A 57,671-nucleotide genomic window follows, 5' to 3' on the forward strand; every position below is an offset into this window, starting at 1 on the left:
AAGTTGTTCTTCATAATCTCTTAATGATCTTCTTGTTGGTTCGTCACCAGCAAGCTAGGTCGGCTATATTACTCTTTATTTCTAAAGAGTCAACTGGTAATTCAAATTATTTTTAAACTTATCAAATAAAACCCAACTTAATCAATTCAACCAAGTCATTGTTTTATCAGAAGTTTTAATCTTCATCACCGCCAATGGATGTGCATTCTACAGCATTTCACATCCGTTGCAACACCTTTTTTATGATTTATTTTACGCATGTCGTTTTTTTAAACACATAAACATTCTTTTGTATTATTATTGGGCTATATACGCCCTATTTCATATAATAAAACGTATATACACCCAATTTTCATTCCATTTAATTTAAGACATTTTTGATTTCGTATGGTTGTTTTTAAAAAAACTGCCTATTTAATAATGGCGTGCTCCATTTCACCCTTATTATATGCAGCTCCCACAGCAAATATTTTCACAACCACTTTCTCTATTTTGAGTTATGCCAAGTGGGAAACCACTTCACCCAAATTTTGTGTGATTAATAATTCAAGTTTAGTCAATGATTTTAAAAAACTTGCGCCAACCCACAGCACTTATAAAATTACAGCCATCAATGTAAATGACATCAAGTCTAGTCATTGCCAAGTTTTATTTTTTTCTAATCTATCAGCAAAAGAAGAACAAAGTATTTTAAACAACCATGTTAATTTCCCCGCCCTTTCTCTAAGCAGCAACAATAGTGAATGTGAGTCTGGCAGTGCATTTTGTTTGTATAAAAAAAATCAGAGTTATTCGTTTAAAATTAATATGGAAAGTTTAACGCAGTCACAAATACATATTGATCCACGCGTTTTATTACTGGCGAAGTCATCGGAGTCAGCTGAATGAAACAACTCTATAACCCAATTACATTACACCAATTATTTACACGTTCGCAGCTCACCATCTTTGCTTTAACTTTTACGATTTGTTCTGCGATTTTTTTGGTGATTTCCACCTATACCATGCATACCTATGCAAAAAACAGTTTAACGATTTTATCAAATGCGATAAACGAACGTGTTCAACCGGCTGTGGTGTTTAATGACCAAACAACGATGAGTCAAATTTTAAATGAATACACCCAACTATATCCTATCCGTTCAATAGAAATTACAAACCATCAAAATGCGTCGCTGGCTCATGCTGAGCAACAAGCAATTTCTACATTTTCTAGCCAAGCGATTTTAGATTATTTCTTCTTTAGCCAACCGATTCGTTTAGATATCCATCATGATCAGAAAAGTTACGGCGAACTGGTCGTATATGGAAACTCTTCAGATTTAGTCAGTTTCTTCCATAAAATTTTATTGGGTCTATTTTTAGGTTTTATACTTTTATTGGCTACCGTGTTTTGGTCGGTGAATTCTGTTTATCAATACTTAATGCAATCCGTTCGCTCTATTGTTGAATCAGCCCAAACCATTAGCATTAAGAAAGATTATAAAATGCGGGTTTCAAACTCTGATATTCAAGAATTACACGCACTCAGTACCGCCTTTAATGGTTTACTTAGTGAAATTGAACAGTCAAATAAAAACTTGATTTCAGAAAATGACAAGCTAATTCATCTAGCACGTCATGATGCATTAACCCAATTGCCAAATCGTAATTATTTTTATGAAAAGCTGTTTGAGCTATTTGACTTAAAAGCGAACGCTGCTGTGTTCTTTGTCGATATTGAAAACTTTAAACATGTGAATGACCAATATGGACACTTAGCTGGAGATGCAGTACTGCGTGCCTCATCACATTGTTTAAAACAAGCACTTCCAGATGATGCTTTCGTTGCGCGACTCGGTGGTGATGAATTTGCAATTATTATCAATCGCTTAAACTTCCTGACAGAACTCGAAGTCTTTTGTCACAAAATACATGACTGCTATGGTTCCACATTTGTTTATGAGCAACATAATATTGCATTACAAGCTAATATTGGTGTGGCACTGATCCAAAATGCAAAATCGCCAGAAGATTTGATCGCAGATGCGGATCGCGCCATGTATGATGCTAAACTTTCTAATAATCATTGGTGCATTGCACTTCAACGCCCCAACTCATAGGATTTGCTATGTTAAAGAACGCATTTAAAGTTTTATTTATACTTGCATTCACGACCACTATGACAGCCTGCATGAGTTTAGGTAACTTAAGCTACAAACAAGCACGCATGCTTAAAAAAGAAGGGTTTGTCTTGACCAATGATGGTTGGACACTTGCCCTACCAGAACGACTTTTATTTGGTTTTGATGATTATCAAATTCAACCCCACCAACAAGTCAAGTTAAATACACTTGCCACTCAACTGATTAAATATGATCTAAACAAAATTAAGTTTATTGGTCATACTGATAATGTTGGACAAGCCAATTACAACCAACAACTGTCAGAAAAACGTGCGCAAAGCGTCGCAAACGTCTTTTTAAAGCAAGGTTATAAGAGTTCAAATATTCAAATTATTGGCCGTGGTGCTGAACAACCGATGGTCTCTAATGACACTGAAACCAATCGTGCCATCAACCGTCGTGTAAATGTCACCATCATTCCCTAAATAGCAGAATATAAAAAAGCCACCTTATGGTGGCTTTTTTATTTTTTATAAATTTCAGGCATAAAAAAACCGCTAAATGCGGCATCTTTTTCATAGTATTACTTTTGAGATAAATGGTCGGAGCAGTAGGATTCGAACCTACGACCCCCTGGTCCCAAACCAGGTGCACTACCAGGCTGTGCTATGCTCCGCTTTCAACTTTAAAAGTTGGGGTGAATGATGGGATTCGAACCCACGACAACCGGAATCACAATCCGGGGCTCTACCAACTGAGCTACATCCACCATCATGTTCTTGCTTGTGAATAACCAATATAACGCATTTTAAATTACAGGCATAAAAAAACCGCTGTATGCGGTATCTTTTATCGACCGTTTTCTTTAAGAAAATGGTCGGAGCAGTAGGATTCGAACCTACGACCCCCTGGTCCCAAACCAGGTGCACTACCAGGCTGTGCTATGCTCCGAATTGGGGTGAATGATGGGATTCGAACCCACGACAACCGGAATCACAATCCGGGGCTCTACCAACTGAGCTACATCCACCATCACAACAAGTTTCAGATTCTAGTATCAGAACACCATTAAAATGGCGCGCCTGACAGGATTCGAACCTGTGACCATCCGCTTAGAAGGCGGATGCTCTATCCAACTGAGCTACAGGCGCATTACCGATGACATAGACTATCACGCGATTTTTGCCTTGAGAAATTGGTCGGAGCAGTAGGATTCGAACCTACGACCCCCTGGTCCCAAACCAGGTGCACTACCAGGCTGTGCTATGCTCCGTTTCATCTCAGCTTTCGCTGTATCGCATATCGTGCGGTACGGTGTGCATTCTAGGCGTGACGTTGATTAACGTCAACACCTATCTTCAAAAAAACATAAAAAATCATTTCAAGCGATTATTTATCAAGCACTTTAATCATTTTTCAAGCAAAAATTAACGTTTTAAACTGGCGCTGAAATTCAACATCCGATCTAAAGGCAATTTAGCACGCTCAGCGAGCACTGGATCTACGAAAATTTCCTGATCGCCTTTTTGTAAAACTTCGAGAATGCCATCTAATTCATTCATCGCCATCCAAGGGCAATGCGCACATGAACGACAAGTCGCTCCCTCACCCGCCGTCGGTGCTTCGATGAGAATTTTATTCGGCACAGCTTGCTGCATTTTATAAAAAATACCGCGATCTGTTGCCACGATTAAACGTTCGTGTGGCAAGGTTTGTGCAGCCTTGATCAATTGCGAGGTGCTACCGACGGCATCTGCAATATCCACGACAGATTCTGGTGACTCGGGATGCACCAAAACTGCTGCATCAGGATACAACGCCTTCATATTGGCAATACCACGTGCACGGAATTCTTCATGAACTATACATGCCCCATCCCACAGCAACATGTCTGCACCGGTTTTCTTTTGAATATAGCGACCGAGATGCTGATCGGGTGCCCAAATAATTTTTTCACCTAAACTATCTAAATGCTCAACAATTTCAACAGCACAGCTCGAGGTTACCACCCAATCTGCACGCGCTTTCACTGCCGCCGAGGTATTGGCATATACCACAACCGTATGATCCGGATGTGCATCGCAAAATTTGGTAAATTCATCGACAGGACAACCCAAATCAAGTGAGCATGTTGCCTCTAGAGTAGGCATCAGTACGGTTTTCTCAGGAGATAAAATCTTCGAGGTCTCCCCCATGAATTTCACTCCTGCAACCACCAACGTCGTTGCTTCATGATCCCGACCAAAACGTGCCATTTCAAGTGAATCCGAAACGCATCCACCGGTCTGTTCTGCTAGTTCCTGCACTTCAGGATCACAATAATAGTGTGCAACAAGGACAGCGTTACGTTTTTTGAGTTCCGCTTTAATTAATTCAAACTTTTCAAGCTTTGCATCTTCCGTTAATTGATGCTCTTTAACATCACCCAAACGATCCAAATGCGCTTGTACAATTGATTTTGCTTCATTTGCAATTAAGTTGTTTGCATTATTCATTACAACGTCTTCTCTATCCTTAATGCCTGCTACTACACAGGTGCTTCACAACTGACCCATAAATATGGCACTTGGCTATTTTTTACCGGTCATTAAAAAGTTCCACTTATAAAAAAGCCTCACAACGGAGGCTTTTCAAAAACATCAAATATCTTATGAACGGTAATCTGCGTTAATCTTAACATAGTCATACGACAGGTCACAGGTATACACAGTATCTCGCGCACTGCCACGTCCTAAATCTACACGGATCGTGATCTCAGATTTCTCCATCTCTGCAGCCCCTGCTGCTTCGGTATAATCTGCTGCGGCACCACCGTCTTTACAGATTTGAACATCACCTAACCAGACCTGAATTTTTTCAACATCTAAATTTGGCACACCTGCATAACCAATAGCTGCCAAAATACGGCCCCAGTTTGGATCTGATGCGAAGATTGCAGTTTTAACCAACGGTGAATGTGCAATGCTATAAGCAATATCACAACATTCTTGAGTATCTGCGCCGCCTTCTACCGCCACAGTAATAAACTTCGTCGCACCTTCACCATCACGGACAATGAGCTGTGCAAGACGTTTCATTACACGTGTTAACACGTCTAAAACAGCAGCATAACGGGAATCTGATTCTGAAGTAATTTCTACGCCACCAGCTTGGCCCGTTGCAATCAAAATACATGAGTCATTCGTTGAGGTATCACCATCCACCGTAATACGGTTAAACGACAGGTTAACTGTGGTTTTCAAAAGCTGTTGCACCAGCTCACGGCTAATGGGTGCATCAGTTGCCACATAACTCAACATGGTCGCCATATTTGGACGAATCATGCCTGCGCCTTTAGAAATACCTGTCATGGTATACAGGACGCCATCTAACTCAAATTGTTCAGATGCACCTTTAGGTGTGGTATCTGTGGTCATAATGCCCGTTGCCGCTTCCAACCAAGCGTCTTCTTGCAAACTGTCTAATGCCGGTTGCAAGCCTTGAACCAAACGATCAATAGGTAATTGCTCGCCAATTACACCCGTTGAAAAAGGAAGGACTTCTGTATTTTGAACACCAGCCAGTTCTGCCAGTTTCGCACATGTCGCTTCAGCATTTGCCATGCCAATTTTGCCAGTACCTGCATTGGCATTTCCGGTGTTAATCACTAAATAACGTGGATTACCTGCTAATAAGTGCGCTTTAGAAATATGCACCGGTGCTGCACAAAATGCATTTTGAGTAAAAACGCCTGCGACATTAGAACCTTCAGCAAATTCAAAAATGACAAGGTCACGTCGGTTCTGATAGCGCACATATGCTTCAGCCGAACCGATTTTTACACCTTTCACCACATGCATCTGTGGCATAGATACGTCACCAACTGCCATTTTTCAACGTCCAACTATATGAGTTATAAAAAATACAGCTTAGTGCAAAATCTATAAAAAATCGAGCAGAAGCACGGTTTTGCTGTAATTTTATTGTGGATTTCTTTTGCACATAAAAAAACCAGTCTTTCGACTGGTCTTTATCGATGTTCGTCGTAAATTAGTTACGCGCAAGCTGAGTTGCTTCATCAAGAAGCACTTGTTTCGCTTTTTGTTGACTCGCAGCAGAAAGGGCTGGGTTTTCAGCCACAATACGGTCAGCATTCGCCGCATTGGCTGCTGCAATTTTTGCAGTTTGCAATACGATTGGGCGATTTGGATTGGCAAAGGTATAACGAATACCCGTACGCGGGCTTGCTACAGTCACTTGACCGTCAGTACCAACCTGTACTTGAGTTGTTGTTGGACCAACTGCTTGTTGAACTTTCTCTAAAGAAGTCGTCTGAGGAGCGTTTGCAAAGGCAAAAGTTGGCAAAGCCAAAGCAGCAATCATGAACGGTTTTAGTACTTTTTTCATTGTCTTTTCCGTCTTACGGTTATTGATAGAAACTAAATAACATTTAATCTACTGAACTGCAAATACTATTCAGGTCAGATTAGTAGTGTAAATAAAAAATCAGAGCGCGAAGGCTCTGATTTATTTGAAATTAAACAATGCTGTTTAGATTTTACCGTGACATTGTTTATATTTTAGACCTGAACCACATGGGCAAGGCGAGTTACGACTTTCTGGCGGAACAATCACTTGCTCTGCAGGTGTGTATTGCGCATCGATAACATCATTACCATTGGCTTCAGCCAACAAACTATCAAAGTCATTGTGTGACAATTGAAGATTCATTGATTCAGCTTGAGCCTGTTTTTGAGCTTCCATTTCTGCAAGCTCTTCGGCTGTAGGCACATGAATACGAGATAAATCTGTCACGACATCTGACTTAATCACAGCAAGCATGTTTACAAATAAGTTAAAGGCTTCTTTTTTGTATTCTTGCTCAGGATTTTTCTGCGCATAACCACGTAAATGAATCCCTTGACGTAAGTAATCCATTGCTGCCAAATGCTCTTTCCAATGGCGGTCCAATGAATTTAACATAAAGTGACGTTCGAGCATTGCAGCCGTTTCGTCACCCATTTGCGTACGACGTGAACGGTAGTGCTGAAGAACTTCATCAGTAATACGTTCAACCAAAGCTTCTTCATCCAAACGACGATCTTGCTCTAACCACTGCGAAATTGGCAATTCAATCGATAGATCTTCACGTAGCGCCTTTTCAAGACCTTCTATATCCCACTGATCGTGAATAGACTCAGGTGGAATATATATTTCGATCATGCCTTTAGTCACATCCTGAATCATCGTTTCGATGTAATCTTGTAAAGACGGTTCAACAAGAATTTCATCACGCTGAGAGTAAATAATCTTACGTTGTTCGTTGTTTACGTCATCGTATTTCAATAGATTTTTACGAATATCGAAGTTACGTGCTTCAACTTTACGTTGTGCATTTTCAATCGAGCGTGAAACCATTTTATGCTCAATGGCTTCATCTTCTTTCAGCCCCATGGCACGCATCATTGCAACCACGCGATCACCTGCGAAGATACGCATCAAGTCATCTTCAAGCGACAAGTAGAAACGTGATACACCTGGGTCACCTTGACGGCCCGCACGACCACGTAACTGGTTATCGATACGACGAGATTCATGACGTTCTGAACCAATGATGTGTAAACCACCAGAGTTCAGCACCATTTCATGATTTTGTTCCCATTCTGCTTTCAAACGTGCTTCATCTGCTTCAGTCGGCTCTTCAATCTTCGCCAGCAACGCTTTCCAGTTACCACCTAACAGAATATCAGTACCACGACCAGCCATGTTAGTCGCAATGGTTACTGCACGAGGTGAACCCGCTTGCGCAATAATATCCGCTTCGCGCTCATGTTGTTTCGCATTAAGTACTTCATGTTGAATACCAGCTTCTTTCAGCTTATCTGATAAAATTTCAGAGGCTTCAATGGTTGCTGTACCAATCAGAATCGGCGCAACACCCGCTTCATGAATACGTTGAATTTCTTGAATGATGGCGTTGTATTTACCTTCACGGTTTAAATAGATTAAATCGTTTTGGTCATTACGAATCATTGGGCGATGGGTTGGAATAAGTACAACATCCAAGCCATAAATTTCTTTCATCTCTGCAGCTTCAGTATCTGCAGTACCCGTCATACCCGATAATTTTTTGTATAGACGGAAATAGTTCTGGAATGTTGTAGTTGCTAAAGTTTGGTTTTCAGGCTGAATTTCCAAACCTTCTTTTGCTTCTACTGCTTGATGCAAACCTTCTGACCAACGGCGACCCGGCATTGTACGACCAGTGTTTTCATCGACAATGATCACTTCACCTTCGTGGATGATGTAATGCACGTTGCGTTGGTATAGGTAATGCGCACGAATGGCCGCAGAAACATGGTGTACCAAGTTTAAATTAGCAGATGAATATAAACTTTCACCTTCAGCAAGCAAGCCCATTTGAATCAATTCAGCTTCAACAGTTTCATAACCGACTTCGGTCATTTCTACAGAGCGCTGTTTTTCGTCAATCCAGAAGTGACCGCCATCTGGTACCTTTTCTTCTTTTTGTGCATGAAGTTTTGGTGGAATGCTGTTAATTGCAGCATACAACTGAGAAGAGTCTTCTGATTGACCAGAAATGATCAACGGTGTACGTGCTTCATCAATCAGGATCGAATCGACCTCATCGATGATGGCATAGGTTAAGCTGCGCTGTTTTTTCTCAGCAGCAGAAAACACCATGTTGTCACGCAAGTAATCGAAACCGAATTCGTTGTTGGTACCGTAAGTAATGTCAGCACGATACGCTTGAGCTTTTTCAGTTGAGTCTTGCATTGAGTAAATAATCCCAATGCTTAAACCTAAAAATTCGAATAATGGACGGTTTAACTCAGCATCACGCTGTGCGAGATAGTCGTTCACCGTAATCACGTGAACACCTTCACCACTGATCGCATTGAGGTAACAAGCAAGCGTTCCCATGAGGGTTTTACCTTCACCGGTACGCATCTCTGCGATCTTACCTTCATGTAAAGTAATACCACCAATCAGCTGTACATCATAATGACGCATGCCCATGACACGCTTTGCAGCTTCACGACAAACAGCAAACGCTTCAGGTAATAATTTATCAAGGCTGTCGCCTTTTTTATAACGTTCTTTGAATTCTTCAGTTTTTGCAGATAAGTCTGCATCGCTTAGAACAGATATCGTCGGCTCGAGCGCATTAATCTTCTCTACGATTTTACGCATGCGTTTGAGTTCGCGCTCATTTTTGGTACCGAAGATTCCTCCGATCAGACTTGCCAACATGAATAGACTCTCTAAATCTTGCTTGTCAAATGAATATATTTTCTTAGTCGTTATTATGGTGCTAGAAATTCGAAGTACAAGGGTTTTGCACAAAAATCCCCTTAAATATTCTGCGCTCGGGTTCTAGCCCCGGAGACTTAAGGCAAGCTAATGTAACAAATTTTCTGCAGACAACATAGTGACTCTGTCGTGAGATATTTCGCATTTATCCCCCAATAAAACTGTTTTATATGAAATATATTCATAAAGAAATGAAAAAACACTATTTTTAATCATAAAAAAAATCCTTCATATTTATTTTCAAGTTAAACAAATTCAATAAATACGGGGATATTCCATGACGATTCGTTTAGGTGATACTGCACCAGACTTTACTCAAGACTCAAGCGAAGGCAGCATTCATTTTTATGACTTTTTAGGTGACAGTTGGGGCATTTTATTTTCGCATCCTGCCGATTACACCCCAGTCTGCACCACAGAACTTGGATTTACCGCAAAACTAAAAGATGAATTTAGCAAACGTGGTGTCAAGGCCATTGCCCTGTCTGTTGATGATGTTGAGTCGCATCATGGTTGGATTAACGACATTAATAATACTCAAAATACCACGGTGAACTTCCCGATCATTGCAGACAAAGACCGTAAAGTGTCCACCCTTTATGATTTCATTCACCCCAATGCCAGCGAAACATTAACTGTTCGCTCTTTGGTGATCATCGATCCAAATAAAAAAGTCCGTTTAATCATTACTTATCCTGCATCTACAGGGCGTAACTTCCATGAAATTTTACGTGTCATTGACTCTTTGCAACTGACAGACAACCATAAAGTTGCAACACCGGCCAACTGGCAACAAGGTGAAGATGTGGTGATTGTGCCGTCATTAAAAGATGAAGAGGAAATCAAACAACGCTTTCCTCAAGGATATAATGCAGTTACGCCTTACCTTCGTTTAACGCCTCAACCTAAGTGAGGATAAAACGGAGCATTACGCTGTCCGAGCGCAAGATAAGAAGCTCTGCTGTGAGTGACCAATCGAAGGGTGAATTTTTACTATTGTTAATCGCAGCACCTGAACCAACTAAGGGTCATAACCATAGTTACTTATAATTTTCCCCCTTCAGAACGAATGACGAGCCCGTTCTGGCATTCTCCAACCTGCTCATCTTCGGATGAGCTTTTTTTGATTACAAATTCCTCTCTGGGATTAGATTGGTTAAACATCACAATTCCGTTATAACTAAGAAAAACTTGAAAACAACAAACCGTGATTCATCAAATTCATCATTTACATTGTGGTAGTTTTTGTCCAACGTGTGCCCCTTTATTTGGACAGAAAGGCTTTCGCGCACATTTGGTCTGTCATTGCCTGCTCATTGAAACCGATAAAGGGCTCGTCTTAGTCGATACAGGACTGGGCTTACAAGATTATTTGCATCCACAAAATCGTTTAGGTCGGTTTATTTCACGCACAGCGCAGATCAAATTTAATCCGCAACTGAGTGCGATTCATCAAATTCAAAAATTAGGCTTTAAGGCTCAAGATGTTCAACACATATTGTTGTCACACTTAGATTTTGATCATGCTGGCGGGATCTCTGATTTTCCGCAGGCGACTGTGCATGTCTTAGCCAGTGAATATAACGCCACTCAAAACATTCATAGCTTAAAATCACGACTGCGCTATCGACCACAGCAATTCCAACTGCATCGTTATTGGAATTTTATCGAAAGCATCGGGACGCAAACATGGTTTAACTTAGAACACACTGCCGGTCTGTCTATTTTTCAAGATGACATTTTAATGCTTCCACTTTTGGGACATACCGCGGGTCATGCCGGTATTGCGATTAAAAATAACCAGCGCTGGTTGTTATATTGTGGCGATGCTTATTACTCACAGCATCAATTAAATCCAAATTTTCATTCGCGGGCCTTAAATCAGCTTGAGCGTTTATTTGCCACCGACAATACACAGCGACTGCACTCCCTTCATAAGATTCAGCAGTTAGCGCAGCATCCGGACATCGATCTCATCTGTGCACATGACCCATTCGAATTCGCTCGCTATCAGAATATAAGCTATGACCGCTAAAATCCTACCAATGATCCTACTCAGTGTTAGCTTCAGCTTCACGGGTTGCATGACATCAAATCCATTACCGTTAAATGAACGTCCTCAGCATTGGGGGAAAGTCGTTCATCAACAGCATAATTTTTATCAAATCAGCCCAACAGTATTTCGCAGTGAGCAACCTGATGCAGATCTCGCCCCTGTTCTACAAGAACAGCAAATCGATGTGATCATAAATTTACGTTCACGGCACCATGACCCAAAACGCTTAAAAAATGCTATTGATATGCAAAAGATTAAATTTGTACATATTCCGATACACACGTGGCAAATCAATCGTGAAGATTTACTGGCGGTGATGAAAACCATAAAAGAAGCTGAACAACAGCAGCAAAAAGTGTTAATCCATTGCTACCACGGCTCAGACCGTACAGGCGCGAGTGTGGCCATGTACCGTATTATTTTTCAGCATTGGTCCATTGAGGAAGCAAAACGTGAAATGAAACAAGGTGGCTATGGCTTCCACCCTATTTGGAAAAATATTGACCGATTATTCAGCCCTGAAAATGTAAAATGGATTCAGCAGCAACTACTGAATCCATCTTATTAAAGGTCATTCCTCAAATAAACTTAGCGTTTATCTAGTGGTACCCAATCAATCACCCACGCAGATTTCATATTCAAACTTGCATCTGAATTGATCTTTTTACGTGTTGCGTCCGCAGCATCACGGTCCTTCGAAGGACCGACCATAATACGAATGCCTTTAGATGTAGGACTCTTCGTCACTTTATAGCCTTTTGCACGTAATTTTGCAGCGACGGCATCTGCATTGGCTTCATTGGCAGCCAGTGCAACTTGCACCATCCATTGCTTATCGCCATTTTCCAACAGATCACGTGCTTTTTCAGCTTCAGCTTTTTTCTTGGCTTCGGCTTTACGCTTTTCTTCTGCCTTGTGTTTTTCTTCGGCTTTACGCTTTTCTTCAGCTTGTTGCTTCGCTTCGGCTGCTTTCTTATCTGCTGCTTTTTTCTCAGCTTCAGCATGTGCTTTACGTTCAGCTTCTTTTTGAGCATCCGCTTTACGTTTTGCTTCGGCTTTTTGTTTATCTGCTGCGATACGTGCCTGATCAGCCTTTTGCTGCGCCGACTGAGTCTCTAACTTTTTTTGAGCCGCCAACTTATCCTCAGCTAAACGCTTTTGCTTTGCTTTTTCATCTTCAACCAATTCGGGAGGAATATTATCCGAACTTTGTTGAGCTGAACGATGTGCGTTTAAAGCCGCATATTCTTCTGCTGCTTTACGTGCTGCATCAGCCTCCGCTTGTTGTTGCATCGCTAAAAATTCTGCTGCACGTGCTTCTTGCTCCGCAACCGATTTTTCACGGGTACGTCGTTGTTCTTCGAGCAAACGCTTTTCAGTTTCAACATCAACAGTCAATGATGACATTTTACCCGCACCCTGACCTTGTTGCTCAACTTGAACCATTTCAGAGGTTTGGCTTTGATTTTGATGTATTTCTTCTTTGCCTTTAAGTAAAAGTGCGGCCAGCAGTACACCACCACCTAATAAAACAACACCACCCATCCAGCGTTGTTTGTTATTCATTGACATTCTTCCAGATACTCCCATACCGCTTCTAAGGTATGAAATGAACCACATACCAGAATCAGCTGATTATTCTTTGTTTCTTCCAGCGCGGACTTAAAAGCTAATTGCACATTGTCATAATGTTCTACGACTTGATGCTGTAGTGCGCTATCCAATTGTGTGATAGATGCCGCACGTGGCACATTTAATTGTGCAATTTTCCACATTCTTACCGTATCTTTCAATAAGTTAACGACAGAATTTATGTCTTTATCAGTCAGCATGGAGAAAACGCTGATCACTTCTGTGTATTGTTTATTGTACTGGAGGAAATTTCGCAATTGCTTTAACAAAAATTCAACACCATGCGGGTTATGTCCTGCATCGAAAATCACCGTTTTTCCTGCAATTTCTCTAACTTCAAAACGGCCTTGTAACTTGGCATTGATAATCCCCTGAGCGATCGACTGCTGAGAGACCACCAAACCACTGGCCAATATTGCTGCTACAGCCGTAGAGATATTTTCGAGTGCCAAAGAACCCACGGGGAGTTTTAAGGTTGAACCTGATGAGGCAAACATCCAAGATTGTCCGTCATCACTGTACTGATAAAAATAATCACGATTGAGTACATGTAAAGCAGCTTGGCAATCTTCTGCTTTTTGACGAATGGCTTCAGGCAGTACTTGCTGTCCACCAAAAATCACGGGAATATTCGGACGAATAATTCCTGCTTTCTCAAAAGCAATTTTTTCAATGGTGTCGCCTAACCAATCGGTATGGTCTAAACCAATATTGGTAATCACTGCAACATCTGGATCGACAACATTGACTACATCAAGTCGACCACCTAGGCCTACTTCAAGTACCCATACATCACAATGTTGTTGTTTAAAAATAACAAAAGCGGCCAAAGTGGTCGCTTCAAAAAAAGATAAACTTAATTCACATTCACGACGCGCCTGATCAACAGCTACAAAAGCATCAATCAGGGTTTGGTCAGCCACTTCAACACCTTGAAGCTTTACACGTTCATTGAATCGATAGATATGCGGTGATTGGTATAAACCCACATTATAACCTTGCGCATTTAAAATGGCAGCCAATGTCGTTGTGGTTGAGCCTTTCCCATTGGTTCCAGCAACCGTCAGAACTTTGGCATCAGGCTGAGTTACGCCCAATCGATCTGCAACAGGAATTACCCGCTCCAGTCCTAAATCAATACCCGTAACATGAACATGGCTCCAATAATCGAGCCATGTGTTTAAAGAATCAGTTGCAAGTGGTGCTGTGTTCAAGGCAAGTTCATCAATTTCGCTACAATACGATAAACTGTATCACGTAATGCATGACGGTGGACAATTTGATCGACTACACCATGATCAAGCAAATATTCTGCACGTTGGAACGGTTCTTCCAATTTTTCACGTACAGTTTGCTCAATTACACGCTTACCAGCAAAACCAATCATGGCTTTCGGTTCAGCCAAGTGAACATCACCGAGCATTGCCAATGATGCAGTCACACCACCATAGACTGGATGTGTCAACACCACTAGATAAGGCAAGCCTGCATCTTTCATTTTTTGGATGGCTGCAGAAGTACGCGCCATTTGCATTAAAGACAACATGCCCTCTTGCATACGCGCACCGCCTGAAGCAGCAAAACAGATTAATGGTTGTTGTGATTTAATCGCAAGTTCAGCAGCCTGAACAAAACGGTCACCGACAACAGTACCCATTGAACCGCCCATGAAATCAAATTCAAATGCGGTTGCAATCATTGGAATGCCTTTCAGCGTTCCTTGCATCGCCACTAAAGCTTCTGTTTCACCGGTTTTCTTCTGCGCTTCAGACATACGGTCTGGATACGCTTTGCTATCTACAAATTTAAGTGGATCTTTGGCTTTAAATTCTTGACCCAATTCTTTTTGTACTTGGTCAAAGAACCAGTTCAAACGATCACGTGCTTTCATTCGCAAGTGTTCATCACACTGTGGACAAACGTAGGCATTAAATGACATCGCAGTACGAGTCACAAGTGCATGACACTCAGGACATTCAATCGTCGGCTCAGTAAATGTCGCCTTTAATGCTTGCTGTTCATCAGGTACATGAATACCTGGTACCGCACGCTCTGTCCATGGCGTAGATGCGCTCAGAATTTTGCCTGTTTTTGCGTCTTGACTCATACTAACTCATCGAGCGCAGCTCGAAGCTCCTTCACTTTATTCACTGTTTCGATTACAGCTTGTTCTGGCGCTAAGTTTGCAAATTGTTTAACAAAAGCACTACCTACAATCACCGCATCTGCAGCCACACCCATGGCTTTCGCCGATGCTGCATCACTAATACCAAAGCCAACGCCGACAGGTACCTGAGTATACGATTTGATTTTTTGAATACGTGCCGCAGCTTCAGCAACGTCTAAAGTCGCTGCACCTGTCACACCTTTCAAAGAAACATAGTAGATAAATCCACTGGCTTGTTTCACCACATGCTGAATACGTTCATCAGTGGATGTTGGCGCAAGTAAAAAGATTTGATCCATGTCGTATTTTTTCAATACTGCATCTAGATCTTTTGCTTCTTCTGGTGGAAGGTCCACCAAGAGCACGCCATCTACACCGCATTCATGTGCATAGGCAACAAACTTTTCATAGCCGATTACTTCAACAGGGTTTAAATAGCCCATCAGTACCACGGGTGTTTCTGTATCGTTTTTACGGAACTCTTTCACCATGTTCAAGGCATCTAGAGTATTGGTTCCCCCAGCAAGCGCACGCTCAGCGGCAAGTGCAATAACAGGACCATCCGCCATTGGGTCTGAAAATGGAAGACCCAATTCGATCACATCTACACCTGCCTCAACCATTTGATGTAACAAAGGTACCGTTACTTGTGGATGAGGGTCACCAGCCATAACATAAGAAACCAAGGCCTTACGCTGTTGAGATTTAAGCGTTCCAAATCGAGTGGCTAAACGTGACATAGGGTTATACTTTCCTTGAATGAATCAAAACTATGATGTGGGTTTTGTCGAAATACAAGACATCGCATTGTAACGCTATTTTTTACCCATTGAACAGGGTATACAATCCTCAGTCGGCATTTCTCATGCAAACATAATTTTCCAGAACAACCCGAAAGCATCATTTACCGATATTTCAGTTTTTTTCACAATGATCAAAGATGCCTAATTTTAGGATCTGGCAAAATTATAAGGTTTTAGACTAACTTAATTTTATCATCAAAAAAATGTTAAAAATAACAGGCTTAGCATTTACATTTTAATTTTCCTTAAATTGCAAAACCTGCTTTATACTAGCCGCATACTTTTATTTTTTTATCTCCTATGTCCTCCGATTCACAAGTGAAAGTGCCTGCTCGGGCATTTGCACTGCTCCCGCTTATTGTTTTTCTGACCATTTTTTTGGGCAGTGGTATTTACCATTCCATCATTGGAACTGAGTTTGCGTTCTATCAAGTGAAAGCCCCAGTCGCTGCTCTTCCTGCAATTGTATTGGCAATTTTGCTCTATCGCGGCAAGATCAATGACGCGATTGACACATTTATGAAAGGTGCCAGCCACCCGAATTTGATCTTAATGTTCATGGTCTTTATGCTCGCTGGTGCTTTTGCCAGTGTCAGCAGTGCCATCGGTAGTGTCGATGCAACAGTGCAATTCGGACTATCGGTAATTGCGTCTGAGTTCGTGCTGCCTATGCTGTTTATTATTGCGGCCTTTATTGCCACAGCGATGGGAACCTCCATGGGCACCATTGCAGCCTGCGCGCCAATTGCCTTTGGTTTTACACAAGTCACCGAAATTGAAGTGGTGTATGCCATTGGTGCTGTGGTCGGTGGTGCTATGTTTGGTGATAATCTGTCGATGATTTCAGATACCACCATTGCTGCAACGAACAGTCAAAAAGTTCAACTTCGCGATAAATTTAAGGTCAATGTCTGGATTGCTGTTCCTGCATCGATCGTCAGCATCTGTATTTATTTATTCATGAGTCAAGGCTCACAAGCGATTGAACACAAAGCCTATAATGCGTGGCTGATCTTGCCGTATTTAGCCGTATTTATTTTGGCCTTTTCACGTTTGCACGTGCTTGCTGTACTGACTATTGGTGTCTTACTGTCTAGCTTGATTGGTTTGGTCATTCAACCTGAATTTAATTTTTTAAGCTTAAATAATTCTATTTATGCCGGCTTTACCGGCATGTTTGAAGTTGCCCTGCTTTCTATTTTCTTAGGTGGTATTTCTGCCATTATGCAAAAAGAAGGCGGTTTAGAATGGCTGATTCAACGTATTTACAGCATGACACGCTGCTTTAAAGTTGGTGCTGAACGCGCAGGTGAAATTGGTATCAGTTTCTTGGTGATTTTCTCCAACCTATTTGTAGCAAACAACACTGTCGCAATTATTTTATCTGGTGACATGGCACGTGAAGTCGCGAAAGAATATGGTGTAGACCCTAAACGTGCTGCTGCACTTTTGGACATTTTCTCTTGCGTAGTCCAAGGTCTCATTCCTTATGGCGCTCAGCTGTTACTGGCTTGTTCGATCGCAAAACTTTCGCCTGTAGAACTGATTGGTAGTGTGTATTACTGTTGGGTTTTGGCGATCTTTGCCATTCTGGCCATTTTACTGCGTTATCCAAAATTAAAAGCTGCGGCATAAGCTTGGCTTAAAAGAAAAGCGGTCGTTTGACCGCTTTTTTTAATGCTGTATGAATGGCTTTTCTTGACGAGCAATCTGCACGTTTTATTCTAATTTCAAGGCTTTTTTTCGCGCCAACAATGTCTCTCCGCTATATGCCTTAAAAGCACGTGCCAAAGCAGACTGATCTGAATAACCTAGCTGTAAAGCGATATCTGTCAAATGGGTTTGCTGTGAAAGTAGATATTCACAGCGTTTCATCCGTTCAAGCTCCAAAAGCCGTTTAAACGAAGTGCCTTTCTCCTGTAACTGTCGTTGCAGGGTTCTGACTGACAGATGTAACTCCTCTGCTAACCATTCTATTTTAGGGGCTTGCTGCTGTAATTTGAGATAATCTGCTATGCATTGTTGCATCTGTTGAATTGGATCTGAATGTTGCGAACGAGCAGCTATCGCCTCTTCGGCTTGACGTAATAACAATTGCATCAGTGACGGATCAGCAAGTTCTGACTTTAAATCCAAACTATCGGCATGAATCACAAATGAATATTTAAGGGTCGAAAATTCCATTTGGCAGCCATAAAACTTTTCATAGTGATAACGTGCCATCCGCGGCGCATGGGCAAAATGAATGCAGAGTAACTTTAAAGAATCTGGAAAAATTTGCTTGGCCAAATGTGCCATACAGGCCATGGTCAACTCATTCACCAAAGCATATTCATCATCATGCTGTGGCCAAGACAGAATAATTTGATGATCTTGATGGCTCATATTCATTGGCACAATTTGCGCCCCATCAATCACCAAACGACTAAATCGCATCACATATTGCAAAGCATCTGCAACGCTATTACTCAGTGTCGCCATATAGCCTAACACCCCAAAATGCTCCGCACGAATATACTTGGCCATTTCAAAAACCAATTGCGGACAATCCAGATGCTGCTGAGTCAGTTGCATGATGCTGTTAAAAAAAGAATTCGGCGATTGAGAGTCGATCGGCAAAGACAGCACATGCTGAATTTGCGCAGCATATGGCGCAATCCATTCGAGCTGTGTATAGTTTAATTCACGCTCAATTAAGACCATATTCCACAGTTGGAAGTAACCATTTGGGATCTGAATTTCAGCCATCTCGCCCCTCTTTCTGACCTGCCAATTCTGACATTTTATATTTTCATCATGGCGTAAAATGTATAAAAATTGGCAATATCTGTCAAAACAAAGTGCAATTTCTCCGACATACTGCAATCAATACGACTCGCACAGAAAAAATATCATGAATGCTATCGTCAAATATCAAGTCGAACCTATTGTTCGCACAAAACTGAATTTTAAGTTAGAAGAAATCCCGCGCTATTGGTTTGGCGGAGACCCCTTTTTAACTCGTATGTTTGATGCCTTGAGCCTGACCTTTCCTGATGGCGAGCGCTATTTTATTGAATCTGTACGTCTGTTCCGCAGTCAAATTCAAGACCCTGATTTACAGCAACGTGTCGCTGACTTTATTCGTCAAGAAGCGCAGCACGGTATGGCGCATGACAAAATGAATATGTTGATGAAACAACAAGGCATGCCTGTCGATGCGTTCATTAAACGTCTAAATAAAATTTTTAAATTTGAACTGAGCAAACGCTCACCAGAATACAACATTGCCATGACGGCTTCCGCCGAGCATTTAACTGCTCTGATGGCTGAAACGTTCTGTAGCCAAAAGTCCGTACTAGAATCTGCGCATCCTTATGTCCGTGCATTATTTATTTGGCATGCGATAGAAGAAATGGAACATCGCGATGTAGCTTTTGATGTAATGAAAGATGTGGCTAAGGTCGATGAAAATTTAAAGAAATTTACTTTGGTCTGGACTAGTGGATTGATGCTCGGCTTTACCTTATACCGTGCCAATGTGATGCTGAAACATGACGGCTTTAGTTTCACTGAACGTTTAAAATTAAATATGAAAGGCTTACCGTGGTTCTTTGGTAAAAATGGCACCCTCACCCGAATGAGCAAGCCATATCGAGATTGGTTTAAAAAAGACTTCCATCCGAGTCAGCATCCCATTGTGCAAAATTATGATCTTTGGTTAAAAACTTATGAAGAAACCAATGATCCGATACAAGCAGCTGAAGTGTTTTGGCAAGCTGCAAAATAAAAATTGAATAAAAAAAGCCGCATCGATTGCGGCTTTTTATAGGCTTAGACTTACCATTTTGCATAGTGCTGCTCAAGTAAACCATATTCATTTAAGAATACAATTTCTTCGCCATCACGTTGAATTGTACCGCTAATTTTTGCCTGCCATTGACTGAACTGACTACCGACCAATCTTAAATTCAGGTTTTCATAGCGCCGCCAACCTGTGGTGACGATCAAATTTAAGCTGTTATCTAATGAACTAATATTCCATTGATTATCGCCTTGTTGCTGGAACAGCACATCAGACATGGCATATAGATGTCCATTGACCCACAGACAATTTTCATTACCAAAGCTTTCATTTACCCCAGAGGCAAGATTGATCCCAACGCGTCGATTTTGACTGTCCCAAAAGTTACACGACAGCCAGAACCATGCGGTTTCAGGACGAAGAAAACCACAGGTATCATCTAAAGACACCAATGTCCGGTCATGAAATTGAATGGTCTTGCCTTGCTTATTGATAAAGAAACCTTCACACCCTAACGTCGTCAATTTTTGAGTATAGGTCCAACCATTAATCCCTGTGGGGCTACACATACTCAGCGGATCAGTCCCTGCGCAAAACACTCGAGCGCTCAGTTTGAGTTCGCCATGTTTTGACATTTGAATGTATCGCACACCATTGGCATGCTGAATGTCCAGTTGAATCCCTGACTTAATAAAATGACTCTGATTAAATAAAGGTTGTTCATCTAAAACGGTATTGCGTGATAGGAAATTAATCGAATTCCATTCCAACACTTCATTCGTAATATGATCATACACATAGACAAAACCGTGCCCCGCCCACGCGATATCGGCGATCGCTAGACCAATCGTATAATGTTCATGCTGAATACAACAAAATTTAAATTTTTTATATTTTAAACGCTTACGCCAACCTTGAAGTCGTTTTCCATACGGTGTCTTATATTCATACTTACTTAAATCGATGCGATTGGGAAGTTCACTAAAACGCCCATAATGCGGCTGTCCATTCGGCCGTATTAAATCCATATACGCCATTCCATTGAGGTTTAAGGTCTAAATCCTGAATGTTATTATGCCTATTATTTAACGCCTGAAAAGACAATCCATCTGATTTCAGGCGAATATCACAAAAAAATATAAAAGCTGACATTTCAGCTCTTAATCATCACAATTATTCATTTATTAAGATGTAATCATTTTTCCATGAATTTTGCTGGCTATGCGGGGTTTCAACCAATTCGATATAGCGCCCATAGACATGATCAATCGCAATACAATCATCAACATCTAGGGTTCGGTCGGTATGTTGTTTTTGCCAATGTGACTCAAAAAAAGCCTTGCCCCGTTGTTTTGCAACGCTGGCATTTTGTCCCGTCACCAAAACATAACGATGTAATTCACCAAATTCGCGGGCATCATATCCCCCGAGATTAATCAGCCATAATTTTTCATCTTCAGCTCGGGGCGCAGCATCACAAAATTGGATACGATAATGCCGATTTTCAGTGCTGACTGTATGTACCTGTGCCCAAGCATCAATATGTAAGCCTTTTTGCTCACCAAACCATGCCGTTCTCAGTTGTGGATAAACCTCTTCTAATGCGTTACCCACTGCAAGAATGACATCATGCACTTCAATATTTGCTCTTGGATGGCGTCCGCCGAGCATCACCATAAATAAACTGGACACAATCTTCCCCCTATTTTTGACTTCAACTGCCCACATAGGGCTGAAGCAATTTCAATAAAATCACGCCGCCTAGCGATAGTACTGCATTGTTAACGAAATGAATGAGTAAGACATGCCAAATGTTACGCGTCCACAAATAGATGAGGTTGAGAAATAGACCTGCCGCCATAAAACTAATGGTCGCAATCAAATCGCCATTAAAATTATGATAATGAATCAAGCCGAATAAGATTGAGTTCAGCAAGACCAAAATCACTCGCCACAGCCAAGGCTGTACAAATAGCTTTTGTAACAAGGTATAGCGGAAAATAATATCTTCGAGCAAAGCGGTAAATAATGGCCCAAGACTGATGATCAGCAAACTAAAAAAGGCAATCGTATTGGGATCAATGGTCGATTCTTTTTCAATGCTCTCGCCCACTGGCAACAGACTGCGTGTAAAAGAAATCACCACTTGTAATACGACTGCACCGACAACCACCAACAGGCTTGAGCGCCAAAAGGCCTGTTTATACTTTTGCCAGTGCGTATACAGCATCGTTTTATAGAGCCAGCACACGGCAATAAATAAAATGCCGCGAAAGATCGAATCACCCAAAGCAACCTGAGCTGAAACACCAAAAAATTGGTCTAAGACATAACTGTTGAACAAGATCAGCGGAAGAATGCACAGCGCAAAAGTATCACGCCATTGCCAATAAATATGGGTTGGAAAGGATTCTGCACGAACCAATTGGGTAAACGTCATTGTTATAAAGTCTTTCTAAAGCAATAAAATTTACACAGCATTGTGATTTATTTCACACTTTTATTCTGCATCAGTTTTGTAGTGATTTGCCTTAATAAAATTTTCAGCCAAAAAAAAATCGCGCGGAATTGCTTCTGCGCGATTTTTAATTCACCCTCTCCAAACCTCTCCCAAAGGGAGAGGCTTAAAGGAGTTTACATCTCAACCATTTCCACGCCATCAATGCGGGCAACGGTCATTAAGTCTTTATCACCACGGCCTGATACAGTCGCAATAATGATTTGGTCTTTGTCCATGGTCGGCGCAAGTTTCGTCACATAAGCCATCGCATGTGAGCTTTCCAATGCAGGGATAATACCTTCAATTTGGGTTAAATCACGGAAGCCTTGTAGCGCTTCAGTGTCATTGATTGGCACATAGTTCACACGGTGCATATCTTTTAAGAAGCTGTGCTCAGGGCCTACACCTGGGTAGTCCAGGCCTGCAGAGATTGAATGTGTTTCAATGATTTGACCTTGATCATCCGACATCAAGTACGTACGGTTACCGTGAAGTACACCGACATGACCTGCGTTTAATGGTGCAGAATGCTTGCCCGTTTCAATGCCGTAGCCTGCAGCTTCAACACCGTACATTTTCACATCTTCATCATTTAAAAATGGATAGAACAAGCCCATCGCATTTGAACCGCCACCCACACATGCAACAAGAGCATCTGGCAGACGGCCTGCTTGTTCTTGAATCTGTTTACGCGCTTCACGGCCAATGATCGATTGGAAATCACGTACCAATTGCGGATATGGATGTGGACCTGCAACTGTACCAATCACGTAATAAGTTGAATCAACATTGGTTACCCAGTCACGCATCGCTTCGTTCATGGCATCTTTCAATGTTTTTGAACCGCTTTCCACAGGTACAACAGTCGCACCCAATAAACGCATACGGTACACGTTCATGGCTTGACGTTTTACGTCTTCCGCCCCCATAAACACCACACACTCAAGGCCTAAACGCGCTGCAATCGTTGCCGTTGCTACACCGTGCTGACCCGCACCTGTTTCGGCAATAATACGTTTTTTACCTGAAAGCTTAGCCAGTAAAGCCTGACCAATGGTGTTATTCACTTTATGTGAACCTGTATGGTTCAGGTCTTCACGTTTTAAGTAAATTTGCGCACCACCCAACTCTTTCGACCATCGCTCAGCATAATACAAAGGACTTGGACGACCGACGTAATACGCCAAGTCACGGTCGAATTCTGCCAAAAACTGTGCATCATCTTTCATGCGGAAATAGAGTTTTTCTAAGTCCTCAAGTGCTGCCATAAGAGTTTCTGACACAAAACGCCCGCCATGAATACCGAAATGCCCTAGTGCGTCAGGGAATTGGGTATAGTCAATCTTATTTTGCTGATCCACGATGGACTCCTTGCATAAAGCGTTCTATGAGTTGTTGGTCTTTAATACCTTTTGCCGATTCTACACCACCACTCACATCTACGGCGTAAGCACCAGTGATTTGAATCGCTTCTTCAATATTGTCAGGCTTTAAACCGCCCGCCAAAATTAAAGGAATATCGAGTTTTGGGAACTGTGCCCAGTCAAAGCTATGCCCTGTACCGCCTTTCAGCTCAGGATGCCATGCATCTAACAGTACGGCACTTGCCCCTGCTTCTTGAAAGGCTTGAATCTTGCTAATCACATCTAAATCAGGCTTGACCTGAATGGCTTTGTACCAGCGGCGTCCAACGGTCTGCGCAATTATTTGGCACTGTTCAGGGCTTTCATCACCATGAAATTGCAGGATGTCTACAGGTGAAATTTTTAAAATATTCTGTATGTCTGCAGCCGATGCATTCACGAATAAACCCACTGTCTGCACATACGGCGGCACATGCTGAATCAGCTCAGCAGCTTGCGCTGCCGTTACACTGCGCGGGCTTGGCGCAAAGAATACAAATCCGATCGCATCTGCGCCAGCTTGGACGACAGATTGAATATCTTGAATACGTGTAATTCCGCAGATTTTGGCACGGGTTCGCATGTTGTTTTGGCTCTGACTCCGCCCTATTCATAGCCTATCTATGAATATGAAGGCGAATCATTGTAATGCAATTTTCATGCATTGCGTGGATTTTCAGCATGATTCCACTGCAAAAATAAAAAGCCCTGAATGATCAGGGCCTTTTGACATTTTAATGAATTATTTCATTGCATAACGTAATGTTACCCAAGCAGTACGGCCTTCTTGACGGTAGTAATAATCACTCCAAGAGTCATACACCGTGTAATATTCTTTATCAAACATATTAGCAAGCTTCGCTTGTACAGAAAATTCAGGAGTCGCTTGATAGGTTAAACGTACATCTGCTGTCGCAAAACTGCCAAAGCTTGTTGTATTAGCGGCATCCTTATAACGCTGGTCTTCTGCGTGTACAGAGCCACCTAGCGTCCATTTATCCATCGTATAATCTGCAGATACATTCAATAATTGGCCTGCACGACCCGCAATTTGATTACCTTTGGTCGCCCCAGAATTATATTCAGGCTCTTGATAAGTATAGTTTAAGTTCCACGTGAAGTTGCCCAGTGACTGTCCGAACTCAGCTTCCACACCCTTAATTTTTGCTTTTGCAATATTGGTTCCGCCTGAAATCATATTATCAATTTCATTATAGAAGGCAGAAATAGACCAGTTTAGCCATTGTGACCCTTTGAATCCAATTTCAATGTTTTCAGACTCTTCAGGTACTAGATTTGGATTTGACCAACCCGGATAATATAAGTCATTAAATGTCGGTGAGCGGAACGCGGTACCGTATGAAACATAAGTGCTGTAATTGTCGTTAAATGAATAACCAACAGCGGCATTGCCTGTGGTGTGATCACCAAACTGTTCGTTATCATCTAAGCGAATAGCAGCTTGCAGGTTCACTCGACCAAAATCACCAAGATATTGTGCATAGTAACCGACATTATCACGCTCTTTTTCATTGTAATTGGTAGTGCTGTCGACTTGATCATTTAAGTAATCCACACCCACCAATAGTGTGTTATTTGCATTGAAAGATAATGTGTTTAACCAGCTAATGCTATCTTTTGTGGTATCAAATACACCCGTCGATTTATCTGCACTAAAGGTTTCGTATTTATCTTCTGAACGGCCAAATTTAAGCTGCATTTTCCAAAGATCTACAGGAGAATAGCTAAAGCCAACGCCATACACATTTTGCTCAACCTTGTTATAAGGATTTACATTATATGGACTATCGTAATTTGTTTCGCCATTTACATAGAGAACATTAAAATCAGCTGCAAATTGATCATTAAACTGATGACCCGCTTTAATTGACGCAGAATAGTTTTCATAACCATCTTTATCTGTTTCAGTCGGCAAAGTTGTTACATCTAAACCTTGTGTTTTCAAGCCAGCCAAACTCAGCATCGCCCAAGAATTATCCTGACGAATATTCACACCGACATTCGCATCGTAAGTTTCATGTGAACCATACTTGAGCGAAGCAAATGGTTTTACGCCATTTTGCGTCCCTTTACGGGTAAAGATTTGAATCACACCGCCTACAGCTTCAGAACCATATAAACTTGAGCGCGGACCTTTGACCACTTCTACACGTTCAATTTGATCAACTGGCAAATGCTCAAAAGAAGTTTGGCCTGAAGTTGCCGAACCCAGTTTTTGACCATCCACCAATACCAATACCGCAGTAGAACCTGTACCACGAATGGAAATACTGGTTGGCTGACCTAAACCACCAGAGTTGGTATACGTTACGCCCGGCACTGTACGAAGCAATTCTTGTAAAGAAGTAAACTGCTTACGTTCAATTTCTTCACGATTAATGACTGTGACTGCTGCCAAAGTTTTTTGTGCGTCTTGCTCAACAATATTGGCAACCGTGTTGGTAATCACTGGAAGTTGATAAACTTGGTTTGCTGCCATCGCAGCAGAAAGTGGAGATAAAACAAAAAGCGACCCGAGTAGAGTCTTAGAGAAAGAATGCATGCTGTATTCCCCGATCGCACCGCCCGTGCGAATAATAAAATGGATAACGCAGGCGGATTCAGGGTCAGCAATGCAAGGCCAATATTGGCGCAATGATGCAATCCCGCTATAACGCCCGCCGCATTATGTATAGGTCTGCATCAGGCCGGTCTCCGGACTTAAGGATTTATCAAAATAAAGCCTATTCACCGTTGCGGGGGCAGTGTCAGATTCAAATCACTTTTCAATGTTTAGACTGACTTCCCAGTTTCACTTTTCAATTAAGAAAGCACCTGAAGCGCTGGCAGATTAATTTCTGCTCCACAGCAAGTCAAGCTGTATATGTACCTATCTTCAAATACCCCATAGTTTCGATTGTTCGATAAATCGGAGTTCTCTATACTTAAGCCATTCACAACAGTTGGCATGGGAAGTTTCCACAACACTGCCCCCGCAACGGTGTGCAAGCAATGCTTTGCCAGTCCGATACCTGCTCACTGTGTTCTATCACTCAATCATTTACGTGGGGTAAATGCATGGAGCATCGCATGTCAACTTTAGCTCGCCCTACAGCACTCGCTACAGGCATTGCTGCCGCTTGGGCTTTTTCTACATCTTGTTTTGCAAATGAATCGCGCATTGCTCAACCAACAATGGATACCATTGTGGTGACTGCAACACGCTCACAAGAAAAATTAGAAAATGTGCCTGCGCGTATATCTATTATTGAACCTGCAACCATAGCGCAATCCCCTATTTCCCAAATGAGTGATTTACTGCGTAACGATGCATCTATCAATATGGTGCAAAACGGCGGTTTAGGACAAGTTGCTTCGATTTTTGTCCGTGGCACAGAATCCGACCATACCTTAGTACTGCGCGATGGCGTGCGTTTGAACTCGGCAACATCAGGCATGGCGCCATTACAATTTTTGGATACTACCGATATTCAACAAATAGAGGTTTTAAAAGGCCCTGCCTCTGTGTTGTATGGCTCAGATGCGATTGGCGGTGTGGTACAAATTATTTCCAAGACACCCACAGAAAATACAGCCTTTGCCAGTACCGAAGTGGGTGAACACAAAACCTATAAAAGCATTATTGGTGCAGATGCCACAAAAAATGGCTATTACGCACAGATTCGAGGGCAACGCTTAGAATCAGATGCCACCAAAGTGTTTGACCTAGATGAACTGAGTACAGCAAGCTATGACCAAAAAGGCTGGAGTGCAAAAGTCGGATCAAAACAAGAAAATCATGCATATTCATTGGACTACAGTCATAACGATGGTCGCAGCTTTTATGTCAGTTGTAGCAATGAAGATAAAGACTATAACTGCTTGAACTACAGCAATGTCGCGCAAGACTTTAACAATGAAATGATCAACCTCCGTGGTGAAGTGCATCTGTTACCTGCTTTAGAACTGCACGCTCGACTTTCTCAGTTTAAAGATGAGCTAGATCAGGTCTCAACCACCGACTTCACACACAATAAAACCCAAGAAGCGGAAATCTATTCCAAATTTGAGCTGACGCCAAAGCAAACGCTTTTAAGCGGGATTACACACCGCAAAATCAGCGGTGATATTGTGTCTTATGGCACGGCTTATCAAGATGATAACCGCAGCACAGGTTATTACTTACAGCATCAATATCATCAAGATGGTCTTAATACACAGCTCGGCATCCGTTTAGAAGACGATGCAAAATATGGCAGCCATACCATTGGTCAAGCTGCAATTCGTCTGCAAGCACTGCCTCTTACCAGTGTATATGCCAATATTGGTACTGCGTTTAAATCGCCAACCTTAGATGAACGCTATAACAGCTGGTCAGGCAATCCAAACTTAAAGCCTGAAGAAAGTATTTCTTATGAGATTGGCGTCGACCAAAAGCTGAATCATGGGCTAAGTACCGGTCTATCCGTGTACCATACCAAAATCGACCATCTGATTGTGAACGGTCCTCATTACACTTTAGAAAATCTAAATACAGCGGTGTATCAAGGTGTGGAAACCTATCTGCAATGGCAAAATGGTGGATGGTCAAGTAAACTCAGCTATCATTATGTGAAAGCTCAAGATGATGAGAAAAAACAAGATTTACAGCGTCGCCCACGTCAGAATTTAAGCTTGACTACAGGTTGGAGCAATGACATTTATGGCATGAATGCAACCTTAAATGCCAAGTCAGATACCGTGGATTATCAGGCACGCAATCCCGGATATGCCACTATTGATATGAGTGCATTTTGGAATATCAATCCCAACCTCAAAGTCTTTACCAATTTACAAAATATTGGTGATGTCGAATACAAAACCTCATCGTATGGTTCAGGTTTGTATTATATGAATGGCGGGCGTTTAGCCTCTATCGGTGTCACTGTTAAATATTAATACACATCACTTTATTCAACTTTTAATCAAAAAATGGACAATTAAAATGGGCCACCGTTTAAGTAAAATTTATACCCGCACAGGCGATTCAGGCACGACAGGTTTAGGCGACGGTTCTCGCGTAGCTAAAGATGATTTACGCATCGAAGCCCTAGGCGATGTCGATGAACTCAATTCAAGTATTGGTATTCTGCGTTCACACATTGCACTTAGCAGCATTGAAGACAAAGCGACTTGGGATAAATCCCTCAGCCTAATTCAACATTGGTTATTCGACCTTGGCGGTGAAGTCTGTATTCCAAACTTCAACTTGGTACAGCCTGTGTCGATTGAGTTTTTGGAAAATGACATCGACCGCATGAATGAAGCGCTGCCGATGCTGAAAGACTTTATCCTGCCTTCAGGCACTTTAGTATGTAGCTTTGCCCATCAGGCTCGTAGCGTATGCCGCCGCGCAGAACGCCGTTTAATGGCTGTACATAACCGCGACCAGAACATTCAAGCACCGTCATTGCAGCTTTTGAACCGACTTTCAGACTGGTTATTTGTCGCATCGCGTACATTACAACGTGCTGAAGGTGGCTCTGAAGTGCTATGGCAGAAAAATATTAACGACACGATCGATCAATAAGTTTTGGATTCAAAAATTGCTCAAATCCTTTGATCAATTAAAAGTCTACTTTACATTGAAATAAATCGAAACATTTCGTCCGATCATTCTTGTATTTCAGAATGATCGGATCAAAATAACAGTGTCATCTCCCTGTCATTCTTACAGGACATTATGTTCTTAACATCTTTTTTTGTAGGCCTCGTATGCGCATAATCGGTCACCGTGGCGCTCGTGGTGAAGCACCTGAAAATACCCTAGGTGGTTTCCAATATATTCAAGACTTAGGAATTCGTGCTGTCGAATTTGACGTTCGGCAACTTAAAGATCGTGCCCTAGTGATCATGCATGATGACCAATTTATGCGAACGACAGGTCAAGATAAACATCTATATGAATGTAGTTCACAAGAGTTAGAACCCTATAACCATGCTGTGACTTGGTCAGAATGGAATAAAGTTGAGCCGACGCCACTGCTCGAACAAACGCTCAAAATTATTCATAACTTCGATCATATTGAAGTCGAAGTGAAAGCAGTGAAGACACAGACTGAAGCTGAAGCACTGACTGAAACCTTGGAACAACAGCTCCAAGGGTTCGAACATTCCGCGGTGATCACCAGTTTTGACCCTAAAATTCATCTTGCTTTGCAACAAAAAAAATCCGGCTTCAAACGCGGGCTTTTAGTTGAAACGGACGTAAAATTTAAAGCGATTGAACAAGCACTCAAATTAGGTTGTATCCAAATCGGTTGGATGAACCAACTTGCCAATTCAGACATTATTCAGGCCACACAGCAGGCAAAATTAAATGTGAGTGTATGGACCGTCAACGACGTTGATCGTGCTAAACAGCTTAAAGATTGGGGTATCAACGGTTTAATTACCGACTATCCTAAATTAATGATGCAGCATTTTTAATGCTGCTTTATTCACCTAGATTTGTGTAATTCACTTCTCGATCAACACGTCGCTATTTTAATCGGTCTATTTTCTTTCCAAAACCAATACAGTTTGTCCCCGACTGTTTTGTATCGTCATGTGTTTCCCTTGTATTTGGAATTGTGTTGCGGCTTGCAAGGCATCTGAAAGTTCAGCCTCTTGAGCCAAAGCCGAATCACAACTGAAATAGCCTGCTCGCGCATTCAAATCAATGCTGTGTTTTAAGGTATCGATCACATAAGTGCCATTGATATTGTTACATCCCGTATTTCCCTGAATTTGTCGAAATTGCGAATTGAACTGAAGATAAGGTTGATGATGAAAGAACTTAGCTTTTTGTCCAGCGATTTTCACAATCGTCCATCGAATATCTTGTATCCCATCGTTCACGCGAATAACTTTTAATGGCTGCTCAATACTGTTGCCCAGTGATTTTCCGTGTGACTTTGTAGTCACTGTCTGTGTAGGAGAATTTTGACAAGCCATCAGTCCAAGACAACTGATCAGAAAGCTGCCCCAGATGCAGTATTTGATAAGTAATTTCAGATTATTTTGACAAATTTGCTGTTTTTTTGGCATCTTCTTACTCCACAAAAAGTCAAATAACTTCAGTCGTATTATGTTACTGTCTAGAACAATACAACTGTACAATAACAGTGGTGAAAACGGGTTTTCCCGTGCTACTATTCTGTACGTTTAAAATCCCTTAAAAGTTTAATGGGATTCGTCCTATCTATACCTCCCAAGGTTTCAGGAGTGCTGTTGGAGATGAATGCTCCCCTACCCAAAGCCCCAATGAACTGGATTGCCATTTTTGCATTGGTGTTTTTACCTATTGTCGCAGTTATTGCAATTCCGTTATATGCCATTAATCATGATTTTAGTGCCGCTGCTTGGATCAGTATGTTTGTTTTACTGGGTGTCAGTAGTTTAGGTATTACCGCAGGTTATCACCGCTTATGGGCACACCGTGCTTATGAAGCAACCTTACCTTTAAAAATCATTTTAATGCTCATGGGTACTTTTGCAGTTCAAAATAGTATTTTATTTTGGGCTTCAGGCCACCGTACACATCACCGTCATGTTGATGATGTGGATCAAGATCCATACTCAATCAACCGTGGTTTTTGGTATGCACACATTGGTTGGATGCTTCGTGATTATCCTGCAGCAGCACCAAACTATAAAAATGCACCTGACTTATTAAAAGATAAAGTCGTGATGTTCCAAGACAAATATTACATCCCTCTAGTGATTGCCGTTCACGCAGCTATTTTGTTGCCAATTGGTTGGGCTGTAGGTGATATGTGGGGCGTTCTATTATTGGGCGGTTTAATGCGTTTAATCTTAAGCCATCATGTAACTTTCTTTATTAACTCACTTTGCCATATGTGGGGAAAACGTCCGTATACTGATGAAAATACAGCACGCGACAACTTTGTTCTAGCTATTGCTACTTGGGGTGAGGGTTATCATAACTATCACCACATTTTTCAATACGACTACCGTAATGGTGTGAAATGGTGGCAATATGACCCCACTAAATGGCTAATTTGGTCATGTTCTAAATTAGGTTTGGCAAAGAACTTACGCCGTATTCCAAGCTTTAATATTAAAAAAGCTGAGTTGGCAATGAAGTTTAAATATGCTGAACAAGACCTTGCGATTTATGGTCTGAATATGACCGATGACATCGCCACAGCAAAACAACGTATTTCTCAAGAATATGATGCGTTTTCGCAAACCTTGAATGACTGGGCAAAATTAAAAGAACAGGAAATTCAAGCGAAGAAAACAGCAGTTGCTGAAAAAATTCATCAAATGGATGACAAACTCAAACTTGAATTCCAGCAAGTTGAACAACGCCTATCTCAGCACCGTGAAACACTGAATCAATTAATGCGTAATTTGAAAAAGAAAACCGCTTAACTGTTTTAAAGCTCCTCAAATGATAAAGCCTCCCTTGTGGAGGCTTTATTGATTTTAAGCTACAGTTTTTCTATCTGGTCTTTGCTATAGTTTAAACATAATTTGAATTTTTAAAGATCATTATGCTGTTCAATGCCCGATATAACACCCTGCCACCTCGCCTGTACCATCATCAGCAGCCTGTACCCTTAAAAGGCTCAAAATCAGGACATTTCAATGCTGCTTTGGCTGAACAGTTACAATGGTCGGATGAAGATAAAGCTCAATGGGTAGAGATTTGCAGTGGGCAAAAAACCTTTGAGGAATTTGAACCTTTGGCCATGGTCTATGCAGGTCACCAGTTTGGACAATGGGCCGGCCAATTGGGCGATGGACGCGGCTTATTGATTGGGCAAATCATCGATAAACATGGGCAAACCATTGACCTGCACCTTAAAGGCGCCGGCTCGACTCCTTACTCACGCATGGGCGATGGACGTGCAGTATTGCGCTCGACTATTCGTGAATATTTGGCAGGACATGCGCTGAACAGCTTAGGTGTTGCATCCAGCAATGCGGTGGGTTTTACCAGTTCTGAGCAAGGTGTACAGCGCGAAAAACTCGAGCTCGGAGCGATGATGCTGCGTACATCTGACTGTCATATCCGATTGGGACATTTTGAATGGATCAATCAATATCAGGGTGATTTACTACCTGAATTCACGCAAAAATGTATTGAGTGGCACTACCCTGAATGCTTGGATGCTGAACAGCCCATTTTGGCTTTTGCCACTCAAGTTATTCAGCGTACCGCAGTGATGATTGCCAAATGGCAGCTGATTGGTTTTGCACATGGCGTGATGAATACTGACAATCTGAATATTACCGGTTCAACTTTGGACTTTGGCCCTTATGGCTTTATGGAACGCTTCCGTCCAAACTGGATCAATAACCATTCGGATTACCAAGGCCGCTATACCTATCAGCAGCAGCCAAGTATCGGGCATTGGAATTTATGGCAATGGCTGAATAATCTCATTCCGCTCTGCCCTACGGACTATGACAAAGAACAGTGGAAAGAAGATTTAGCTAAGTGCTTAGAGCATTTTGAACTGACCTTCTTGGAACATTATAAATTGGGCTTAGCTCAGAAAATGGGTTTGCCAAGTTTCCATAAAGACAGCTTTGACTGCGCCATGGCCTTTTTGCATATTCTGCAAAGTGAACAGCTGGACTACACGCAAAGCTTTATTCGTCTGCAAAATCATGAATATGAAGCCATTAAAGATGACTGCTTAGACCGCCGCGCCTTTGAAGGTTTCTTGGCACAATATGAAAGTATCCGTGAGCATCAGGACACCGATGCTTTAGATGCTGAAATGGCAAAGGCCAATCCGCATTATATTTTGCGAAATCACATGGCGCAAAAAGCCATTGAACTGGCAGAGCGTAATGATTTTTCTGAAGTTGAACGCTTATTTATATTACTAAGCCAGCCTTATCTGAAACAGCCTGAACTGGAAACAACAGAAGATTTAGGCCCCTTGCCAAGTGATGTGCCTGAAGTGATGGTGAGCTGCTCGTCTTAAACATTTATCCACAAATCCACATTTCACTCAGATTAAAATTGTGGATAATTTAAACATTATCCACAATGCCTAAATGGAAGGACTGCGAAAGCATTTCATCCTCTAAAAAATAATGACAAGAAAACGTATCGCCATTTTTAGTTTCGCTACCCTCTTCTGTATTGCGGCAGCCTATCTTGCCTATCAAAAATTTGAAAAATATCTACCTACACCTGCCAATGCACTGGCCTTTCCACCTAAATTAAGTGATTTGCAAATTCAAAAAATTCGCACAGAAACGCCGATCGACAGTATTCAAGTACATAAAGCTGAGCGTTATTTAGATTTAAAACATCAGGATCAGGTCATTCGGCGTTACCCGATGCGTCTGGGTTTTCAACCGCTTGGACATAAAGTTCAAGAAGGTGATGGCAAAACGCCTGAAGGCAGCTATATGATTGATTGGCGCAATCCGCAAAGTTCATTTTATAAGTCGCTGCATATCTCTTACCCCAATACGATCGATAAACAGAAGGCTAAGCAATTAGGTGTTTCTGCTGGCGGCGATATTATGATTCATGGTTCAGCGACCAGTTTGCAGATGAAAGTTGCTCCTCAGCTCATGACGTATTTTCCACAAAAAGATTGGACTTGGGGCTGTATTGCAGTGCGCAATATTGATATGGATGAAATTTGGCAACTGGTGAATAACGATACAGCGATTCATATTCATCCTTAGGCTTTAACGCTCAGGCTTATTTTTGGTTATCCCTTATGATTGCATTACATGCTGTAGCTGCTAAGACAGCCTTAGCCCTGCCTGAAACCACGTGCAGCCAGCCATTTGGTGAAGGCTGTGATGTGTTTAAAGTCATGGATAAGGTCTTTATGCTGAGTTTTCATTTGGAAGGCAAAGCGGCCGTTAATTTAAAGGTGCTGCCGGACAATGGCGCAATGCTTAAAGATATTTATCCCTTTATTCGTGCGGGCTGGCATATGAATAAGAAGCATTGGATTTCTGTTTTTACAGATGAAGAATTGGAAGAAGAACTGCTGCAGGATTTGGTGCTAAATTCTTATGAATTAGTTGTATCGAAGTTAAATAAAGGACAGCGGCAAAGGATTGAGTTGCTGAGGAGTGTTTAGATAACACTTCCCTTTCGATCTGGTTGATTTTGCAAATTTAGTATAATCGCAATTATGTTTAATCGGGGTATTATTAACAGACTGGAATATTATTTTTCTATATAATTCTTAATCTCTTACTTTAGTTAAACCAATAATCAAAATGAAACTACTAATAATCATTGGCATTACTTTAAGCTTCAATTCATTAGCATGGTCTGCATTACCTGAAAATAATCAAATTTCTTCAATTCTCAAAAACCAACTCAGCGATAAAATATTAACTGAATCTGAAATTATGGAAGGTGCTGCACAAACCCAAGGTCTATATCAATATTGCATCCAAGATACTGTAAGCAAACTTAAGCTTATGTATCCTGATGCAGATCAAGCAATGACAATGGATACCGTTAATAATGCTTGTATATATCCTGAAGATCGCTTTAATCTATATAGCATATTATTAGCTGCTTCTAGCATGAAAAAACCTATGTCAGAGAAAGAAGCGGCCATATTTATAGAACAAAATTATCTTAACAATGGTCGTAATCAAACAAATGCTACTCAGCGTGAGAAAGTTTATACAAACCTAGGTTTATTAAAGTAAAAAATCATCGAAGACTTTTGAAAAATTAAAAAATTTTTTATTGAATTAATATTCCAAGCTTCTGTCATATAACATAGATTAAGTTTTCTAAAATCAGCATAATACACGTTATACGAAATAATTTGTTTTATCCAATATAAATCATAATCTTATATAAATTTATCCTAGAATTCAGTACACTAGAGCAGTCTTTATCTGAATGTTCACTCAATTTGCTTACCTTGTCAGAATTTTCAAAATCATTCTTTAGTGGCAATAAACAAAGGCTCTTCCCTAAGCCTTCATGGTATTAAACTTTCTTCGCTTGCATCACTCTAAACAGCACATACAGCAGTAAAATCCATACGGGCTGCATCAGCACCGACAGCATAAAGCCTTGATTCCACATGATGTATAAAATCATCAGCATAAACACTAAGACAAAGTAGTTGGTGAACGGCGCCAATAAGGCAGGAAACTTAGTTTGTATGCCCTGCTGATGCATCGCTTTTCTAAACTTTAAATGAATTAAGCTAATCAGCATCCAATTCAGCACCGCAGCGCTCACCACGATATAAATCAAATAACTCAATGCTTTTTCAGGCAAGAAATAATTCAGCAGTACACAGCCAAAAATCAGCAAAGCAGAAAATAAAACCGCGGCAATCGGCGTACCGTGTTTATTCACCTGCTTAAATGCTTTTGGCGCATTGCCTTGTTCTGCCAAGCCCAGCAGCATGCGGCTATTGGCATACATGCCGCTATTACAGACCGAAACGGATGCCGTCAAAATAATAAAATTCAGCAAATGTGCCGCCCAATCAATCCCCATCTGATTAAAAATCATCACAAAAGGACTATGATCCAAACCGCCAAGTTTCAACTGATTCCACGGCACCAGCGACAGCAGCACCGCCAAGGAACAGATATAAAATAAGAACACGCGGATCACGGTTTGGTTTACCGCTTTCGGGATGTTCTGATCGGGGTTTTCAGTTTCAGCCGCCGCCATGCTGATTAATTCAATACCGCCAAAAGCAAACATCATAAAGGCTAGCATGTAGAATAAGCCTTCAAAACCGTGCGGGAAGAAGCCGCCATGTACCCATAAATTACTAATCGAAGCGGTAGAGTCTGCGCCTGCTGTAAGTAGCAGGTATATACCAAAAATAATCATGGCAACAATCGCCACAACCTTAATCATCGACAGCCAAAATTCAGATTCTGCATACAGTTTGACATTGGCTAAATTGGCTAGCGTAATCACAGCAAAAAACACCAGAACTGAAACCCAAGCAGGCACATGCGGCCACCAGTAATTGACATATTTGCCTATCGCAGTCAGCTCGGTCATCACCACTAAAATGTAGAGAATCCAGTAGTTCCAGCCCGTTAAAAAGCCAGCAAACTTGCCCCAATATTTAAAAGCAATCAAGCCACCAATCAAATAGCCCAGAATTATCGATGGTCCAGCCGACTCAATAATATGCGCAGAGCCTAAAAATAGCCCTGTGCCTATTGCACCACCCATTGCAATCAGCTGAATATGGCGGTTCTTTAATCGGCGCTGCAGTTGAGGCATTTCGCTGCTCACAACACGTTCTCATCTTATAAAAAAGTGGATTGTAGCCTGTGCAGCTCTTTGCAGCCAAATATTCGCAGTTTATTTCTGTATGAATCATTATGGAATACAGCGTGTGAGCTGCATTACTCCATAGCACTTGGTAATTTATAGGCTTGACAATACAGGCCATATGATTCCATTACAACATCCGAAATCTTTAGCCGCCAGTGTGCTGAAGTGGCTGAATATATTGCCCTTTCAAATATAAACAGCTCTCAATTGAGAGCTGTTTTTAGCATTCACCACGCTTGATGGTTGATTGATCGCGAATGCAGTACGCCTAAACCTATTCTAACCATTCATACTGCGCCACCATGTAAATCGTTATTTACGCTGTGGAACATCCGCCCAACGTGCATAACTATTCGTGCTTTTCAGCACAGCGCCCGCTTGTTTTGCAGCGAAGCCACTATAGTCCTGAGAGAAACTATCTGAATTTTCATCAAAACTCACACCATCAAATAATGGGAAAGTTCCGGCTTTTTTCTGAATCACCACATCATCAATCATCCAGCCACGGAAACCATTATAAAGTCCATCGACCGTTCTAAATTGGAATTTCAGCTGAACATTGGCCTTGCCTGCATATTCATCTAATGAAATTGCTTCTTGCTGAACAGCAGCCGGTGCGAGGTTAAAGCCTAAATTACTGTATGGAATCGGCGCGCGCTCATATGCAGAGGATGGATCTGCCAGCGGGTTTAAACGAGCCAAAGTCTTAAAGCTATTGCCGCCGTCGGTAGAAACTAAAATATTCATCAAATCGAATCCCTGATTATTTGGATTGACCGACTCAATTTCCCACCATGTTTTAAAGCTTAAACTCAAAGGCGCCTGATACTGGCTTAGATTAATGGCAGGTGAGATTAACTCACCCATATTATGGGTATTAGATGTTCCGCCATCAAACTCTGGAGCCATAGATGAATCACTTAAAGCGCCAATAAAATTACCATTTACTTTGTCACCATACCAATATGCTGTATTGCCTTGCAGTGGCTCAGGCACCTTGCCTTGGCTCTGATCATTCGGCGCTAAGCGCACACGCTGATTTACTTGATTATTACGAATGTTGTGACCTTTGTTTAGCAACTGCCAGTCGACATTAGCCACACTTGGTTGCGACCTTGTCCATGCATTGCGGGTTGCAGAGTCCACTTCAAAAGTTTCACGCCATACCACATCTGCAGATGCCGTTTCAGGCAGCACTTCAAATTGATATCCTGATGCAGAAGAAGCAATGACTGTGACTTTTTTGGTTATGCTATTGAATCCTGCACCGCTTATGGTGAGGGTGGCATTTTTCAATGCTTCAAGCAGCGCATTGGACACGTTAAATGAAAGCGTAAAATATCCATTGGCATCAGTCAAAGCACTGACAAATGCGCCATTGGTCGCTGTACCGCCAGACAATGACACTTGCGCATTCGCCAAAGGTTTCCCTTTAAAAATCACTTGACCAGAGAATGTTCCGACCACTGCATCATTGACTGGTGCATCACTTAGTGTCTGACAGTCTTGGTCTAAGCAGTTGAGAACCACATTCAACACAATGCTCTTATTGGTATTTTTAGGATGGATCAAGAATGCCGAAACTGCAGACTGTCCATTTTTAGTGACCAAAACATAATATGTGCCTGCAGCCAATTTAGGCAGTTTAACGATGCCTTGAGCATTGGCAAGATAACTTTGACCTTTAAAATGAGTTGCTGTCGGTAAACTATTGATCGGTGGAAAGAACTGTTCAGAATCATCTGCTGTGATTGTATTTGTTGCTGTTTTCAGACTGCCTGCTTGTACTTTTTGCCATTCTTCATCACTTAAAATCTGAATCGACGCAGCATTTAAAGCAAGATTATTCACATCCAACAGCGTCAGCTCTTCTACACTTTTTTGTACCATAGCATCGGCAACTGGCTCTGGCGGTAAACTCCCTGTCTCATCACGATCACTACCCCCACATGCCGTTAAACCCAAGACACCCGTGACCATTATTATTTTTACAAAAGCGCTATTTTTCATCTGTTCTGCCCTCTGGCTGTTCCATTTTTAAAAATTGTTATGTCTACATTGAACTCTGCCAGCTCAAACATACTGGTGAATATTCCAGCACAATAATAACCAATTTTCATTAAATGCGCAAATTTCGCATTTTATATCTTTATGGCTTTCGGTTCTTCTTGTATTTAAAATTAATGCAACTAGCTATACACGTAGCAAAAAAAAAACAGGCCGAAGCCTGTCCTTTTAGTATTTACAATCTATTTTAATCTTCTGGATATTCAAAACGGTAGCCGACGCCATACACAGCTTGAATCCACTCATGACGGTTGCCAGTTTCAGCAGCATCCGAAATTTTACGGCGCAGGTTTTTAATGTGGCTATCAATCACACGGTCAGCCACTTCAAAACTGTCTGGGTTAATATGATCAAGCAATTGCGCACGTGAATACACCTGCCCTACATGCTCTAAAAACAACTCAAGTAAACGAAACTCAGTTGGCGTTAAGCTCAACGCTTTTTGTTGATACCAAATGCGTTGCTGTGCTTTGTCCATACGGAATAAATCATTCACCTCTGGCTCTGCTTTACGTTCTAAACGACGTAATACTGCTTGCACACGTGCCACCAATTCTTTCGGACTAAACGGTTTGCAGACATAATCGTCAGCACCCATATTAAGCCCCAATACACGGTCAATTTCTTCAGTGCGTGCAGTCACCATAATAATCGGCAAATCAGACTGCTCACGGACTTTACGGCAAATGGTTAAGCCATCCATACGGGGCACCATCAGGTCTAAAATCATCAGACTCGGTTTACGTTGGGTGAAGCTGTCATAGGCTTCTTGCCCATCATGAAACATGCTGACTTCAAAGCCTGCAGCCTCTAGATAATCACGCACCAGCTGTGCAAGTTCCACTTCATCTTCAACCAACATGATATGTTTCATGCATGCTTCCTTTTAATATTTCATCTGTTTGGGAAATGTCAATTTGCAACGCAAACCGCCCAATGGAGAATGATCAAAACTCAACTCTCCACCCAATGCTCTAGCTATTTTTACGGATAACGCCAATCCTAATCCTGTACCACCAGTTGCACGCGTGCGCGAATCATCTACGCGATAGAAACGCTCACCTATACGTGCCAACTGTTCATCAGTTAAACCAAATGGGCTGTCATCAACATACACGGTCCACTGGGTTTCATCTTGCTCAGTATGGACATGCACTTCACCACCAGCTTCCGTATAACGAATACTGTTACCCAATAAGTTGACCATAATCTGTTTAAAACGGTCTATATCTAATTGTAATGAAGTCCCTTCGCCCATTGCGGTAATTTTCAAATCTGCTTGCTCAAACTTCGGCTTAAAGCTTTCAACCTCTTGGATCACTACATCCCAAGGATTGAGCGTGGTCAAATAACAATTCAGTTGTTGTGCATCGGCTTGTGCCAAATCTGCCAAATCTTTGGTCAATTTTTTCAAACTACTCACTTGATTCAGCATCGAAGTAAAATGCTCTGGCGTTGGCTTACGAATACCGTCCTGCATCGCCTCAATTTGAGCCTGTAACACGGCCAATGGCGTTTTCAATTCATGTGAAGTATCAGCCACCCATTGACGACGTGACGTTTCATGCTGATCGAGAATTACGGCCAACTGATTCAATTCATTCGATAAATCACCAAGCTCATCATTACGGTTCACCGCAACTTGATGTTGATAATTGCCCTTGGTTAATTCACGTGTTCCCATTAACAAACGCTGAATCGGTTTTTTAAAGTATGTTGCCAATAACAATGCTGCAATCAAACTTGCAATAAACGTAAGCGCATAAACCAATAATAAATAACGTTTTTGCTTACTAAAGAAGTTAATACTGATCGCATCATCTTGATCGAGGACAGGTTTGAGCCCCAAATATCCCACGATTTGATTATTCACCATAATCGGACGATAAGAGATTTGTTCATCTGTCGGCTCACCCACAACAAATTGGCGATGTGCATCATATAAAGATAAACGCGAACTCAAGCCCAAGCGGTCAGGCATTTGGATAAATTGTTTCTTACCACCATTATTACTGTTACTTTGTGAGGATTGATCTGCATCTTTTTCATCTGTGTTCGACTCTTTTGGACGGAATACATTTTGGTTCGTACTTAAAGGAAATTTTAAACCTTCAAAGGGTTGGAACTCAGATGGTAAGTTTTGTTCCAGCCATTTCAGCTCTTCAATTTTTTGCTCTGCCGTATGCTGTGGTGTTGCCAGCATCGATGCTGCATTTAAACTATGATCTTGGAAATAGCGCTGCTGCAATGCAATGTCATATTGACGACGTAGCCACCACCGAGAGAGACGATCATAGTCATCTGGCGCTGCCTGCCCTTCAATTTGCAGAATCTGTGCCTGAATCGCATTGCCCCAATCATGATAGACCGTATACACATCGGCTAAATTTTCAATGACATGGTCAAGCTTTTGCATCTCGACATCGGCCACATATTTGGTGAAATTACGCTGCATATTCCAATGCAAAACGCCAAGACTTACCGTTGTGATGACGAGCGTCGTCAACAGCACAGTCAGAAACAAGCGTAGGGCAATCGGGATACGACGTATTTTCAAACGAGAACTCTCATTTTTCTTCTATATTCATTATTGTAGCGAACACGCAACTAAAAAACTCTCCATTGTTTCTACATCTTTATTATTTAATCTTTAACCATCGGAAAAAGATCTAATCTGGTGGGGTAAAGACTATGAAACAAATGACCAAAATTGCTTTAATCGGTGCAAGCGTACTGAGCATGGGTGCATTAACTGCCTGTCAATCGACAACCGCACCAAAAGATAACGATCATGGCCGTATGATGAAACAACATCATGGTGATCAAGATCGTCGTATGTCACCTGAGCAACGTGAACATTTTAAACAAATGCGTGCCGAGCAACGTCAAGTGTTTGCTGATATGCAAAAAGCTTGTAATGGCAAGACGACAGGTTCAACAGTTCAAGTAAAAGCTGGCGAAAAAAACATTGATGGTACATGTACCATGGTGTTCAAAGCAGACCGTCAGGACATGAAAAAAGCGCGTGGTGAACACAAACCAATGCGCGGTGAACATCGTCCAATGCGTGGCGACATACGTGGTCAGATGCAACGCGGTGAGCCACTGACTGATGCAAAACGTGCAGAACTGACTAAAAAGTTTGATCAACGTTTAGCAGAACGCCAAACGAAGCAACAAGCGATTATGAAAGCATGCCAAGGTAAGACTGATGGTAGCGCAGTTGCCATTAAAGTTGGCGAACAGCAAATCAATGGTAAATGTGAGCTTCGCTTCCAACCTAAAGCCCCTGTTGCCCCGACGCCAGCCCCAGTAAAATAATCCAAACTTAGATCGCAATATCATTGCGTAAAAAAGGCACTCCCATGAGTGCCTTTTTTATTGGACATATCTTTTTACGCTTTTTGACTATTTGTGTCATTCATTTTCATCTAAAAGCGTTTACACTCAATGCACTTAGCTTTTTCAAGGGATATTTCTTTGACTTTACAGTCACCAACAAATCACCCTGAAATGCTTGTACCCAATAAGAAGATGTTGCACGATTAGAACCATTCCAATACGTGTCATTGAAGACACGTTCAAATGTTATTTAGGATTACTAACGCTGGTAGAAACCAGTATTGAGGAAAACGATATGCCACAATACAAAGCGCCCTTACGTGATATGCAATTTGTTCTGCATGAACTTTTAAAAGCAGAAGATCACTATGCACAACTGCCTGCATTTTCAGACACCGTAAGTCGTGAGTTGGTTGACCAATATCTAGAAGCTGCTGCTGACTTCTGTGAAAATGAACTTTCTCCTCTTAACCAAGTCGGCGACCGTGAAGGTTGTACTTGGAATGATGGCGTTGTAACAACACCAACTGGTTTTAAAGAAGCGTATCAAAAATATATCGAACTCGGTTTCCCATCTTTATCTGCTGAAGAACAATACGGCGGTCAAGGTCTACCAGTTTCACTAGGTAACATCATTTCAGAAATGGTGGGTACGTCGAACTGGGCTTGGGGTATGTATCCTGGTCTATCTCATGGTGCTGTACGTACTTTAGAACACCACGGTTCTCAAGAGCAAAAAGACACTTACCTTCCTAAACTTGTTTCAGGTGAATGGACAGGTACCATGTGCTTAACAGAATCTCATGCAGGTTCTGACTTAGGTATCATCCGCTCTAAAGCTGAACCGCAAGCGGATGGCAGCTATGCAATTTCTGGCGAGAAAATCTTTATCTCTGCTGGTGAACACGACATGGCTGAAAACATCATCCATATCGTCCTTGCTCGTCTTCCAGGTGCACCAAAAGGCACTAAAGGTATTTCATTATTCATCGTACCTAAATTCAATGTAAATGCTGATGGCTCAATTGGTGAGCGCAATGCGGTACGTTGTGGTTCGATTGAACACAAAATGGGTATCCATGGTAACGCGACTTGTGTCATCAACTTTGATAACGCAAAAGGCTTCTTGATTGGCCCTGAAAACCGCGGTCTAAACTGCATGTTCACATTCATGAACACTGCACGTATCGGTACTGCTGTACAAGGTCTTTCAGCTTCTGAAGGTGCTTTCCAAGGTGCGCTTGCTTATGCAAAAGACCGTTTGGCAATGCGTTCACTTTCAGGCCCTAAAGCACCTGAAAAAGAAGCAGATCCAATTATCGTGCACCCTGCAGTACGCAACATGCTGCTTACGCAAAAATCATTTGCTGAAGCTGGTCGTGCTCTGGTTTACTTATTATCTTTCCATGCAGATATCGTGGAACAAGGTGCAACGGAAGAAGAACGTAAATTCTCTGACAACATTTTGTCTCTACTAACACCAATTGCTAAAGCATTCTTAACTGAAACAGGTTCTGAATCTGCAAAACACGGTGTTCAAGTATTTGGTGGCCACGGCTTCATTTCTGAACATGGTATGGAACAAATCGTACGTGATACACGTATCTCTTGCTTGTACGAAGGTACGACTGAAATTCAAGCAATTGACTTGTTAGGTCGTAAAGTATTGGGTACTCAAGGTGCAATGTTGAAAGACTTCACCAAGATCATCCATAAATTTGTTGAAGCTAACAAAGACAACGCTGCCATGAAAGAATTTGTTGAGCCGCTTGCTGCGCTAAACAAAGAATGGGGCGACTTAACCATGCAGATTGGTATGAAAGCAATGCAAAACCCTGAAGAAGTAGGTGCTGCTGCAGTCGATTACCTCTACTTCTCTGGTTATGTAACGCTTGCTTATTTATGGGCTCGCATGGCACTAGTTGCACAAGAAACTTTAGCTGCAGGAACAACAGATGTTGATTTCTACAATGCAAAAGTAACGACTGCTCGCTTCTACTTCAAGAAAATCTTACCACGCGTTCGCTCTCATGTAGAAGTGATTGCAGGTGGCCTAGATCCTCTTATGGCATTGGATGCAGAACACTTTGCATTCTAATGTGAATATATAAAACATATTCAAAAAATTGTACTCTTGAGTGCAGAAATAGAGAAAGGACGGTCATAGCATTGGCAGTCCTTTTTCTTTATAAATAGTCTCATAATTTTACTTTGGTCAATTTTCTCCACGCTTTATGTCGATACAAATTGCCCCAAGTCCACAGATTCAAACAATAAACAGGTGAACGAACATGCCAATTTATAATGCGCCGCTTGCAGATATGAAATTCATCTTAAATGATGTTTTTAAAGCAGAACAATTCTGGCAAAACAACGAAAATCTTGCTCACGTTGATGCTGCAACTGCAGAAGCCATTCTTGAAGAAATGGCAAAATTTGCGCAAAACGTCACTCATCCTTTAAACCGCACAGGTGATGAAGAAGGCGCAACCTATAGCAATGGCAATGTCACGACTCCTGCTGGTTTCAAAGAAGCATTTAAACAATATGCAGAAGGCGGCTGGATTGGTCTAGGCGCAGATGAAGAATGGGGCGGTCAAGGCATGCCGAAAATGCTGACTGTTCTGTCTGATGAAATGCTGTTTGCAACCAACCCATCATTCATGCTCTACCCGCTTCTTTCTGTTGGTGCAGGCATGGCGTTAAACAGCTATGCATCACAAGAGCAAAAAGAAACTTATTTGCCAAAAATGTATACAGGCGAATGGTCAGGCACGATGTGCTTAACTGAACCGCATGCAGGTACAGATTTAGGTATTATCAAAACTAAAGCTGAACGTAATGAAGACGGTACTTATAACATTACTGGTACGAAAATCTTCATCACTGGCGGTGACCATGACCTTTCTGAAAATATCATCCACTTAGTTTTAGCGAAAACGCCTGATGCGCCTGCGGGCTCACGCGGAATTTCACTATTCATCGTACCTAAATTCTTGGTGAATGCAGATGGTTCATTGGGAGAGCGTAATGCTGTAGGCCCTGGTTCTATTGAACATAAAATGGGGATCAAAGCGTCTGCAACATGTGTGATGAACTTTGATGGCGCGAAAGGCTACCTGGTTGGTAAAGAAAATGAAGGCCTTGCAGCGATGTTCGTCATGATGAACTACGAACGTCTGTCTATGGGTATTCAAGGCCTAGGTGCTTCTGAATTTGCTTATCAAAATGCAGCGCAATATGCGACTGATCGTTTACAAGGTCGCAGCGCTTCTGGCGTTCAATCGCCTGCAAAACCTGCAGACAGCATCTTAGTTCATGGTGATGTACGTCGTATGTTGCTGAACGCACGTGCCAACAATGAAGCGTCTCGTGCATTTGCGGTTTATGTCGGTCAACAACTGGACATTACCAAGTTCTCTACTGACCCAGAAGCAGTCAAAGCAGCCAATAACCGTGTTGCGCTATTAACACCGATTGCAAAAGCGTATTTAACTGATACAGCTTTCCAAGCAACGCTAGATGCCCAAATGGTCTTCGGTGGTCACGGCTTTATTCGTGAATGGGGTATGGAACAATGTATCCGTGACCTCCGTATTGCACAGATTTACGAAGGGACCAACGGTGTTCAATCGCAAGACTTAATTGGTCGTAAAACCATTAAGTGCAATGGTGAATTCATTGCTGAATATATCCAAGAAATCCGCGATTTTGCCAATAACTTAGATGCCAGCTTGAACTACATCAAAGATGCAACATTAGATGCAGCAGCTGAAGTTGAAGCTGTGACTCAATATGTACTTGAAGCTGCTCGTGAAAACATTGAGTTCCCGAACTCAGCAGCAGTTGATTACCTACATGCTGTAGGCTTACTCAGCTTTGCCTATATGTTTGCGCGCATTGCAGATGCAGCAAAAGACAAAGATGGCGAGTTCTACCAAAACAAACTTGCACTGACTCTTTACTTCACGCAGCGTATTTTACCTGAATTGGCATTACGCATTGCTAAAGTAAAAGCAGGTTCTGAAGTGATCATGAACTTCTCTGAAGATTACTTTACCAACCAAGCTTAATTAAATACACAAAATCAAAAATGCCCGATTTATCGGGCATTTTTTACTTATTACTCTTCATACATAACCAATGAATAGGATTCTTTAAGCAAAAATAATAAACGTACCAACTTATTCATAATCTTCCAATTCCATTCGATATGTAAAACAAGGATGGAACTGATCGTCTAGCATTGGAAATTTCGCCCAATGCGTTTTATCTTTATCTAATTTAAATCCGGCCTTATTTAAGACATTTTGTTATGCTAGATGCTCCTCAGCACAAAACGATGAAACAACCTTCGTGACATGATTCTGCTTTAAATACTTAATTACCCCAATTAAGGCCTCAGTCATATAACCACAACCATGAAAATCCCCCCCTAACCCAAAATGTATTTCTCCATGGTTTTCTTGATTGAAGAAATACAGTAAGCCCATCGCTAAATGCGTATTCTTATCACTATTCACCCATGCAAAATCAGGATTGTGTATCGACCAACAATGATCTGCCCACTTTTCTAAAACACTCTTGGTCTGTTGAATCGTTAAATGTGGTAACCGCTGCAGATAACGAGTTGCTTCTATATTCGAAAAATATGTATCAAATAATGAAATTTCATCTCCTAACTGATACTTTCTCAGGCATAAACGTTCCGTTTCAATCCTATTGGGCATGATTCTTTAGCCTGTTATTTCATGGGATAAAATTTTTTGATCGACTCCGCCATTTCAGCATTCGACATTTCCAAAGCTTTTGCCACATTCATTGCATCTACAACGCTGCGATTTTGACTCACTTTAAACTTACCCAAAATTGAGTCTATTTCGATTTCAATCGCTATAATTTTTTCCAGTTGTTCCGCGATAAAATCATGAGGCGCATCGCCCATTTTCCATGGCACGGGTTGGCTAGCTTCATGTTGTCGAGTCAGCCGAGCCAGAAGCCCTCGTAAATATTTTTCATCTGCAACTTTACGAATTGTGCCTTTGACATGTACCACGCGATAGTTCCATGTCGGCACAACGCGATGATGTTCCTGCTTTCCTTCATACCAGCTTGGCGAAATATATGCATCATCGGCATGAAAAATCACATAGGCTTGCGCTGACTGATTTAGCAATTCAAACATTGGATTAGCCTTGGCAATATGACCGCGCAATATGCCCAATTCGCCTGACTCAGCGTCATATTCTAGTGGTAAATGATTCACTTCCAACTCACCATTGGGTGCAGTCAGTATTACTGTCGCCAAAGCATACTTACGCATAAGATCAATCAGATCAGGGAGTTCATCATGTTTAAAATGCGTTGGTTGATACATCGTCGCTTCATTCTTATAGGACAAAATTTAAGCTCAAACTTAACATTAAAACCTTTATTGAACCTAAAAAATATTTTTGTCATATGCGCTTCATGTGCATGAAATTTGCTTGGTATTTAATGACTTGTTCTTCATTGAATATTCACGCAATTTACACAGGAGGAATATATATGACACATCGTGATCCCAAAGTAGAAAAAATCGAAGCCCTCCTCGACCGACTTGGCAATATTGCTGTAGAAGGTTTTCATTATCTTGCGCTGTTTGTCATCGGCTGTATGATTTTATGGTCTGCGGGTCATACCATTTTTGAAATTATTACCGTTAAACAATTCGCCACGATTGACGATATTTTATTATTGTTTATTTACCTTGAACTCGGTGCCATGGTCGGTATTTATTTTAAAACCAACCACATGCCAGTACGCTTCCTGATTTATATTGCCATTACTGCCCTGACCCGTTTACTGATTTCGGACATTCAACATGACCATAAAGCAGATATGGGCTTGGTCATTACTACAGGTTCGATTTTAATTTTAGCAGTGGCCATTTTGATTGTGCGCTATGCCTCTTGGACTTACCCTTCGGTTATTCGAGACAAGCATTCCGAGAAGCCATTACCTGAAGGAAAAACCCCTCGCCCACAAGATGATGAATTGGCTTAAACACTAAATCGTTCCCTCTCCTTTTAGGAGATGAGTAGCACTGCTACGCAAGGGAAAGATTATAAACCTTATCGATTAGACACCAGCACATAGCGACCATTTTCAAAGATCCAGTACATGCCACTTGGGGGTGCAGGTAAACCTAAACGCTGCCAATCACTAATAAAAGTATAGGTTGAACTCGAAATACTCGCGCTGGCAGGATCACCATTGACCCAACTATAGCTCTGCGAATTTTGAGTAATCGTGGTCGGCGCATTGTATTGAATACTAATGCCACTTTGTGGATACTGCGGATAAGGTCGATTTGGATATTGCGGATAAACCGGCGGGCGACTTGGATAATGAGGATAATGTTGAGGATAATTCGGCGCATGCTGCGGATAGCCAGGCCGATTCATCGACGGTGGGCGGTGTTGTGGTTTTGATGTATCCACACCTTGGTAGTTTGCCCATTTGTTTTCCGCAAAAGTACTGGCCGAAGCACTGATCAGCATCACACCTGCCATTGCATAGAATAATGTGGTTTTCACTTAAGCTCTCCTCGACGGTTTATACGCTCAGTATAAATTCCATTGTAGGAGAAAAAATGAATAAAAATCCATCAAGTGCAAGAATTTGTTAATTTTCCGACCAAGCTGATCGCACCTTCAGGCTAGCCTGTTTTTCATTGGATTATGCTAAGATTGATTTTATTTCGTAGTGGATCAAATGCTGTGTCTGAATTAAGTTTTGACCGACTTCATCAATTTTTTTCTAAAGTTCCAAGTATTCAAGAACAACTGATTGACTCGTACGGAACCGATGGTAAAACTGCTTGGTGGTTTAAATTTCAAATTAATGTAGATCACCCTTTAGCATGGCAAACTGTTCAAGAATTGGGCCATGTATTGAACTATATTTCTAAAAATGAACGCTTACCGACTCAATTTTTACCTGTTTCTCCGCCACCATATATGAATGGCGAAGCAAAACAATTCTTGTCTTGGGTGATTCAATGTAACCACGCCGATTTTCCACCAGATGTCATCTGTGACTGGTTAGAAGCTCGTTTGCCACAACCAGTAGATGATGCCGATAAATGGAAAATCAAAACCGATATTAAAGAATTGGATCAAATGACGGATAAAGATTTAGATCAAATCGTTCCGCCGAATCCTGTACCGAAGAATTAAAACTGATTAAATTCCTCCTAACCTCCCTTTAAAAAAGGGAGGAAAGTCCCTCTTTTTAAAAGAGGGATTTGGGAGATTAAGACAATTCTAAAAAGTAGATATTCCGCTCCATTCCATAAAGCGATACAACATATATTTCAAGGTCGATTCATCCGCATATTTACTATAATCGACACTCATTTGTTTACCATCCAGATTTGACCAAGCCGTATTAAAGTACTGCGATGCATCTTTAAAAACTTGCGCATTTTTCAGACCAATCACGCGTAAATCCGTTTCTAAATTATAGTTTTTCAAGTTGCGCGCGGTGAAATTTGCCGAACCTAAAATCATATCGGCTTGATAAGCCGTACGTTTTAAAATCATCTTGCTATGACATTGTTCACCTTGGGTATTACACCAACGTACATCAATACCCGCATCATGTAATTCGGATGCTACAGGTCGATTTGGAATGCCATTTTTAGTCCGCCCAAAAGCATCCTTATTCGGATCGAGTAATACCCGAACTTTCACGCCACGTTCATGCGCAGCAATGAGTGCTTTGATAATTTTACGTTCTGACAAGTAGAACATCGCGATATCAATTTCAGTCCCAACTTTCTTCGCGTTATCAATTAAGTCCAGTGTGGCATCATAAATGGCTTTTTCAGTCAGCACTTGAACCTGTGGCTGAGTTTTCGCGGCTTCAACATCTTTAATCACGACAAATGGTATATTGCCTTTCGACATCATGCCGACTGCTTGCTCAGTTTTTAATAGGTCAATTGCAGTCATTCCCTTCACAGTCAGAGCAACATTAGAATGTCGTGAACTTCCATCGTGCGGGTTCATTGAGGTCACAAGACCTTTCCAACCGTCAACGGTATCGACCACCAAGGTTTTACGATGATTGGCTTTAAAGTTGAAAAGATCCATATAACTACGAATCGTCACTTTTTCCGTACCTAATGGATTCGGTAACCAGCCTTGTTCAGGATTATTGCCAATATCTTGACAGCAGATATACCAAAAGCCTGACCATGCAGGATTGGAAGCACGAAGCGGTACCAAATTGGTTTCCATCAACTCAATGCCCCCTTGTCGTAATTGACGATAATGCTCGGGTTGAATGCCGCCATAGACCGAATTGACCGGGTCAGTAATCACAAAAATTTCCACTTGAGGAGATAGTCGACGCTTCAAAATCAACGCATCGGTCAACTCCTGTGTTAATTGTTCATGTTTTAATTGAGAGTCACCAACTTGCGGATTAAAGAGAAACATATCCAACACAATGGTCGACTGTGCTTCCTCAATCATTTTCAGCATTTCTTTAAAAATGCGATGTTCCTGTTGCTGCTTTCCTTGCGCATCGATATAGGTTTCATCCACTAAAAAGTTCACTTCAGCATGGCGAAGTTTTCCTGTGTAGTTCAGCCCTTCAGGGAGTGATTTCAGCGTGTGATAAGTTGCCGAGGCCAAATAACCTAAAACCAATAAACCCATGACCACACCCACATAGCGACGACGTGACCAATTAAGCTTGTGATGTATTCGTTGAATGATGCGCATAAGAAAAAACCTAGTCTAATGCGCTCAGACTAGGTTTTATTCATTGATTTTTCAAGAGGATTTCTGTGACTTTACCTAGACTTACTTAGAGAAGTCTGTGCAAATTCAATTAGAAACCAAATTCAAGACCAACCGTAAAATTACGACCGACTTGTGGAATATTGGCAAGGAATGACGTGTGAGAATAAACATCTTCATCCAATAAATTATTGGCTTTGAAATAGACTCGATAATCATTTTTATCTTTCAATTGACCACTATAGGCCACACCCAAATTCACCATGTTGTAGCCATCTGTTTCACGCTCAAATGCAGTGATTTTGTCTTGTTTGAATACATGTGAATATTCTGCAAGACCTGACCAACCATCGGCAAAGTCAACATCGACCTTGGTTCCTAAGCGCCCTGCAGGCACACGTGGCGCATTTTCACCATCAATTTTGCCGCGAACATAATCACCAAAGACACTGAGTTTATACATGTCATTTACTACATAACCCACTTGAGCTTCCGCACCATAGAACTTGGCTTTGTCTTGGGTGTAATCAACTAAGCGGAAGTTTTCAAAATTATCTTTGGTTGCAGCATAAATGTAGTTGTCATACCAGTTGTGGTACACATGAACGTGATAATCCAACTGATCTTTTTCATAATGGAAACCTAATTCTAGATTATTAGATTTTTCAACATCTAGATTTTCATTTCCGCGTTCATAGGTATTGGTCGCAAAATGCTTACCATCTGCATAGAGCTCTTGCGCCAATGGCAAACGCTCTTGATGAGAACCCACCAAGGATAATTTATAATTGGGTGCAAACGCCCAGTTCACAGCACCAGAGTAGGAAATACCATAATCGTCATAATCTTTTTGTGCAGAATCGATCTGAATTTTCTGCTGATCGACACGGGCGCCCAGCTCGACATGAAAATCACCAAATTGTTTATGTTCTAAACCAAATATACTCCATTTTTGGGTTTTATTTGGGTTCATCAACGACTCTTCGCCACTGATATTGAGCTTTTGCTGATTGTATTGTGCGCCTATCACCCCTTCCCAATCCGCAATCGGGTTATGCACCAACTCTAAACGACCATCATAGCCCTGACTTTTAAAGGTCGTTGCCGCTGTATCACCTTCAATTTCATCATGTTGATAATCGGTATAACTTGCATGTGCACGGAGTTTTTGGAAGCCCGCAAACGGATTCGCAAGTTCGGTACGGAAATCATAACGTTCTGACTTTAAGTCGACCCATGGGCCTGCGGCATCATGATCGTGATCATGTTCGTCATGCGCCGAATGATCATGCTCATCGGTATGCCCATGGTTGTCATGACCATCACAATGTAAATGGTCATCATGTGGATGACAGCTTTCATATTCATGGCTATGACCAGGCAAACCATATTGATCCTGACGATTCGTATAAGACAGACCCGCAAAACCGCGCTCATGAATCCATGACGCACCAATCGTTACATTTTCGCCTTCAGCAAAAGTATTACCCACACGACGTTCTTTTTCTAATTCACCCCCATGATCATGGAAATAATTGGGTGCGATATAGTCATTGGCTTTACGCTTTGAGCCCTCAACACGCAGTGCAAAATTTTCACCTAGCGCAGCAGTAACACCGGCACTCGCCAATTTTTCATCACTGCCTGAGTTATAACGAACCCCAACTTGCCCCTCATAGCCCTTATCAGGAATAGAGGTAGGAATTTTTTGATCCGTCACGTTGACCAAACCGCCGACTGTTCCTGCCGCATATAACAGTGTTGATGGCCCACGAATCACTTCTACTTGTTTCGCTAAAATTGGATCAACCGTCACTGCATGGTCAGGGGATAAAGTTGAAACATCTGCTGTTTCAGATGCATGCTCCAACACTTTGACACGTGGCCCATCTTGCCCACGTATTACAGGTCGACTTGAGCCTGCACCAAACTGATTTGAATACACTCCAGGTTGTCCGGCAATGGCATCACCAATAGTGACTCCACCTTGTGCCAAATCTTTATGCTTAATAATGTTATCTGCAACCGCAAAATCTGCAGCACTTTGATTTAAAGGATGAACCTGAACATTAATCGCCTCTAAAGTTTGTACCTGTTGTTGCTGATCATCAGCATAAATATTGGGTGCAATCACTGCAAAAATTGAGATTGTGATTAAATTCTTATGAAAAGACATTTGGAGAGACTCAAATCTGGCTAATTTTGAATAATGTTATAATATAACATTTCATTACTTTTGCAATAAAAAACATTCTAATCTGCCCAAATCATATAGACTCACCGATACCACATTGTATTTATTCATATATTTATTTTAGTTCAATGCCTTTTACCATATCCCATGCTGTACTCGCACCGCCTATTTCCAAATTAAGCGGAAATCGCCTGCCTATTGCAGCACTCGCAATTGGTAGCATGGTGCCGGATTTATTCCGTTTATTTACTAATGCTGACTATGCAGGTTCACATCAATGGTCGGGGTTAATTTTTCCAAACTTAATCCTAGGCTTGCTGTTTTGTGTGCTGTGGTATGTGCTCTATCGCCCGATGTTATTTGCTTTTTTTGGTTTAAATAAGCCGCTGAATCTACAGAATTTCAATAAATTTTGCGGATTTATACTCAGCCTTATCCTCGCACTCATCGTTGGAACATCGACGCATATTGTTTGGGATGGCTTGACCCATGTTGACTTTCGTACCTTTGCATTTAAGGATCTATTGAGTCTACCGATTCAATTTTTCGGTCATTCATATCCCTTACATCGTGTGTTGCAAATTGGATTATCTGGATTGGCTCTCCCCGTTTTAGCATGGATGATTTATCGTCATCATCTTTACTATCGAAGTACTGTAAACGTCCCCACAACCATCAAAGTCTATGTATATGGTTTAGCGGCCCTGTCTTTAGCTGCGGGAATCGCTAGTTATTTTTATTTTGCTGACAGTATTTATTCAGATGCATTTGTGCATGACCTGTATGCCTATGTCGGCAAGGCTATTAATTATTTTTTTCGTGCATTTTTAGCCACGTTTAGCCTCGGTAGTCTGATATTTCTGATCTTAAGCAAGAGCACCAATATTTTTTCAACGTCATCGGCTTAAGCCCATCATTGACCGAAAATTTGCTGTAAATTTGGCAGTTTTAGCAATAAGTCCTTGTGACAAAACAGCCAAAAAGAGGCATAATCCCCTATTCGAATAAAAGCGGTGCGCTGTTTACGCATTCGCTGACCTTAACCCATATAGTTGGATTTCTAACGCTATGATGCGAACTCATTACTGCGGTTCTTTAACCGAAGCTCAAATTGACCAAACCGTTACATTATGCGGTTGGGTTCACCGTCGCCGTGACCACGGTGGTGTAATCTTCCTTGACATGCGTGACCGTGATGGTCTTGTTCAAGTGGTTATTGACCCAGATACTCCTGAAGCATTCGCAACTGCGGACAAAGCACGTTCAGAATTCGTATTAAAAATTACAGGCCGTGTACGTCGTCGTTACGCAGGTACTGAAAACGCGAATATGACTAGCGGTCAAATCGAAGTTCTTGGTAAAGAAATCGAAGTGCTTGCTGGTTCAGAAACTCCGCCATTCCCATTGAATGACGACAACACAAATATTTCTGAAGAAGTACGTTTGAAATATCGTTTCTTGGATATCCGTCGTCCAGAAATGTTAGATCGTCTTCGTTTCCGTTCTAAATTGACTAACCTAATTCGTAACTACTTCGAAGAAAATGGTTTCTTAGACGTGGAAACACCGATTTTGACTCGTGCGACTCCTGAAGGTGCGCGTGACTATTTAGTACCAAGTCGTGTTTCTAACGGTAGCTTCTACGCACTTCCACAATCTCCACAATTGTTCAAACAGTTGTTAATGGTTGGCGGTATCGATCGTTACTACCAAATTGCTAAATGTTTCCGTGATGAAGACTTACGTGCTGACCGTCAGCCTGAATTCACACAAATCGACGTTGAAACATCGTTCATGAGTGACGATGACATCATGGATTTAATGGAACGTTTAACGGTTAAGATGTTCAAAGAACTTCTAAACGTTCAGTTCGACAAGTTCCCACGTATGACGTATGCAGATGCAATGCGTGACTATGCATCTGATAAACCTGACTTACGTATTCCTTTGAAACTTGTTGATGTTGCAGACATGATGCAAGACGTTGAGTTCAAAGTATTCGCAGGTCCTGCAAAAGATCCTAAAGGCCGTATTGTTGCGCTTCGCGTACCAGGTGCTGGCGCGCTTCCACGTAGCCAAATCGACGAATACACTAAATTCGTTGGCATTTATGGCGCGAAAGGTTTGGCTTACATTAAAGTCAACGAGCTTGAAAAAGGTATTGAAGGTCTTCAATCTCCAATCGTTAAATTTATCGAGCCTATCGTACTTGATCTATTGAAACGCGTTGGTGCTGAAAATGGCGACATCGTATTCTTTGGTGCGGACAAAGCGAAAATCGTAAATGATGCGATGGGTGCTTTACGTATTAAAGTCGGTCACGACATGAAACTTGCAACTTGCGAGTGGGCGCCACTTTGGGTTGTTGACTTCCCAATGTTCGAAGAAACTGACGATGGCAAATGGACATCTGTTCACCACCCATTCACGCTTCCTAAATCAAGCGTTGAAGAAGTGAAGAACAACCCAGGTGCTGCACTTTCTGTTGCTTACGATATGGTATTGAACGGTACTGAAATCGGTGGTGGTTCACTTCGTATTTATAACCTAGAAATGCAAAAAGCGATCTTTGAAGCGCTTGGTATTTCTGAAGAAGAAGCAGAAGAGAAATTCAGCTTCTTGCTTAATGCCTTGAAATTCGGTGCGCCTCCTCATGGTGGTTTGGCATTCGGTCTTGACCGTTTAGTGATGTTGATGACTGGTGCATCTTCTATCCGTGACGTGATTGCATTCCCGAAAACTAAGACTGCGGAATGTCCTTTAACTCAAGCGCCTGCGCCAGTTGAAGCGAACCAATTACGTGACTTAGGTATTCGCTTACGTGAAAAACCAAAAGCTGAAGAATCTAAATAATCTTACATTTTAAGATTTAGATTTTAAGGTTCAAAAAACCCTGCGCTATGCAGGGTTTTTTTATTTCAACCTACAAAAGGTGGTCGAAAACCTACAAAACATAAATTAAAGATTTGATTGACTTTGCTAATATCAAAACGCTTCAAGTACGTTATGATGATGCACCTCTTCGTTTGAGCAATGGACAGCTCAATTTTCCACTTCCAATTATTTTGTTTTTAGATTCAGATCTTTTTGTACTTTTCACTGAATAAGTCCGGTCTCTTGGCAAAATTTATTTTATCCCATGCTGTCAATTTTGAGACCTTGTGATTCATGTACTTTATATTCAAAATCATCGCGCTATTGCCACTTTGGCTGTTACAAAACTTGGCCTTGATGATCGCGTTTATTCTTAATCTATTTAATTCATCGATCAAACGTATCACTAGCATCAACATTCAACTGGCCTACCCCGATTTGTCAGAGACTGCGCAGAGACAGCTCATCAATCAAAGTATCCGCAGCCAATGCCTGACCTATATTGAATTTATTAAATGTTGGGGGATGCCGCCAAGTTATAGCCTGAGCTTATTGAAAAACATTTATGGTGAAAATATCCTCACGGAAGCACTGGCAAATAAAAAAGGTGTCATTGTTGTGGTTCCGCATTTTGGCTGTTGGGAACTACTCAATGCATGGCTGAACTTGTATACAGAACCGATGATTATGTATAAACCGAATAAAAATAAAGGGATCAATCGTTATCTGTTAGAAGCACGAGAGAAGTTTAATGCAACCTTAGTCCCGACAGATGAAACTGGGATCCGTGCCATTTTTAAACATTTGAAACAAGGTGGTCTGACGGTCATTTTACCTGACCATTTACCGAAGCCTTCAGGCGGGATTTATTCCAATTTTTTTGGGCAAAATACTTTATCGATCACACTTGTTTCAAAACTTGCTGCAAAAACCCAATGCAATGTCATTGGATTAAGTTGTATCCGACAACCTAACCTACAGTACTTTGATGTGCATTGCCAAACCTTATCAGACGAGATTTTATCTAAAGACTTACAATGTTCTGTCGACACGCTCAACATTGCCATGCAAGAGATCATTAACCAAGCACCAGAACAGTATATCTGGTCTTATAAACGCTTTCGGGTCTGCTTTGGCAATATCAATATGTACCGCAAATAAAGGTGATCTAAGAACATCTCAACCTTTAGAGTTGTGTTCCACAGGCTTGAATTAATCTTATTCAATTGAGATCGATTATCGACAGTGGCATAATAGCCTCAATTTCCACTTTAAGTGATTCTCCTATGGCTATGCGTCCTGAAGTCCGTCGTCGTGCAATCGTGT

General features: G+C 41.5%; 50 protein-coding genes, 6 tRNA genes and 1 riboswitch (1 of these 57 running past the window's edge). Of the genes, 25 read left to right on the forward strand and 31 right to left on the reverse strand.

Features of this window, described 5'->3' with window-relative positions:
- Window positions 1–387: 387 nt before the first annotated feature.
- From B1201_RS14250 to B1201_RS14260, 3 genes are read left to right on the forward strand one after another with little or no spacing between them, the layout of a single operon-like run.
- Entirely contained in the window at window positions 388–888 is a 501-nt protein-coding gene (locus tag B1201_RS14250; RefSeq protein WP_078194120.1) for a YfiR family protein, read from the forward strand.
- Window positions 885–2,102, forward strand: coding sequence for a diguanylate cyclase domain-containing protein (locus B1201_RS14255; RefSeq protein WP_078194121.1), 1,218 nt, complete (start codon window positions 885–887; stop codon window positions 2,100–2,102). The genes B1201_RS14250 and B1201_RS14255 overlap by 4 nt, the downstream gene beginning before the upstream one ends.
- Before the next feature lie 8 nt (window positions 2,103–2,110).
- Window positions 2,111–2,590 carry an OmpA family protein gene (locus tag B1201_RS14260; protein WP_078194122.1) on the forward strand — a complete coding sequence of 160 codons (480 nt, stop codon included), beginning with the start codon at window positions 2,111–2,113 and terminating at the stop codon, window positions 2,588–2,590.
- 114 nt (window positions 2,591–2,704) lie between these two features.
- On the opposite strand, the gene B1201_RS14265 is transcribed toward B1201_RS14260, so the two are convergent.
- From B1201_RS14265 to secA, 10 genes are all read right to left on the reverse strand, one after another.
- A tRNA-Pro gene (locus tag B1201_RS14265) sits at window positions 2,705–2,781 on the reverse strand.
- 17 nt (window positions 2,782–2,798) lie between these two features.
- Window positions 2,799–2,874 (reverse strand) — tRNA-His (locus B1201_RS14270).
- A 105-nt stretch (window positions 2,875–2,979) separates the two neighbouring features.
- Window positions 2,980–3,056: transfer RNA gene (locus B1201_RS14275), tRNA-Pro, on the reverse strand.
- 3 nt (window positions 3,057–3,059) lie between these two features.
- Window positions 3,060–3,135: transfer RNA gene (locus B1201_RS14280), tRNA-His, on the reverse strand.
- Window positions 3,136–3,179: 44 nt separating this feature from the next.
- Window positions 3,180–3,256: transfer RNA gene (locus B1201_RS14285), tRNA-Arg, on the reverse strand.
- A gap of 45 nt (window positions 3,257–3,301) precedes the next feature.
- Window positions 3,302–3,378: transfer RNA gene (locus tag B1201_RS14290), tRNA-Pro, on the reverse strand.
- 154 nt (window positions 3,379–3,532) lie between these two features.
- Entirely contained in the window at window positions 3,533–4,600 is a 1,068-nt protein-coding gene (gene nadA / locus B1201_RS14295) for a quinolinate synthase NadA (protein ID WP_078194123.1), read from the reverse strand.
- A 153-nt stretch (window positions 4,601–4,753) separates the two neighbouring features.
- A complete protein-coding gene (argJ, locus tag B1201_RS14300; protein ID WP_078194124.1) occupies window positions 4,754–5,974 on the reverse strand; it encodes a bifunctional glutamate N-acetyltransferase/amino-acid acetyltransferase ArgJ in 1,221 nt (406 codons plus the stop codon).
- A 160-nt stretch (window positions 5,975–6,134) separates the two neighbouring features.
- Complete coding sequence (locus B1201_RS14305; RefSeq protein WP_078194125.1) at window positions 6,135–6,491, reverse strand: hypothetical protein; 357 nt, start codon at window positions 6,489–6,491, stop codon at window positions 6,135–6,137.
- Window positions 6,492–6,635: 144 nt separating this feature from the next.
- Window positions 6,636–9,359: a preprotein translocase subunit SecA gene (gene secA, locus B1201_RS14310; protein ID WP_078194126.1), complete on the reverse strand. Its 2,724-nt coding sequence runs from the start codon at window positions 9,357–9,359 to the stop codon at window positions 6,636–6,638.
- A 337-nt stretch (window positions 9,360–9,696) separates the two neighbouring features.
- Here secA and B1201_RS14315 point away from each other — a divergent pair, with 337 nt between their 5' ends.
- The 3 genes from B1201_RS14315 (at window position 9,697) to B1201_RS14325 (ending at window position 12,043) form a co-directional block, all read left to right on the forward strand.
- Window positions 9,697–10,332 carry a peroxiredoxin gene (locus B1201_RS14315; protein WP_078194127.1) on the forward strand — a complete coding sequence of 212 codons (636 nt, stop codon included), beginning with the start codon at window positions 9,697–9,699 and terminating at the stop codon, window positions 10,330–10,332.
- Between the two features lie 294 nt (window positions 10,333–10,626).
- Window positions 10,627–11,454, forward strand: coding sequence for an MBL fold metallo-hydrolase (locus B1201_RS14320; protein ID WP_078194128.1), 828 nt, complete (start codon window positions 10,627–10,629; stop codon window positions 11,452–11,454).
- Entirely contained in the window at window positions 11,444–12,043 is a 600-nt protein-coding gene (locus tag B1201_RS14325) for a dual specificity protein phosphatase family protein (protein WP_078194129.1), read from the forward strand. Before B1201_RS14320 ends, B1201_RS14325 begins: the two co-directional genes overlap by 11 nt.
- Window positions 12,044–12,063: 20 nt before the next feature.
- Here the strand turns inward: B1201_RS14325 and B1201_RS14330 are convergent, their stop codons facing one another.
- From B1201_RS14330 to trpA, 4 genes are read right to left on the reverse strand one after another with little or no spacing between them, the layout of a single operon-like run.
- The gene (locus tag B1201_RS14330) at window positions 12,064–13,041 is read right to left on the reverse strand and encodes an SPOR domain-containing protein (RefSeq protein WP_078194130.1); all 978 of its coding nucleotides are present in this window, start codon (window positions 13,039–13,041) and stop codon (window positions 12,064–12,066) included.
- Complete coding sequence (folC, locus tag B1201_RS14335) at window positions 13,038–14,321, reverse strand: bifunctional tetrahydrofolate synthase/dihydrofolate synthase (protein WP_078194131.1); 1,284 nt, start codon at window positions 14,319–14,321, stop codon at window positions 13,038–13,040. The genes B1201_RS14330 and folC overlap by 4 nt, the downstream gene beginning before the upstream one ends.
- On the reverse strand, window positions 14,318–15,214 hold the full coding sequence (gene accD, locus B1201_RS14340) for an acetyl-CoA carboxylase, carboxyltransferase subunit beta (protein WP_078194132.1): 897 nt from the start codon (window positions 15,212–15,214) through the stop codon (window positions 14,318–14,320). The genes folC and accD overlap by 4 nt, the downstream gene beginning before the upstream one ends.
- Window positions 15,211–16,014: a tryptophan synthase subunit alpha gene (trpA, locus tag B1201_RS14345; protein ID WP_078194133.1), complete on the reverse strand. Its 804-nt coding sequence runs from the start codon at window positions 16,012–16,014 to the stop codon at window positions 15,211–15,213. The genes accD and trpA overlap by 4 nt, the downstream gene beginning before the upstream one ends.
- 363 nt (window positions 16,015–16,377) lie before the next feature.
- On the opposite strand from trpA, the gene B1201_RS14350 reads away from it, so the two are divergent.
- Window positions 16,378–17,712, forward strand: coding sequence for a Na+/H+ antiporter NhaC family protein (locus tag B1201_RS14350; protein WP_078194134.1), 1,335 nt, complete (start codon window positions 16,378–16,380; stop codon window positions 17,710–17,712).
- 84 nt (window positions 17,713–17,796) lie between these two features.
- On the opposite strand, the gene B1201_RS14355 is transcribed toward B1201_RS14350, so the two are convergent.
- On the reverse strand, window positions 17,797–18,825 hold the full coding sequence (locus tag B1201_RS14355) for a helix-turn-helix transcriptional regulator (protein ID WP_078194135.1): 1,029 nt from the start codon (window positions 18,823–18,825) through the stop codon (window positions 17,797–17,799).
- Between the two features lie 145 nt (window positions 18,826–18,970).
- Here B1201_RS14355 and B1201_RS14360 point away from each other — a divergent pair, with 145 nt between their 5' ends.
- Window positions 18,971–19,846 carry a metal-dependent hydrolase gene (locus B1201_RS14360; protein ID WP_078191325.1) on the forward strand — a complete coding sequence of 292 codons (876 nt, stop codon included), beginning with the start codon at window positions 18,971–18,973 and terminating at the stop codon, window positions 19,844–19,846.
- A gap of 50 nt (window positions 19,847–19,896) precedes the next feature.
- Here the strand turns inward: B1201_RS14360 and B1201_RS14365 are convergent, their stop codons facing one another.
- The 6 genes from B1201_RS14365 to B1201_RS14390 form a co-directional block, all read right to left on the reverse strand.
- Complete coding sequence (locus B1201_RS14365; protein ID WP_078194136.1) at window positions 19,897–20,889, reverse strand: DUF2804 domain-containing protein; 993 nt, start codon at window positions 20,887–20,889, stop codon at window positions 19,897–19,899.
- Between the two features lie 145 nt (window positions 20,890–21,034).
- Window positions 21,035–21,553 carry a DUF1543 domain-containing protein gene (locus tag B1201_RS14370; RefSeq protein ID WP_078194137.1) on the reverse strand — a complete coding sequence of 173 codons (519 nt, stop codon included), beginning with the start codon at window positions 21,551–21,553 and terminating at the stop codon, window positions 21,035–21,037.
- 22 nt (window positions 21,554–21,575) lie between these two features.
- Complete coding sequence (locus tag B1201_RS14375; protein WP_078194138.1) at window positions 21,576–22,301, reverse strand: CPBP family intramembrane glutamic endopeptidase; 726 nt, start codon at window positions 22,299–22,301, stop codon at window positions 21,576–21,578.
- 194 nt (window positions 22,302–22,495) lie between these two features.
- Window positions 22,496–23,722: a tryptophan synthase subunit beta gene (gene trpB, locus B1201_RS14380; protein WP_078194139.1), complete on the reverse strand. Its 1,227-nt coding sequence runs from the start codon at window positions 23,720–23,722 to the stop codon at window positions 22,496–22,498.
- On the reverse strand, window positions 23,706–24,347 hold the full coding sequence (locus tag B1201_RS14385; protein WP_078194140.1) for a phosphoribosylanthranilate isomerase: 642 nt from the start codon (window positions 24,345–24,347) through the stop codon (window positions 23,706–23,708). The genes trpB and B1201_RS14385 overlap by 17 nt, the downstream gene beginning before the upstream one ends.
- Window positions 24,348–24,506: 159 nt before the next feature.
- Complete coding sequence (locus B1201_RS14390; protein ID WP_078194210.1) at window positions 24,507–26,327, reverse strand: TonB-dependent receptor domain-containing protein; 1,821 nt, start codon at window positions 26,325–26,327, stop codon at window positions 24,507–24,509.
- Between the two features lie 125 nt (window positions 26,328–26,452).
- Window positions 26,453–26,618, reverse strand: a riboswitch (cobalamin riboswitch).
- 236 nt (window positions 26,619–26,854) lie between these two features.
- Here B1201_RS14390 and B1201_RS14395 point away from each other — a divergent pair.
- The 3 genes from B1201_RS14395 to B1201_RS14405 all read left to right on the forward strand — a co-directional run bounded on the left by B1201_RS14395 (window position 26,855) and on the right by B1201_RS14405 (window position 30,232).
- Entirely contained in the window at window positions 26,855–28,702 is a 1,848-nt protein-coding gene (locus B1201_RS14395; protein WP_078194211.1) for a TonB-dependent receptor plug domain-containing protein, read from the forward strand.
- 46 nt (window positions 28,703–28,748) lie between these two features.
- Entirely contained in the window at window positions 28,749–29,333 is a 585-nt protein-coding gene (locus B1201_RS14400; RefSeq protein WP_078194212.1) for a cob(I)yrinic acid a,c-diamide adenosyltransferase, read from the forward strand.
- A 185-nt stretch (window positions 29,334–29,518) separates the two neighbouring features.
- The gene (locus tag B1201_RS14405; RefSeq protein WP_078194141.1) at window positions 29,519–30,232 is read left to right on the forward strand and encodes a glycerophosphodiester phosphodiesterase; all 714 of its coding nucleotides are present in this window, start codon (window positions 29,519–29,521) and stop codon (window positions 30,230–30,232) included.
- 66 nt (window positions 30,233–30,298) lie between these two features.
- Here the strand turns inward: B1201_RS14405 and B1201_RS14410 are convergent, their stop codons facing one another.
- Entirely contained in the window at window positions 30,299–30,832 is a 534-nt protein-coding gene (locus tag B1201_RS14410; protein WP_078194142.1) for an META domain-containing protein, read from the reverse strand.
- A gap of 189 nt (window positions 30,833–31,021) precedes the next feature.
- Here B1201_RS14410 and B1201_RS14415 point away from each other — a divergent pair, with 189 nt between their 5' ends.
- The 5 genes from B1201_RS14415 to B1201_RS14435 all read left to right on the forward strand — a co-directional run bounded on the left by B1201_RS14415 (window position 31,022) and on the right by B1201_RS14435 (window position 35,461).
- Complete coding sequence (locus B1201_RS14415) at window positions 31,022–32,182, forward strand: acyl-CoA desaturase (RefSeq protein WP_078194143.1); 1,161 nt, start codon at window positions 31,022–31,024, stop codon at window positions 32,180–32,182.
- 122 nt (window positions 32,183–32,304) lie between these two features.
- Window positions 32,305–33,750, forward strand: a complete 1,446-nt coding sequence (locus B1201_RS14420; RefSeq protein ID WP_078194144.1) for a protein adenylyltransferase SelO — start codon at window positions 32,305–32,307, stop codon at window positions 33,748–33,750.
- Window positions 33,751–33,862: 112 nt separating this feature from the next.
- Window positions 33,863–34,468: a L,D-transpeptidase family protein gene (locus B1201_RS14425; RefSeq protein ID WP_078194145.1), complete on the forward strand. Its 606-nt coding sequence runs from the start codon at window positions 33,863–33,865 to the stop codon at window positions 34,466–34,468.
- Between the two features lie 35 nt (window positions 34,469–34,503).
- Window positions 34,504–34,875, forward strand: a complete 372-nt coding sequence (locus B1201_RS14430; RefSeq protein WP_078194146.1) for an MmcQ/YjbR family DNA-binding protein — start codon at window positions 34,504–34,506, stop codon at window positions 34,873–34,875.
- Window positions 34,876–35,017: 142 nt separating this feature from the next.
- Window positions 35,018–35,461 carry a hypothetical protein gene (locus B1201_RS14435; protein WP_218951584.1) on the forward strand — a complete coding sequence of 148 codons (444 nt, stop codon included), beginning with the start codon at window positions 35,018–35,020 and terminating at the stop codon, window positions 35,459–35,461.
- 289 nt (window positions 35,462–35,750) lie between these two features.
- Here B1201_RS14435 and B1201_RS14440 read toward each other — a convergent pair whose 3' ends face one another.
- The 4 genes from B1201_RS14440 to baeS form a co-directional block, all read right to left on the reverse strand.
- A complete protein-coding gene (locus B1201_RS14440) occupies window positions 35,751–37,034 on the reverse strand; it encodes an amino acid permease (protein WP_078194148.1) in 1,284 nt (427 codons plus the stop codon).
- A 354-nt stretch (window positions 37,035–37,388) separates the two neighbouring features.
- Window positions 37,389–39,086, reverse strand: a complete 1,698-nt coding sequence (locus tag B1201_RS14445; protein ID WP_078194149.1) for a hypothetical protein — start codon at window positions 39,084–39,086, stop codon at window positions 37,389–37,391.
- A gap of 244 nt (window positions 39,087–39,330) precedes the next feature.
- Window positions 39,331–40,017: a response regulator gene (locus B1201_RS14450; protein ID WP_078191240.1), complete on the reverse strand. Its 687-nt coding sequence runs from the start codon at window positions 40,015–40,017 to the stop codon at window positions 39,331–39,333.
- 12 nt (window positions 40,018–40,029) lie between these two features.
- The gene (baeS, locus tag B1201_RS14455; RefSeq protein WP_078194150.1) at window positions 40,030–41,700 is read right to left on the reverse strand and encodes a sensor histidine kinase efflux regulator BaeS; all 1,671 of its coding nucleotides are present in this window, start codon (window positions 41,698–41,700) and stop codon (window positions 40,030–40,032) included.
- A 134-nt stretch (window positions 41,701–41,834) separates the two neighbouring features.
- Between baeS and B1201_RS14460 the strand changes: the two genes are divergently transcribed.
- From B1201_RS14460 to B1201_RS14470, 3 genes are all read left to right on the forward strand, one after another.
- Window positions 41,835–42,464: a hypothetical protein gene (locus tag B1201_RS14460; protein ID WP_078194151.1), complete on the forward strand. Its 630-nt coding sequence runs from the start codon at window positions 41,835–41,837 to the stop codon at window positions 42,462–42,464.
- 316 nt (window positions 42,465–42,780) lie between these two features.
- Window positions 42,781–44,583 (forward strand): acyl-CoA dehydrogenase C-terminal domain-containing protein, encoded by a 1,803-nt coding sequence (locus B1201_RS14465; protein ID WP_078194152.1) that lies wholly within the window; start codon window positions 42,781–42,783, stop codon window positions 44,581–44,583.
- Between the two features lie 193 nt (window positions 44,584–44,776).
- Window positions 44,777–46,558: an acyl-CoA dehydrogenase C-terminal domain-containing protein gene (locus B1201_RS14470; protein WP_078194153.1), complete on the forward strand. Its 1,782-nt coding sequence runs from the start codon at window positions 44,777–44,779 to the stop codon at window positions 46,556–46,558.
- A gap of 240 nt (window positions 46,559–46,798) precedes the next feature.
- Here B1201_RS14470 and B1201_RS14475 read toward each other — a convergent pair whose 3' ends face one another.
- Window positions 46,799–47,215, reverse strand: a complete 417-nt coding sequence (locus tag B1201_RS14475; RefSeq protein ID WP_078194154.1) for a GNAT family N-acetyltransferase — start codon at window positions 47,213–47,215, stop codon at window positions 46,799–46,801.
- A 14-nt stretch (window positions 47,216–47,229) separates the two neighbouring features.
- Window positions 47,230–47,862: an FMN-binding negative transcriptional regulator gene (locus tag B1201_RS14480; protein ID WP_078194155.1), complete on the reverse strand. Its 633-nt coding sequence runs from the start codon at window positions 47,860–47,862 to the stop codon at window positions 47,230–47,232.
- Window positions 47,863–48,032: 170 nt separating this feature from the next.
- On the opposite strand from B1201_RS14480, the gene B1201_RS14485 reads away from it, so the two are divergent.
- Complete coding sequence (locus B1201_RS14485; RefSeq protein WP_078194156.1) at window positions 48,033–48,530, forward strand: phosphate-starvation-inducible protein PsiE; 498 nt, start codon at window positions 48,033–48,035, stop codon at window positions 48,528–48,530.
- A 68-nt stretch (window positions 48,531–48,598) separates the two neighbouring features.
- On the opposite strand, the gene B1201_RS14490 is transcribed toward B1201_RS14485, so the two are convergent.
- The gene (locus tag B1201_RS14490) at window positions 48,599–49,063 is read right to left on the reverse strand and encodes an RcnB family protein (RefSeq protein ID WP_078194157.1); all 465 of its coding nucleotides are present in this window, start codon (window positions 49,061–49,063) and stop codon (window positions 48,599–48,601) included.
- A gap of 183 nt (window positions 49,064–49,246) precedes the next feature.
- Between B1201_RS14490 and B1201_RS14495 the strand changes: the two genes are divergently transcribed.
- Entirely contained in the window at window positions 49,247–49,705 is a 459-nt protein-coding gene (locus B1201_RS14495; protein ID WP_078194213.1) for a hypothetical protein, read from the forward strand.
- A gap of 87 nt (window positions 49,706–49,792) precedes the next feature.
- Here B1201_RS14495 and B1201_RS14500 read toward each other — a convergent pair whose 3' ends face one another.
- Both B1201_RS14500 and znuD read right to left on the reverse strand, forming a co-directional pair.
- Window positions 49,793–51,259 (reverse strand): phospholipase D family protein, encoded by a 1,467-nt coding sequence (locus B1201_RS14500; RefSeq protein WP_078194158.1) that lies wholly within the window; start codon window positions 51,257–51,259, stop codon window positions 49,793–49,795.
- 109 nt (window positions 51,260–51,368) lie between these two features.
- Window positions 51,369–53,453: a zinc piracy TonB-dependent receptor ZnuD gene (gene znuD / locus B1201_RS14505; RefSeq protein WP_078194159.1), complete on the reverse strand. Its 2,085-nt coding sequence runs from the start codon at window positions 53,451–53,453 to the stop codon at window positions 51,369–51,371.
- 146 nt (window positions 53,454–53,599) lie between these two features.
- Here znuD and B1201_RS14510 point away from each other — a divergent pair, with 146 nt between their 5' ends.
- From B1201_RS14510 to B1201_RS14525, 4 genes are all read left to right on the forward strand, one after another.
- A complete protein-coding gene (locus tag B1201_RS14510; protein WP_078194160.1) occupies window positions 53,600–54,379 on the forward strand; it encodes a DUF4184 family protein in 780 nt (259 codons plus the stop codon).
- A 160-nt stretch (window positions 54,380–54,539) separates the two neighbouring features.
- Complete coding sequence (aspS, locus tag B1201_RS14515; RefSeq protein WP_078194161.1) at window positions 54,540–56,324, forward strand: aspartate--tRNA ligase; 1,785 nt, start codon at window positions 54,540–54,542, stop codon at window positions 56,322–56,324.
- A gap of 315 nt (window positions 56,325–56,639) precedes the next feature.
- Window positions 56,640–57,506 carry a lysophospholipid acyltransferase family protein gene (locus tag B1201_RS14520; RefSeq protein ID WP_078194162.1) on the forward strand — a complete coding sequence of 289 codons (867 nt, stop codon included), beginning with the start codon at window positions 56,640–56,642 and terminating at the stop codon, window positions 57,504–57,506.
- 125 nt (window positions 57,507–57,631) lie between these two features.
- On the forward strand, window positions 57,632–57,671 hold the start of the coding sequence (locus tag B1201_RS14525) for a hypothetical protein (RefSeq protein WP_067767767.1). Its footprint extends 185 nt past the window's final position; the window shows 40 of its 225 coding nt (coding positions 1–40); the start codon lies at window positions 57,632–57,634; the stop codon falls past the right edge of the window.

Origin of the sequence: Acinetobacter sp. ANC 5600, assembly GCF_002018395.1 — a bacterium.
GTDB classification, from domain to species: Bacteria; Pseudomonadota; Gammaproteobacteria; order Pseudomonadales; family Moraxellaceae; genus Acinetobacter; species Acinetobacter amyesii.

Coding starts and splice junctions, on each gene's coding strand:
- secA (WP_078194126.1), bottom strand. CDS start 9,359: ATGTTGGCAAGTCTGATCGGAGGAATCTTCGGTACCAAAAATGAGCGC.
- argJ (WP_078194124.1), bottom strand. CDS start 5,974: ATGGCAGTTGGTGACGTATCTATGCCACAGATGCATGTGGTGAAAGGT.
- B1201_RS14405 (WP_078194141.1), top strand. CDS start 29,519: ATGCGCATAATCGGTCACCGTGGCGCTCGTGGTGAAGCACCTGAAAAT.
- B1201_RS14325 (WP_078194129.1), top strand. CDS start 11,444: ATGACCGCTAAAATCCTACCAATGATCCTACTCAGTGTTAGCTTCAGC.
- B1201_RS14255 (WP_078194121.1), top strand. CDS start 885: ATGAAACAACTCTATAACCCAATTACATTACACCAATTATTTACACGT.
- aspS (WP_078194161.1), top strand. CDS start 54,540: ATGATGCGAACTCATTACTGCGGTTCTTTAACCGAAGCTCAAATTGAC.
- B1201_RS14375 (WP_078194138.1), bottom strand. CDS start 22,301: ATGACGTTTACCCAATTGGTTCGTGCAGAATCCTTTCCAACCCATATT.
- B1201_RS14360 (WP_078191325.1), top strand. CDS start 18,971: ATGAATGCTATCGTCAAATATCAAGTCGAACCTATTGTTCGCACAAAA.
- accD (WP_078194132.1), bottom strand. CDS start 15,214: ATGAGTCAAGACGCAAAAACAGGCAAAATTCTGAGCGCATCTACGCCA.
- B1201_RS14250 (WP_078194120.1), top strand. CDS start 388: ATGGTTGTTTTTAAAAAAACTGCCTATTTAATAATGGCGTGCTCCATT.
- B1201_RS14465 (WP_078194152.1), top strand. CDS start 42,781: ATGCCACAATACAAAGCGCCCTTACGTGATATGCAATTTGTTCTGCAT.
- B1201_RS14355 (WP_078194135.1), bottom strand. CDS start 18,825: ATGGCTGAAATTCAGATCCCAAATGGTTACTTCCAACTGTGGAATATG.
- B1201_RS14400 (WP_078194212.1), top strand. CDS start 28,749: ATGGGCCACCGTTTAAGTAAAATTTATACCCGCACAGGCGATTCAGGC.
- B1201_RS14365 (WP_078194136.1), bottom strand. CDS start 20,889: ATGGATTTAATACGGCCGAATGGACAGCCGCATTATGGGCGTTTTAGT.
- B1201_RS14410 (WP_078194142.1), bottom strand. CDS start 30,832: ATGCCAAAAAAACAGCAAATTTGTCAAAATAATCTGAAATTACTTATC.
- B1201_RS14330 (WP_078194130.1), bottom strand. CDS start 13,041: ATGAATAACAAACAACGCTGGATGGGTGGTGTTGTTTTATTAGGTGGT.
- B1201_RS14445 (WP_078194149.1), bottom strand. CDS start 39,086: ATGAAAAATAGCGCTTTTGTAAAAATAATAATGGTCACGGGTGTCTTG.
- B1201_RS14510 (WP_078194160.1), top strand. CDS start 53,600: ATGCCTTTTACCATATCCCATGCTGTACTCGCACCGCCTATTTCCAAA.
- B1201_RS14390 (WP_078194210.1), bottom strand. CDS start 26,327: ATGCATTCTTTCTCTAAGACTCTACTCGGGTCGCTTTTTGTTTTATCT.
- B1201_RS14425 (WP_078194145.1), top strand. CDS start 33,863: ATGACAAGAAAACGTATCGCCATTTTTAGTTTCGCTACCCTCTTCTGT.
- nadA (WP_078194123.1), bottom strand. CDS start 4,600: ATGAATAATGCAAACAACTTAATTGCAAATGAAGCAAAATCAATTGTA.
- B1201_RS14305 (WP_078194125.1), bottom strand. CDS start 6,491: ATGAAAAAAGTACTAAAACCGTTCATGATTGCTGCTTTGGCTTTGCCA.
- B1201_RS14430 (WP_078194146.1), top strand. CDS start 34,504: ATGATTGCATTACATGCTGTAGCTGCTAAGACAGCCTTAGCCCTGCCT.
- B1201_RS14475 (WP_078194154.1), bottom strand. CDS start 47,215: ATGCCCAATAGGATTGAAACGGAACGTTTATGCCTGAGAAAGTATCAG.
- B1201_RS14460 (WP_078194151.1), top strand. CDS start 41,835: ATGAAACAAATGACCAAAATTGCTTTAATCGGTGCAAGCGTACTGAGC.
- znuD (WP_078194159.1), bottom strand. CDS start 53,453: ATGTCTTTTCATAAGAATTTAATCACAATCTCAATTTTTGCAGTGATT.
- B1201_RS14480 (WP_078194155.1), bottom strand. CDS start 47,862: ATGTATCAACCAACGCATTTTAAACATGATGAACTCCCTGATCTGATT.
- B1201_RS14395 (WP_078194211.1), top strand. CDS start 26,855: ATGTCAACTTTAGCTCGCCCTACAGCACTCGCTACAGGCATTGCTGCC.
- B1201_RS14500 (WP_078194158.1), bottom strand. CDS start 51,259: ATGCGCATCATTCAACGAATACATCACAAGCTTAATTGGTCACGTCGT.
- B1201_RS14435 (WP_218951584.1), top strand. CDS start 35,018: ATGAAACTACTAATAATCATTGGCATTACTTTAAGCTTCAATTCATTA.
- B1201_RS14385 (WP_078194140.1), bottom strand. CDS start 24,347: ATGCGAACCCGTGCCAAAATCTGCGGAATTACACGTATTCAAGATATT.
- B1201_RS14450 (WP_078191240.1), bottom strand. CDS start 40,017: ATGAAACATATCATGTTGGTTGAAGATGAAGTGGAACTTGCACAGCTG.
- B1201_RS14520 (WP_078194162.1), top strand. CDS start 56,640: ATGTACTTTATATTCAAAATCATCGCGCTATTGCCACTTTGGCTGTTA.
- B1201_RS14420 (WP_078194144.1), top strand. CDS start 32,305: ATGCTGTTCAATGCCCGATATAACACCCTGCCACCTCGCCTGTACCAT.
- B1201_RS14350 (WP_078194134.1), top strand. CDS start 16,378: ATGTCCTCCGATTCACAAGTGAAAGTGCCTGCTCGGGCATTTGCACTG.
- trpA (WP_078194133.1), bottom strand. CDS start 16,014: ATGTCACGTTTAGCCACTCGATTTGGAACGCTTAAATCTCAACAGCGT.
- B1201_RS14415 (WP_078194143.1), top strand. CDS start 31,022: ATGAATGCTCCCCTACCCAAAGCCCCAATGAACTGGATTGCCATTTTT.
- B1201_RS14485 (WP_078194156.1), top strand. CDS start 48,033: ATGACACATCGTGATCCCAAAGTAGAAAAAATCGAAGCCCTCCTCGAC.
- B1201_RS14315 (WP_078194127.1), top strand. CDS start 9,697: ATGACGATTCGTTTAGGTGATACTGCACCAGACTTTACTCAAGACTCA.
- B1201_RS14260 (WP_078194122.1), top strand. CDS start 2,111: ATGTTAAAGAACGCATTTAAAGTTTTATTTATACTTGCATTCACGACC.
- B1201_RS14470 (WP_078194153.1), top strand. CDS start 44,777: ATGCCAATTTATAATGCGCCGCTTGCAGATATGAAATTCATCTTAAAT.